This is a genomic window from Nocardia sp. CDC153 (assembly GCF_035818515.1).
Taxonomy (GTDB): Bacteria; Actinomycetota; Actinomycetes; order Mycobacteriales; family Mycobacteriaceae; genus Nocardia.
Genome location: NZ_JAYKYU010000004.1, coordinates 57,672 through 115,342, shown reverse-complemented (window position 1 = coordinate 115,342; position 57,671 = coordinate 57,672). Strand labels below are relative to the sequence as shown.

Genomic DNA, 57,671 nt, shown 5'->3' with positions numbered 1-57,671 from the left:
ATGGAGTGTATGCGTTCCCCGGACGGGCGAGCATGCAGCGAGTTATTCTGTGCCACAATGCGTTTCAGCCATCCTTATCTGAGTATGTGCGAGAGCGGAGAAGAACATGGCCCAAATCACAGTCGTAAACAACACGGGAAGCGATATCAACGTCTTTGTTGCCAAGGACAACGAAACTGATGACGGTTCCTTCATTACGGTCTCGGCTAATGGCGGCACGGAATCCTGGGATCGGAACAATTGGCAAGCAGTCTTCATCGCGAGGGATCAGGCAGCAGGGTCGCCCCTCGAGGTCGTCCTGGGGGTACCGAATCAGACGGTCTACATCAATTAGCCTCGTTCTTTCGCGGGGCCTTCGGCCCGGCGTTATCGGTTTCTGATTGAGGTTTCGCTGCTAAGCGACAGCGGACAGGCAAGCGGGGGCCGCCCGGTCAGCGGCTACTTAGACACTTGATGGCAGGGCCGGATCCCGGCCAGGATCTGGTCCAGGTGCCCGGTGGGATGCTCTCTCATGCGGCTGCCCACCGTCGTCATTGGTGTGGCTCTCTTCTGGCTTGCCTCCCACCGGACACCGTGTCGGGAGTGGCTGGAAAAGGGTCTGCCCCAGCTCGAAGTAGCGGTGCCCTCCCACCAACCTTCTACCAGAACGTGACGACGTCTCGCCCGGACCTCTTCGACGCGATCAACCAAAGCTCCGTACCGTCGAGATCCTCTAGGGTCGATTCGTTCAACTCGGCGAAGTCGTCGGGATCATCGGACTCCCACAGGCTCAGCGCTCTCGCGCACTTGTCCTTCGTCCAGTAGCCCCCCGCCTGCACGCTCACCGTCCAGGCTGGGAAATTCATCGAACCACGCATAGAGGAAGCGTTCGATACTGAGCCCTTCTGGCACATCGAATTCGTCGTCGAGTTCGTCCAGATCCCCGTGGTGGAAGGTGAAATCGTCGATGTGCTCACCTATGCGAGCGCAGATCGCTTCCAGCGCAGCGAAGTATCGACCTTGCTGCGTTCGCTCGAAGGGCCCGCCGTCGATCAACACTTGCAGCGCTTCGCGATCGGACAACGAGTCCTTTGCCTCGTTGTCGCTCGGCCACGTCACCGTGATCGCATCGAAAAGGGCCGTGTCCGACGAGCCGACCGCCGCCTTCAGCGCGGCCAGATCAGCCAGGTACACCTGCATTACAGAGCTCACACCCGGGAAACTACACACCGCAGCCGATACCCGCTCGGGTCGATCGCGCACGGAACTCGACAGGACAGCGCGGCCGGTCGTTGCCGGGGGCGGGCTTGAGATCAGAAACGGTCGGCCCCAACGATCTTCAGGGCAGACCGTTTGGCCGTCCCGAACCGCGCGGGTCGCGGCATGGGCGCCTGGCTACTCCTGGATCACGGACAGAACATTGCCTGCCGGGTCGGTGAACCATGCGATGAGCGGACCGCCGCCGCGATGGATTCCGCGCTCGTCTTGATCGGCGAACTCGTAACGCTGGAATGTCACTCCGCGCCTGTTGAGTTCGTCCACAGCCTTCTCGATGTCGTCTACCGGAAAGTTGAGCACGGTGAAGCTCGCAGGTTCGTGATCGGGTTTCGGGTAGACCAGCACCCGCCCGCCGCCGGTGCGCAACAGCAGATTTCCCATCCCGGCCTCCTCGACGGGAACGCCGAGTGTGTCCTGGTAGAAGATCCGTGCCGCCTTGATATCGTCCACCGAGAACCCGCTGAACGCTGGAGAGTCTTTGAGCATCCCTGCCTCCTGAATCGGTTTACCTCACCCGAGTGCAGACTCCTCTGTTCGCCGAGAATCATCGGTGAGATCCACTCGTCCGAAACTCGGCACAGAAAGCTGCCCGTCGTTCCGGCCCCGGCATGACCAGCATGCGCGCACGAGTGAGTGCGTCGTCGCCGCGGGCGTGCACTGCCGCGGTCCATCGGCCCTGCACAGGGTTCGCTGTCGCGGTATCAGGTCGGCGAGTCCTTTCGCCGGAGGTGTTCGACGACGAGGCTGCGGACAGGTTCGACGTCGGCCAGGAGGCCGTGGCCCGCGCCGGGGAGGATTACCGTGTGCGCCCCGGCACGCTTGGCGACGTCCGCAGCCTCCTCAGGGTCATGCACCTGGCTCGCCCCGGCCAGGGCGACGAGGGTCGGGACCGGCAGGTGCGGCAGCCCGTCCGGCAGGTGGGGATGAACGATCGGCGAGGCCGGGAAGTGAGCGGCTCCGTGAGCGAGCAGGTCGAGGTAGGCCTCCACATCGGCCGGCCCGCTGCCCGGGGCGCCCGGTGCCAGCATCGCGCGGGCATCCTCGAAAGTCGGGTGCGGGTCGCGGTTTCGGCCCAACGCTTCGAACTCGGGACTGAGCCTGGCGAAGACTAGAGGAGGATCGAGCAGGACCAGCCGCCGCACCCGTTCCGGATGGGCGAGCGCGAACCGGAACGCGAGGTGGCCGCCCAGGGACTGGCCGCACAGGTCGGCGGCCGGTAGCCCGAGCAGATCGAAAGTTTCCGCCAGCCAGTCCACGAGATCGTCCATGCTGGTCAAGGCAGCGCCGGTATGTCGGCTGCGGCCCGGCTCGCCCATGGTGTCCACGGCTCGCACGTGATGCTCCTCGGCCAGCGAACCAACTACCGGATACCACATTCCGGCCGTGCCACCGTACCCGTGGAGCAGGACCAGCGACGGCGCGGCGGTCGGGCCCGCGGACGTGACTCGTGTCGTTCCGTACCGCCCCGGAAGATCTACCGTCTCGGCCGGCACCGGCCAATATGCCATCACTGCGTCGTAGGCAGCGAAATATGCTGCCTCGAGCTCAGGGTCGGCGAATGCGGTCATCGCACACTCCCACCTCGAAACGGCTGGTCACTCGCGCCACCTTTCCAAGTCACCCGTATTATGTCAGATGTATGGTTATAGCGAAAGGGATGCGCGTTGCCGAAACAGGTCGACCACCGAGAACGCCGCGAAACCATCGCACGCGCACTGTGGCGGGTAGTGGAACAACAAGGCTGGACCCGGGCGACGATGCGCGAGGTCGCCAGCGAGGCGGGCGTCTCCCTCGGCCAGCTCCAGCACTATTTCGCCTCTCGGACAGCGATGCTCGAATTCGCGATGGAGTTCGCTTCCGAACAGACTTCGCAGCGCGTCACCCGAAGCCTCGACCGACTCGGCTCGCCCCCGCACCCCCGAGACGCCCTGCGCGTGACCCTCATGGAGATGCTCCCCCTCCACGCGGACGCCCGCGCCACCAGCCGAATGAGTGCCGCCTACACTCTCGAGGCACTGCACGACCCGGAGCTGCACGAACGGGCCCGCCTCGGACTCCGGAACGGCAGAGCACTGACCGAACACCTGATCAAGCAAGCAATCACCGAAGGCCACATCCCACCGGATCGCGATCCGGTCATAGAGACAAATCTCCTGCTCGCACTGACCGGCTTCACTCCGCTTCTCGACCTCGACGTCATCGATTCCGACGCCGTGGCGGCCGCGATCGATTACTACCTCGACAGACTCTTCGACGGCACATCGCAACGCCCCAACCAGTGAGGCGGGAACCGGCCAGCGATACGGTCACCTGGCTCAATCCCACACTATCGCAGAGGAATTGGCCAAATCGGCCCGGTCAGCTCGGAATAGTGCGAGGAATAGCCAATCATCCGGCATTCGGCATTTCAGGGCGTTCGGGCGGTACCAGATCGGCTCGGCCCGTTGATCTTCGATCACCCGCGCCGACTGGTTCGGTCTGCGCGGCAAGCGGTTCGACGAGGTACGAGGTGTTCGGCGGCACGCAGGGACTGACATTGCCCACCCATCCCATCAACGAACTTGCGATTCATGACCCGAGCCCGACGCATGTCGAAATCGAGGCATCTCGGCGCAGCTTCCAGTTGAGACCTCTGTCCGTTGTGCACGATTTGTTGACCACCATCAACCAGCCCTTCACCCCCGCCAAATAGGCGGCGCAGGCCCGGCGAACCTCGCCCGGGGGACGCAGACCCCGTCCGGACCAATTCCGGGCGGGGTCTTTGGCTTTGCCGAACGGGAGTCCGCCGACGCGGCGAAAGCCGCAGCGGCCAACCACCGAGGGCCGCGTCGGTTACGCGAACTGTCCTGCGGCGGATATAGAAGGCATGACTGATGATCAGGCGGTGGGGGTCGCCCTTGGGCGGCTGGTCGACGAAGGGGTTTTGACCGCTTCGCAACGCGATGCCGTGGTGGCGGCGCTGGCGCGAGAGCGGGCGCGGCCGACTGCGGGGCGGCTGGCCGCGGAGATCGCGGCGTATGCGGGGGCGGGTCTGCTGCTGAGCGGGGTTGTGCTGCTCACGGATTCGGGTTGGGAGCATGTGAATCGGCTGTGGCGAGTGCTCGCGCTGAGCTTCGTCACCGCGTTGCTGGTGCTCGGCGGTGTGGCGCTGGCCGGGCCGAAACAGTTGTTCGCCGAACGCATTCCGGCACGGACCCCGCGAAATCGACTCGCGGCGGCATTGTTCGCGCTGGCGGCGCTGTCCGTCGCAGAGATGGTCGGCGTGGCAGAGGGTGACGGGAGTTGGGTGTGGCCCATTCTCCTAGCGGCCGTGGTGGCCGTTGCCGGATATTGGGCGCTGCCGTCCCTGGTGGGTTTGGTGGCCGCCGTCAGCTTCGGCACCTGGGCGGTGGGCGGAATGTTCGACGCCTGGGCGCACGCTCCGAGCTTCGTGGTCGGGATCGCTGTCCTGGTCATGGGCGGAATCTGGTTGGGACTCACCCGAATCGGCCTGGCGGTTCCCACCTGGGCAGGCTACGCGGGCGGCATCATTGTCGGCGTCATCGGCGCGGAACTCACCGATCACGACTGGCTTTGGGTCGCAGCACTGATCCTGCTCGTCGCCGCGGCGAGTTTCGCCCTGTACGTCACCGACCGCTCGCCCGTGCTATTGATCGGCGGCGGTGCGAGCCTGGCACTGGCCGTGATTCGCGCCGTCTGGTACTGGACAGGCCACTCGACCGGTGCGGCGGCGGTCATCATCCTGATCGGCGTGGTGCTACTCGGAATCGCCGGAAGACGCCTCATAGGCGACCATTCCTGACCAAGACCTGCCTGTGCCTCACGCAATACCCCGCTGTCGATCGACGGGAGTCGACCTGACGCGGTCGGGGTACAGCACGTCGGTTATGTTCGAGCCAGCTCGCGTTTGGTTCCGCTCGTATCGCTCGCGGAGAGGAATCTCGCATGACTGTGCTTGTGGCAGGCGCCTCCGGGTTCGTCGGCACCTGGTTGTGCCCGGGGCTGGAGCGGGCAGGACATCCGGTGCGGGCCATGACACGGCGGCCCCGGTCATATTCGGGGGCTGGCACGGCGGTGCGCGGGGATGTCGATGATCCCGCCTCGCTGCGGCAGGCGATGCAAGGGTGCGACAGTGCCTACTATCTGGTGCATTCGCTCGATGACCCGAACTTCGAGCAGCGCGATGCCGAGGCAGCACGGAATTTCGGCCGGGCTGCCGCCGACGCGGGGCTGCGCCGGATCGTCTACCTCGGTGGGTTGGGCGACGATCGCGACGACCTGTCCCCACACCTGCGCAGCCGCCGGGAGGTCGAGCGGCTGCTCGGGGCGGCCGATGTGCCGGTCACCACGCTGCGTGCGGGCGTGATCGTCGGCCACGGTGGCATCTCCTGGGAGATGACTCGTCAGCTGGTGGAGCATTTGCCCGCCATGGTCACCCCGAAATGGGTTCGGGTCAGGACGCAGCCCATCGCGATCACCGACGTGGTCCGCTATCTGGTCGGGGTACTGGACGCGCCGCAAGCCCTGGGCCGCACCTTCGACATCGGCGGTCCCGAGGTCCTGTCCTACGGCGATATGCTCCGCCGCCTGGCGGCCATCGAGGGCCGTCCGCTCGTGGTGGTGCCGGTCCCGCTCCTGTCACCCCGGTTGTCCGCGCTCTGGCTGTCGCTGGTGACCGATGTCGACGCCCGCACCGGCCGCTCGCTGGTCGAATCGATGACGAATGAAACGGTGGTGCGCGACAACAGCATTCGTGACGTGGTGCCCTTCGAGCCGATGGATTACGACGAGGCGGTGCTGTGCGCGCTCGGCCAGCGGGCCAAGGCTCGGCAGGCCGCATGACAGTGGCATCGTGGCGGCGCGTCGCAGTCACCGGCTGCACCGTTCTCGGGGCCGGGCTATTGCGCGCATCGCTGTCGGCGCGTCCGGACAGCCGAGCGTTCTACGGTCTGAGCCTGGCGACCGCCGCCGCCTGGACGGTGGGCGGTACGGTCCTCGGTCCGCCACGGCTGGGGAACAAGTCGGGTGCCTTGTTCGCGCTGCCGATCGGCGGTGCCGCGTTCGGGGTGTTCTACGGTTGCGCGCTGGTGGCCCGCCGCATTCCAACTCTGAACCGAGCGATCTCCGATGTGCTGCGCTATGCCGACCAGGCGCCGCCGGGCCGGGCGCTGTTCATCGCGCTGGTCAGCGGGGCAGGCGAGGAGCTGTTCTTCCGGGGGCCGGTCTACACCGTGGCCGGCACGTGCCCGGTCGCCGTATCCACCGGCGTGTACTGCCTGACCACCACCGCCACCCGCAACCCCGCCCTGGCCCTCGCCTCTGCGCTGATGGGCACGGTCTTCGGACTGCAGCGCCGGGCAACCGGCGGCGTTGTCGCACCCCTGCTCACCCACCTCACCTGGTCCACCCTCATCATTCGCCACCTTCCCGCGGTTTTCCCCAACTCCCCACGGCCCCAGTGTTTTTCACAGAAGCAGTCGGAACGTTAGTGATGCGCAGACTGGGACGCGGGTCCGCAATGCGATACGCGTATTTCTGGCCGCGCAGGCTGAGTTCCACATGCTTGAAGTTGCGACATGCGAAGGCCGCGGTCTGGACTCGGGCACGCTGGCGGTTACGTGCCTATACCTGCGCCGTGATTCGGGCGATGGCCGAAGTGCAGAGTGTCACTAGCTTTTCGTCCCGCTCGAGAAAGCCGGACATGGCAAAGCCCGCACGCGCGATAAGGCGTTGCGGCTCGGCCAGCTCATCGCGCAGCAGCGGCAGGAACGATTCGGCTGCCGCACCGAGCATGCCTACACACTCGGCGATCGTGTCGCGCCCATGGGTGTGCTCTTGCCACTCGGCCGCGAAAACCGGTAGCGCCAATTCGGCTTCCCCGGTGATGCGGACCAGCGCCTCCCCGGCTGTGATCCGGTTCCACCGCTCGTCCGATGTCAGGAGGGGAAGCAGGGATTCGACCAACGGTGTACCTTGCTCGCCCATTTTCCCGGCCACCACTGCCGCTTGATCCGCCTCCTCGGTGCCGAACCAGGACCTCACTACCGGCACGACCAGGTCGCTGTCGCCGGTGATCGACCATGCTGTCTCGGCCGCGCGCAGTGCCACACTCGGGTTCGGACTCCACATCAGCTCGATCACCATCGGCAGCGCGGCTGCCGCTGCCTGGCCGAAGCATTTCAGTGGGTACAAGGCCTTGTACATCATCGGGTAGTGCTCGGCTCGGATCGCGGCATCGAGTATCCGCTGGACGTCCTGCAGCGCCTCGTGTACGCCGAGGCAACCAGCAGCCGTGAGGAGGTTGTCGAGCGACGTGCCATCGCCACCGCCGAGTTCTCTTGTGGTCTCGGCGATCTGCTCCAACACAGCGGGGACGAACTCGCGGCGGTGCGCGGTGTACGCGCCCAACCTACGAACGAGCCGTCCGGTATCGCGGCCGGTGTAGAGGGCCGCGACCATTCCGGGAACGGCCCGCGCGTCGCCGAGTCGGGCCACGGCGCACAACATCCTCTGATAGTGGGCTCGAATCTCCTCGTCAGGGTGGCACCACGATTCCGGTCCGGCCGAGACAACCTGCTCGGCGAGGGCGTCCGCTGCCGGCGCGGCGAGACCGTAGGTGTCCGACAATGCTTCCGCCGCCGCATGGCGGACCTCGCGCTCCGGTGCACGGAGCTGACCACCGATCATGTCGATCAGATGCTCGAACGATCCGCGCCAACTTTGAATGAGCTGGTCACTCAGACGTAGCGCGTTGACGCGTCGCTCCGGATCCGGGTCGTGCAGGCGATGTTCGAGGAGCGAGATGCGATCGGCCGTACGTCCGGTGAGCGCATTGTCCAACTCGCACAGGAGATCCCCGATCCACGCGTCAGCGCGGGCCGCCGGTTTGGGAGCGAGCTCACGCAGCATCCCGGACAGGGTCGGCGTGAACGGTCGGTCGTCCGGCGGGGCGGCGGTGTAACTGGGATATTCGCTGATCTCCTGCAGCAGGGCAACGGTTTTCGCGCCGAGATCATCGACCCAGGGCTCGGGTGCCAGCCGGATGGCATGGACCAGCGCCGCTAGGCGAGTGCCGGGATCGTCGGCAGCAAGCGCGATCCGACCCAGCCAGTCGGTAACGGACGCGGTGTCGGCGCGCGCAGCCATGTCGGCAGCCGCACGGATCAACGTGATGCGGCATTCGATCACGGGCTCCGATTCCAGCCGTCCCCGCAACAATGCCAGCACGTGTTCGGTGTCGGCCGAAAACAGCGCCAGCGCCGCGGCGGCCGCCGATCGTACCTCGACATCCGGATCCGCCAGCAGGGGCGCGAAGTCCTCGGCGCGGTCTTGGATTATCAAGTGTGCCTGCGCATATGGCGCGCAGTTCGCGGACGTGTCGGAGCCACCCTGGACTCTCGCCCTCGCGGACGTGCCGATGGAGACGAGCAGCTGCGCCACGGGCCCACGGTCCGCAATGGAACTGTCCGTGATCAATTCGAACAGAAACGGCAAACACGCGACCGTCGAATCATACACATCGCCCTGGTGGTGCACGGCCGCCGAGAACCACTCCAGGGCAATCTCCCGCTCGCACGGATCGTCCGATACGAAGCCCAGCAGCATCTCCGGCACATCTCCGGCCGGACCGTAGGCATGCTGTAGCGAAGGCCAATTGATGTTGAGCAATCCAGCGAACATGACCCGCACTATGCACCACCGCACCGACATCACGATGCCGGTCGCTACGTCGAGAGCGGAATCACGCCGGAGGCGGCGATGTCGCCTCCGAGCCGAAATCCGCCAGTTGCGTCGCGATCTCGGGATCTATTCGGCTGTATAGGGTTCGCCGTCGGCTTTGGGTGGGCGGGTTTGGCCTACTGCGCCTGCGACGGCTATCACCGTGAGGAGGTAGGGGGTCATTTGTAGGACTTCGGTGGGGATGGGGGTGGCTAGGACTTGGAGTTGGCCCTGGAGGGCCTTGGTGAAGCCGAAGAAGAGGGCGGCGCAGGTGGATCCGAGGGGGTGCCAGCGGCCCATGATGAGGGCGGCCAGGGCGATGAAGCCGTTGCCTGCTGTCATTTCCTTGGTGAAGCCGCCGGTGGAGCCGATCGTGAAGTATGCGCCGCCCAGGCCGGCGATCACGCCTGCCGCGAGTACTGCTTGGTAGCGGATGCGCAGGACGTTGATGCCGACGGTTGCGGCGGCGCGGGGGTGTTCGCCGACGGCTCGCACGCGCAGGCCCCAGGGGGTGCGGTACAGCACGAAGGTGATCAGGGCTACGAGGACGACCATGGCGTAGACCAGGGCCGTCTGGTCGAAGATCGTCGGTCCGATGATCGGGATCGAGGACAGCACGGGGACGGCGATGGGCTGGAGGGTGCCCGGGGTGTTGAATCGGGCCGAGCCGTCGGGGAGCGCGGTGAGCTGGTCGAACAGGAAACCGGTGATGCCGGTGGCGAGTACGACCAGCACCACGCCGAGCACGATCTGATTGACCAGGTAGCGAATCGAGAAGACGGCGAGCAGCCAGGCCACGAAGACACCGGCCAGCAGCGCGGCCACCACGCCGACGAGCAGGCTGCCGCTCACCGTCGCGACAATGGCCGCGGCGAACGCCCCGGCCAGGAGTTGGCCCTCGATGGCGATATTGATGACGCCCGCCCGTTCGCACAGCACCCCCGCCAGCGCACCCAGAATCAGCGGGGTGGAAAGCGCCAGCGTGCCTTGGATCTGATTGGTGAGCGGGAACAGCTTGCCCGATGCCGCCCAGCAGATGAAGGCCATCACGAAGGAACAGCCGAACAGCGCGAAGGCGGCGACCGCCCATCGCCCGGACAGACCGCGCCACAGCTGGGCGACCGCTATCACCAGCGTGATCGCGGCGGGCACCGCCGCGGCCGGTCGCGCGGGCAGGCGCAGATCCCCGGGGCCGCTGGAACCCGTTGCGGCCAAACGGAAGTCGACCGTCCCGGCGGCGGTGAGCACCGCCAGCACCACCGCCGTGAGCGCGAGGATCAGCAGCAGAATCCCCAGGCGCAGCCGTCGACGCCGATGCTCGGGCGACTCCAGGTGGCGAGCGATATCGGCAGCGTCGGTTGCCATTTCAGTTCCACCCTTTCGCGAGCACGGCCTGCGCGCCCTCGGCCCGAATCCGGAAGACCGTGCGCACCAGGGCCGGTGCCGCCACCAGCAGGACGATCACGGCCTGCAGGACGGTCACCAGGGTGAGCGGGGTGCCGGTGGCCGCCTGCATCTCGTTTCCGCCGGAGTGCAGGGCACCGAAAAGCAGTGCCGCGCAGACCGTTCCGACGGGTGTGCCGCGGCCGAGCAGGGCGACGGTGATGCCGTCGAAGCCGAACGATCCGGCGATGCCGTTCGTCAGGGGCAGATCCGTGCCCAGCACCTGCTGCGTGCCGGCCAATCCGGCCAGGCCGCCCGCGATCAGCATGGCCAGGACATAGGCCCGGTCGATCGGGATACCGGCGGTGCGCGCCGCATCGTGATTCGCGCCGACGGCGCGCAGTCGGAAGCCCAGTGTCGATCGCGACAGCAGCCACCACACGAAGACCGCCGCGAGCAGCGCGACGAACAGGCCGAAATGCAGTCGGGTGCCGCCGAATCGGGGAAGCTGCGCGGTGGCGTCGACGATCGGACTGATCGGCTCGTGCCGTCCGGGCCGCTGCAGCGCGTGGGTGGTGAGCAGCCAGGTCAGCGCGTACAGCGCGACATAGTTGCCCATGATGGTGACGATGACCTCGTGAGCACCGATGCGCGCCTTGAGAATTCCGGCGATGCCGCCCCACAGCGCCCCTCCGGCGACACCGGCCGCCAACGCCGCCAGCACATGGATTCCGGCGGGCAGGTGCACGGCGAAACCCACCCATCCCGCGGCCAGAGCACCGGCGATGAGCTGCCCCTGCGCACCGATATTGAACAGCCCGGTGCGGAAGGCCAAGGTGACCGACAAGCCGGTGCAGATCAACGGTGTTGCCGCGACCAAGGTCTCGGCGAGCTGGTGCCGACCGCCGAAGGCGCCCAGAAACAGCGCCCGGTAGGTGTCGCCCACCGCGTGGGCCGCCGCCGAGAAGGTATCGGTGGGCCGCGCCAGGAAATACCCGAACGCCGAGGTCACGGTGGGGGTGCTGACAATGATGAGAACCGCGCCGACCAGCAGCGCCAGCAGGACGGCGAGGACACTGACGGTCAGCTCGCGCAACCACTTTCGTTCGAACACCTTCCGGTCAAACATCGCCGCCCCCAGCCGCGGGTACGCCTCCGGCCATCATGAGCCCCAGCCGGTCGCGCGGGGTATCGGGACCGACGACGCCGACGATGCGGCCGCGATACATCACGATGATGCGGTCCGACAGCGCGTAGATCTCGTCCAATTCGGTGGAGACGATCAATACGGCGGTGCCCTGATCTCGTTCCCGGACCAGGCGATTGTGCACGAACTCGATCGACCCGACATCCAGCCCACGAGTCGGCTGCCCCGCGATGAGCACCCGCAGCGGTCGGGACAGTTCCCGCGCCAGCACCACCTTCTGCTGATTGCCCCCGGACAGCGCCTGCACCGGCTCGGCCGGTGACCGGCCGCGAATGTCGAACTCCTCCATGCGGTGAACAGCATTGCGCTGCACCGCATTCGGTGATAACACACCGTGCCGGGAGAATTCGGGGCGGTCGATCAGATCCAGGACGAGGTTCTCGGCAATGCTGAACACGCCGATATAGCCATCGTGCGAACGATCCTCGGGAACATATCCGATTCCGGCGTCCAGATGTCGGCGCGGCGAGCGGCCCACCAACTCCTGCCCGCCCACGGTGATCGACCCGCGCACCGGTGCCCGCAAGCCGACCAGCGCGCTGATCAGCTCGGACTGCCCATTGCCCGCCACCCCTGCCACACCGACGATTTCGCCGCCGTCGACGCGGAAGGACACGTCGTCCACCTGTATCGTGCCGTCGACGCCGGTGAGGGTGAGGCCCTCGACGACGAGCGCCGGGCACCTGGGCGGCGCGGCCGTCTTGGCGACGACGAGTTCCACCGAACGCCCGACCATCAGTTCGGCGAGCTGGGTTTCGGCGGTGTCGGGTCCGACGGTGCCGACCACCTTGCCGCGGCGAATCACGGTGATCCGGTCGGCGATTCGCCGGACCTCCTTGAGCTTGTGCGAGATGAAGATGATCGACGTGCCGGTCGCGGCGATGGCGCGCAGCACCTCGATCAACTCGTCGATCTCCTGCGGGGTGAGCACCGCGGTCGGTTCGTCGAGGATCAGCACCTCGACGTCGTTGGCCAACGCCTTGAGGATCTCCACCCGCTGCTTCTCACCCACCGACAGGTCGGACACCAATGCGTCCGGGTCCACCGGCAGGCCGTAGCGTCGCGACAGTTCCCGCACCTGCCGCCGCGCCGCGCCGCGGTCGAGCACGGCCCAGCCGGTGGTCGGCTCCCGGCCCAGCATGAGATTCTCGGCGACGGTGAAAACCGGCACCAGCATGAAATGCTGGTGCACCATGCCGATTCCGGCGGCGATCGCCGCCGCGGGCGAGGGGCACACAAGGGGCTCTCCGTCGAGCCGGATCTCACCCGAATCCGGCGGCGACAGGCCGTAGAGCATATTCATCAATGTGGTCTTGCCCGCACCGTTCTCGCCGAGCAGACAATGGATTTCACCCGGCTCGACGATCAGGTCGATGCCGTCGTTGGCGACGAAGTCACCGAATCGCTTGGTGAGCGAACGTAATTCGAGCCTCATCGGGGCCTCCGAGTCACAACCTATTTGGCCGCGGGCTGCGCCTTCGACGCGATGGTGACCTTCCCGCTCGCCAAATCCGCTGTCAGCGCCGTGATCTCACTCTTCAGGTCGGCTGGTATGGCGGCGTCGAACTCATGGTAGGGCGCCAGTTCGACACCCTTGTTGGCCAGCGTGCCGACGTAGGTGGTGTTGGTGAAGGCCTTGTTGTAGGCGTCGGTGACCGCCTTCGCCACCGCGACGTCCATCGCCTTCTGCACGCTGGTCAGCAGGACCGGGCAGTATTCCGCGGCGCTCACGCACCCGTCGGTGTCGACCCAGACCGCGGTGACCTTGCCTCCGGAGGACTTCGCGGCCTCCAGCGCACCCAGTCCGGCCGGGCCCGCGACCGGCATCAGGATGTCGGCGCCCTGGCTGATCAGGTCGTTGGCCTTGGTCTTGGCGGTGTTCTTGTCCTGGAAGTCGTTGGTGACCACGCCCTGTTGGGTCGCCTCGTCCCAGCCGAGCAGCTGGACCTGCTTGCCCTTCTGTTTGTCGTAATACGCGACACCCTCGGCGAATCCGTCCATGAAGATGGCCACGGTCGGAATATTGATGCCGCCGAAGGTGCCGACCTTGCCGGTTTTCGTCATACCGGCCGCGAGGTATCCGGCCAGGAACGAGGGCTGCGCGGAATTGAAGGTCAGGCCCTGCAGGTTCGGCAGCGGCGGGAACTTCTGCGGATCGGTGTAGGAGTAGTCGACGATCGCGAAGTCGATGTTCGGATTCGCCTTGGCCGCCGCGTAGGTGACATCGCCCTGTTTGAAGCCGATGGTCACGATGATGCTGCACTTCTGCCGGACCATCGTATCGATATTGGTGGGGTAGTCGTTGTCCGACTTGGACTCCAGCTGAGACTTCGAAATACCGAGAGCCGCAACGGCATCGGTGATCCCCTTGTAGGAGGTCTGGTTGAACGACTTGTCGTCGAACCCGCCGGAGTCCGACACTATGCAGGCCTTGAAGTCCTTCGCTCCCGGACCTCCCGATTTCCCCTGATCTCCCGGTGGCGACCCGCAGGCCCCGATGGTCAGCGCGAGCACGCTCGCGGCGGTGAGAGTACGCAACCGTCCGCCCATGGTGAGCTCCTAGACAGCAAGATCGTCGAGCCGATCTGACGATCTTGCCGCAGCGGGCCCGAAAATGTGCCCGTTTCAACCTATTCGCTTTGGCTCGGGGTAATCCCCCAGGGCGATTCCGGGGTGTCGCCGGATCGCTTTCAGGCTGGTCCCGGCAATAGCGTCGGATCATGATCTCGTCGCCGCGACGCTTGGCCCTCGCCCTCGGTCTCGTCACGATGCTGTTCACCGCGGTCGCCTGCGCGAAGTCCGATCCCGGCTCCACAGTGGCCGAGCAGTTACGCCGTGATGTGGACGCGATTCACGCGCTCGGGATCAGCGGTGTCCAGGCGCGCGCGATGGGACCCGACGGTGCGGAATCGGTTGCGACCGCGGGCACTTCCGACCTGATGACCGGCGCTCCGGTCGATCCCGATGGCTATTTCCGCATGGCCAGCACCTCGAAGACGTTGATCGCCACCGTGATTCTGCAATTGGCGTCCGAAGGCAAGCTGTCCCTGGAGGACAGCGTCGAAAGATGGCTGCCGAATGTGGTGCGCGGCAACGGTAATGACGGCGATGCGATCACCGTGCGCCAGCTTCTCCAGCACACCAGCGGCATTCACGACGACCTGCCCGGATACACAACCGCGCAGGAGTATGTCGAGCAGCGCTACAACACCTACACCTCCGAGCAACTGGTGGCGCGCGCCATGTCCCACGCCCCGGACTTCGCGCCCGGCCAGGGTTGGGAGTACTCCAATACCGGCTACATCCTCCTCACGATGATCATCGAAAAAGCCACCGGCCGACCAGCTCACGAGGAGATCCAATCCCGCATCCTGCACGCCCTCGCACTCGACCACACCCACTGGCTGGGCTCCACGCCCACCCTCCCCGACCCCCACACCAGGGCCTACCAGTACTTCGGCCCCGATTCCAGAGTCGACGTCACCGACCAGATCCCGATCGACCCCGAAGCCCTGTCCTGGGTCACCACCACCCACGACGAAAACATCTTCTTCCGAGCCCTCCTCTCCGGCCACCTCCTCCCCCCACCCCAACTCTCCGCCATGAAGCAAACCACCCCCGTCAGCACTGACCTCCAACAACTATGGCCCGGCGGCAAATACGGCCTAGGCCTAGCCGAACGTCCCCTCCCCTGCGGCGGCACCTACTGGTCCCACGAGGGCGGCGACGCCGGCTACATCACCCTCAACGGCACCACCCCCAACGGCTCCCACACCGCCACAGTCTCCATGTCCGAGGCCCTAGCCGACACCCCCGACCACATCCTCGCCCAAGAACGCACAGCCACCACCCTCATCACCCACGCCCTGTGCCCCGGCACCTCGTAAGACGCGATTTCGCCTAGCCCGAATTGGCGGTCGTGGGACGGGTTGCGGCGAACCGACTTCACCGCCCTGCGGGAGTGGATCCGGCGATGTTGGTCGGGGGTTATTGCTGGAGTTCGGGGATGGGCTGTTCCTCGAGGAGGAGGATTTCGCAGTTGGGGGCCCAGTGGAGGTGGTGGTGGTTGGAGACCATGGTCAGGGCCGCGTCTATGGAGTCGGCTTGCAGGATGGACATGCCGATGATGTCGGTGTTGGTGGGGGCGACTGCGGTGGGGCCTACGCGGCGGGCATTGCCTAGGGGGCCGCCGGGGTCGATCAGGTTGTCGCCGATGCGGTCGTGCCAGGCGGTCCAGAGTTTCATGCCTTCGGCGGCTTCGGCGGGGGTGGCCTGGGCGAATCGTTGGGCGACCGAGAGGGGGGCGCGGTAGAGGACTATGTATCGCTGCATGGAGGGAAGATAGGTGACCAAATGGTCACATGTCAATGGTCATGTGACCGCTGGGTCTCCTATAGAGTGGGCGGGGTGGAGGAGGATGCGGTGTTCAAGGCGCTTGCCGATCGCACGCGTCGGCATTTGCTCGACGCTTTGTTCGCGCGGGACGGGCAGACGCTGACCGAATTGGAATCCGAACTCGATACGACGCGATTCAATGTCGGCAAGCATCTGCGGCTGCTCGAGGAGGCCGGTCTGGTGGTGTCGGTGCGCAGCGGGCGCAAGAAGCTGCACTACCTCAATCCCGTGCCGATCAGGCTGATTCACGATCGCTGGATCGACAAGTTCACCGAACAGCGGATTTCCGCCTTGGCCGAGCTGAAAAAGGATCTGGAATCGTGAGTTTCGACCATGTGCTGCCGCGGGCCCGCCCGGAGACGACGCAGATCCATCGCGTGATCATCGCCGCACCCGCCGAGCGCATCTGGGCCGCCATCACCGAACCGGAGTGGACCGTGCGCTACGGCTTCGGCGGCCGCAGCGTGATCGAACCCCGGGTTGGCGGCGCCTTCACGGTTTTCGCGCCGTCGGGCCCGCGCCGCCTGGACGACGAACCCGAGATTCTGATCACGGGCACGGTCGTCGACTACGAGCCACCGTCGCTGCTCGGTGTCCGCATGCGGTTCCTGGGTGAGCCAGCCCTCGCGGCGGAGCCGGAAACCTACCTGCGCTACGAAATTCGCGATCGCGGTGACGGCACCTGCGCCCTCACCACCGTCCACGATGTCACCGGCGCGCCTCTGGTCTCGATCATCATCTCCGGGGATCTGGAATCGGAGGGCTTCGGCGGCGGCTATCCGTTCATGCTCAGCGATCTCAAGTCATTGCTCGAGACCGGTCGGGCCCTGCCCGTCAGCCGCCACACCCGAAACTAGGTGTGACACCGGGCCTTTCACAGCCCGAAGACGCGGCGGGCGTTGCCGTCCAGGTAGAGGGTTCGCGTCTCGTCATCCAGGTCGAGGGCGTCGAGGCCATCGAGGGCGTGTTGAGGGAAGATCATGGGGTAGTTGGTGCCGAAGAGGACCTTGTGGCGGCCGGTTCCGGTCTTCAGATACGAGATCAGTTCGGGGGGTAGGCGTTTGGTGGTGTAGGCCGAGGTGTCGATCACCACGTTGGGGTGTTTGCGGGCTACGGCGATCATTTCCTCGGTCCAGGGATAGCCGACGTGGCCGCACACGATGGTGAGTTCGGGGAAGTCCAGCGCCACCTGGTCGATGTACGGGATGGGGCGGCCGGTCTCCGAGGGCCGCAGCGGCCCGGTGTGGCCCACCTGCGTGCAGAAGGGGATGCCGAGGTCTACGCACGCGGCGTAGAGGGGGTAGAACCGGCGGTCGGTGGGTGGGGTTTCCCAGAGCCAGGGAAGGACTCGGAGGGCTTTGAAGCCTTGGTCGCGGACTCGATGGCGGAGTTCGCGCACCGATTCCATGGGCCGACGCAGGTCCACCGAGGCGATGGCGGAGAATCGGTCGGGGGCCTCGGAAACCCATTCCGCCACTTCGTCATTGGAGATGAGGACGCCCTCGGGGGCGGTCCACGCGGAGAGGAGGGCGTGGTCGACGCCCGCCGCGTCCATGACGGCCAGCGTCGATTTCAGCGGGATGTCGCCGGTGGGGATCTCCGTGCCGGACCAGCGGCGCAGGGAGGCGAACATATCGTGGGCGAGAAAACGGGGGGTGGGATGTTGGGCCCAGGCGTCGACGGTCATCTGCGCGTGCTCCTTCGCGTGGTGATGCCGCCTCCCATCATGCCGGGACCGACAGCGGCATGATGAGAGATCCGATCGATGCGTGCGGGCGTCAGCCCGCCAGTGGCCGCGGCAGATATCGGCCGACCGCGGCGGGGAGCCGCACACCGGCCGAGCGCAATTGCGCGACTCGCGTGAGGTAGGCCGCGCCGGTCATCATTTGGTCGGCGATCTCGGCCACCGTGCGATTGCCGGGCGCGGCCAGATGACTGCCCGCCACCCACGAGTTGAACGCACCCATGGCCGGGCCGCACCAGATCTGGTAGTCGGCGGCGCGTTCCGCGTCGCCGCGAATGCTCCAGCCCGAGGACAGGCCCAGATACCAGCGGAAGATGAGCGCCATCCGGGCCTTCGGGTCACGCTCGGCCGAAATCAGCTGGTCCGGGTCGCGTTCGGTGAAGAAGGCGACGCAGTCCTGCCAGACGGTGGCCAGCGGGCGGCGGAACAGCTTGGTTTCCAGGTCCTTCCGCACCTCGGCGGGCAGCGCATCGATGCCGTCGTAGGCTCGATACAGCTCGTAGAGCCGCTGGGCACGCGTGGCGAACATGCTGCCGCGTCGCAACACCTGCACCTGGACGCCCATCTCGAACATGTCCGAGGACGGTGCCATCACGCAGTCGGCGAACTCCGCGGTCGCGAGTAGCGCCTTGGTGGCGTCGCACTGCGCCGCTTCCCGCGCCGACTGGTTGATCGACCCGGTCACGATGTAGGCCGCGCCCATGGCGAAGGCACCGGCCGCGGCATCGGGGGTGCCGATGCCGCCCGCCGCACCGATCCGCACGCCCGCCGCGGCGGGCACGGAGCATGCGATGCGGTCGCGGGTGGCCAGTAGTTCGGGCAGCAGTACCACCAGTGGGCGACGGTCGGTGTGACCGCCCGAATCCGCCTCGGCGGTAATGTCATCGGCCATGGGAACCTGCGCCGCCGATTCGGCTTGTGCCGCGGTCAGGCGGCCGTCTGCGACCAGGTGATTCAGCAGTCGGCCCGGAGCGGGTCGCAGGAACAATTCCGCGACTTCGGTGCGAGACACCTTGGCAATCACGCGATTCCGAATCTCGATTCGGCCGCTGCGATCCACCGCCAGTCCGGTGGCTCGATAGCGCACCACTTCGGCGGTGAGATCCATGAACGCCGACGCCTCCACACAACGCACCTCATGGCGCAGGCAGGCATCCACGATCGCCCGTTCCAATGCAGGTTCGGAGGGGCTGTGGATCAGATTGCAGGCGAACGGCTTTCCCGCCAGTCGCCGAGAGAGCTCGCCCAGCGCGGCGTCGACCACCGCCGGGGTCACACCCGCCGCACCATAGCTGGCCAGGTATCCCGCCTCGGACAGCGCGATCACCAGCGCTGGCGAGGCGATTCCGTTCGCCATCGCACCGGCCGCATAGGCCGCCCGCACGCCGTGTGCGGAGCGAAAGGCACTGTCTCCCAACTGTTCCACTGGCAGCGGTGGCACCGCTGCCAGAATCTGAGCCCGCGCCGCGAGTGCCGGATCGGATGTCGCCCCGACCGACCCCTCGGACCTGACGATCCAGCACGGTCGGTGCAGGTCGAGCAGAACCTCGGTGATATCGGCGCTATCGATGGCCAAAGGTGAACGGACGGCGGTCATTCCGACGCCTTTCGATCGGCGAGCTCGACCGCGAGGTCGATGAGTTCATAAATGCGCAGTCCCGGCTTCCACAGCGAGCCGTCCACGACCACAATCGCTCCGTGCCCGTCACGCCGCACGGATTTGATGTGCGCCTCCAGTTCGACGGTCCCGTCAGTGGGCAGGAACTGCCCCCGGTACCGCCAGCTGAAGGCGATCCCGGCCGGAATCCGGAATACCGGGTCAGCCATGCCGTCGGCGAATCCCGCGTCCAGCATCCACTCCTGCACGGCGTGGATGACCGACTCGACACCCAGTGAGCCCGGGATCACCGGGTCCAGGTGGAAATGCCTCGCGAAGAACCAGTCCTCCGGATCGATGGCCCGCAGCGAATGCAGATATCCCGCACCGTAATTCCCGCCCTCGTCGACCACCTCGACGCGGTCGATGAGGGCCAGCTTGCGCCGCGAGCAGGCCCGGGCGGCCGGATCGGCACGGCGGGCCGCCACATCGATGACGCGGGTGGCCGCCTCCGGGTGCGCGGCGAGCCAGCTCGGCACGGACCGCCCGGCGTCGAGACCGGTCTGGTTGCCCAATGCCTGGTCGCTGAAGTACCCGAACATGGTCTCGCCCTGGTAGAACGGCTCGCCGTCCACGCTGAGCGTGTAGTCGAAGGTCTGCAGGGACGAGCCCGGCAGGATGGTGGTCGACAGCAGGCGCGAGGACTGCTGAATCGTCTTGTCCCGCAGGTCGATCTGCCGCAGCACCGTGGCCGTGCCGCCCAGATTGCGCAGACTCAGCGTGGTGCCGGGCTGGGTCAGGGTCGGCCCGGCGTAGTAACCCATGAGCAGCGCCGCCTGCAGCGATGTCTCCATGTACACGAAGTGCGGCATGGAATCGTTGGCCGTGTCCCCGTAGTACCAGGAGTCGCCGGGCGAGTCGTATTCGGTGTCGTACGAGGCGGATTCGAGATTGCCACGGGCACCGTCGAACCGCAGCACCCGATCCACCAACAGCAGCCCACCGGTGGGCAACCGCGTCGCTCGCACCCCCGTGTACGGCGCGAACTCCGGCCCCATGGCAATGGCTTGATCACCACGGGCCAGATGGGCCATATGGAACTCGTTGAGCAGCAACCCCGGTGCGGCCTCGCCCGGCCCGACGCCCGCACCCGCCTGCTCGGCGACCATCACCGTGACCGCGACGGGCTCGGGCACACCCTCGAGACGCGCCGTCGCTTGTAGGAACGGACGCGGCACCACATCAAGGCGCTCGACGACCAGTTCCACCGCACCGGAGGCGATTTCGACCGTGGTCTCCCCCACCCCACCGGTCAGTGTGCTGCCCGACAAGCACAGCGGCATCCCGGTGAAGAGGGCGAACACCTCGGCGGCCTGCAAGGCCGCGGCCCGCGGATCGCCCTGGAACCGCGCCACCACCCGGCCATTGCCGATGCCGCCGTACAACTCGATCGAACTCACCTCGGTGAGAACCAGCGGTGTGGAAGCCGCCAGTCGAGCAGCCACCTCCACCCCGTCGCGCCGATGCGAGGCACCGAACACACTCCCCATCTCCGCCACCGCGAGCAGTTCCAGCGTGCCCCGGTCCAACCGCACGACTGTGGTGCGGGCCAGTGGCTTGAACGCCCCTTCTGCGGCATGGAATCGCACCTGCGCCGAATACTCGCTCGCCGCGGGCGAGTTCGCCGCGGCGACAGTCCCGGCCGCGTCCGCTCCCCCGATCTCGTCCGTGCCCATCAGGGGCGCGGGAACTTCCGCCTCGGCCGCCGCACGCCCGTGCGCCCGCCGCCATATCTCGCGCTGTAGTGCGGTCTGGGCCGTCAGAGCCGCCCGGTGCGCCTCGATGACGCCCGCACGGATCTGGGCGATCGCCTCGGCAGCGACCGACTGTGCCGCGAGACGCGTGCTCGCACCTTCCGATCCGGCTGCCAGGTAGGTCGATTCGTCGACCACCCGCGCCGATTCGAGCATCGGAGTACGCGGTTCGGGAGCCGGGGTGGCCGGTTCGGGCGTGGATCGTTCCATGCCCAGCGGATTGAAGGGGATGCCGTCGAAGTCGAGAGCTGTCATGCTGTCCACCGCCTCACCGAGGTTCGGAATTTCTCTGTCAGGTCGGGTGTCGTCAGGACAGTGACGTCCGAGAAGCGTTGCAGCACTGTGCCTTCGGTGGACAGGGCCGTCGCGTCGATCAGGGCTTCCATGCGGGTGGCCCGGGGGTTGTCGACGAGCACCAGGAACGGTGCGGTCGAGGGCAGTGGGTGGAAATAGTCGATTCGGCCGACGCCCAGGGGCAGGCAGGCCGCGCCCAGAAGACGGTAGCCCAGGACCGGCGGGCATTGCAGGATCAGGTCGGCGAGGACCGGATCGTGGAGTCGGCTCGCGAATGCGCCGTGCGCCACCGGGTTTGCGGCGAGCTCGCATTCGAAGACGATGGACGCATCGCCTTCGGTGCGGATCGTGCGCAGGCCTTGCAGGGCCGGTGCGTGGAATTGGATCGCGTCGCGGTAGATCCGCTCGGCGCTCTCGCCGGGGCCGTACGGGAGCTGGATCGACGCGGTCAGAGGTGGCAAGACTTCCGAAGTGTCGGACAGCAGCAGGGTGGCGCGGAATCGAGCGGCCGAGTCGGCGATGACGGTGACGCGCAGCGCTGTGTGACCGTCCACCGGCTCCGCGGGGTCGAGCTCGAACTCCAGGGTGGTCACCGGGTGGTCGAAGACCAGCCCCTTGAGCACCTGGAAGTCCCTTGCTCCCACCACGATTCGTCCCGGATGGGTGCGCTCGGCCAGATTCACCATCGCGCCCAGCCCGAACGTGGCCGGGAGCACGATGTGCTCACCGATCCGATGCGCCGCGATCACCGGCTCCTCTACCAGCCCGGCAATCCCGCGCCGGGCCCGCACCGGCACCGTGGGGGTGTCGACCGTCGAGAGCGCGGTGGCGGCCCCGACCAACAGGATTGGCTCTTCCCGTCGTGCCGCGGTGAACTGCGCGGTGAACGCGGCCGCTCCGGCCGCCGGGGCCAGCAGCGGCACGCCGCGCGCCGCGAAGTGCTCACGCAGTGCGGGAGTCACCATGCCGCCATCCCACGCACCCCAGTCGAGCGCGGTCACCCGGCGTTCGGGATCGCGCGCACCCCAACTGACCGCGAACCGCCCCAACGCCTCATTGGCCGCCGCGTAATCGGCCTGCCCGGTATTGCCGAACAGTCCGGCCACCGAGGCGAACAGAATCAGATGCTGCGGCTCGCCAGCCGCCGCCAGCACAGCGGCCAATCCGCTCAACTTCGGCCCGAACACCCGACCGATCGATTCCGCCGTCTTGTCCGGAATCAAGGAGTCCGCCAACACCCCTGCGCCGTGCACGACGCCGGTGATCGCCCCACACTGAGAGCGACCTGCCCGTGCCCCACCGTCGTCCTGTGACTCCCGCCCCTCCTCGGCGGTCGAGAAACCTTGCGCCACCGAGGCGGAAGCCTCGCCTGCTTCCCGGGCGGGAGCCTCGCCTCCGTCGAGCGCGGAACCATGGCCCGCCGCGAGCGGGGCGGTATCGCCCGGCATCGGACGCCGGGCGGCATTGCGCCACGGTGCCAGCGCCTCGGCCAGTGCGGTGGCGTCGGTGGCGTCGACCGCGAGGTAGTCGGCTCGGTCGCCGAGTTCGGCCAGGGTTCGGCGGATTTCGCGGACCGCGCGGACGTTCGCGCAGGCCTTGTCGATATCGCGCGGGGTGACTCCGGTTCCGGCCAATGCGCGCACCGCGGCCGGTTTGAGGTCGGCGTCGGCCACGGTCGCGGCCCACTCCGGGTCGTCGGTCAGTTCCGTGCGGCCCAGGAGTACGAAGCGGCACTTGGTGTGTCGTGCGAGTTCGAGGACGCAGGTGGCGGTGACGCCGCGTGCGCCGCCGGTCACCACGAGGGTGTCGGCTTCGGTGAGCAGCGAGTCGCCGAAATCTGTTCCGGCACGGACGATATCGATGCTGCGCGCTGCTCCATGTCGGCTCGGCACCGGCGTGCGGCGGACGGCGGCGGCGTCGATGCCGACCTCGAGAGTGTCGAGGGCGGCGTCACACAGTTCCTCGAGCACCAATTCGGCCAATCGGTGCGGCAGGATCTCCGGATCGATGTCGAGGGCCCGGCAGAACAGCGAGGGCTGCTCGGCGGCAAGGGTTTTCACCAGTCCGCCGAGCCCGCCCAGCAGCGCCGCGACCGGGTCGGCGTCACCACGGAAACCGAGGTGGCCATCGAGCCGGGTTATGGTCGCGAACCCGGCCCGCCCCTCGGCGGCCCGCAGGCGGGGCACAACCTGACCGGCGACGAGGATCGCATCGGTCAGAATGCCCTGTGCCTGCGCCCATTCGGTCGCCACACCGGCCACCATCACGCAGACGTCCACCGGCCCGGCCCCCGCCACCCCGTCGGGACCGGAGACCCGGCGCACCGACCAACTCCGCGCCCGCAGCAGCTCTTCCAGTGCCTCGCAATCGGTTTCACCCGACTCGTCCAAGCACACCACTAGCGCGTGCCCGGCCGCCCGATACGGTTCCACCGCCGGATCCACCGGAGCCAGCTCGACGAGTTCCACCACATGCCGCGGCGTTTCGGCCGCGGCCTCAGCTTTTGGGTGAACATCACCCCCGGCCAACTCGCCCACGATCTGATCCAACGTCCGCAACGTCCCCAACTGCTCCGGCCCCAACACCGGTAGATCCGGAAAACGCTCCTGCAGAGCGCCGATCACCTGCACCCGCTTGATGGAGTCGACCCCAAGGTCTGCCTCCAGATCCATGGTCGGATCAACCATCTCCACCGGATACCCGGTCTTGTCCGCGACCACCTCGCGCAGCGCCTGCCGCAACACATCGGCGGAAGCGCCAGAATTCACCTCCGCAGCAGTGCTATCCGCCCCGCTCGCAAGGCCATCGCCGCCCGCCGAGCCAACCAGCTCCTCCGCAACCTGATCCAGCGTCCGCAGCGTCCCCAACTGCTCGGGCCCGAGCACCGGCAGCTCCGGGAACCGCTCCTGCAGCGCCCCGATCACCTGCACCCGCTTGATCGAATCGACCCCAAGATCCGCCTCCAGATCCATAGTGGTGTCGACCATCTCGACCGGATACCCGGTCTTCTCCGCCACCACCTCGCGCAGCGCCTGGCGCACCGCCTCGGCCGACAGCGCAGCCGAGCCACCGACGGCCGCTTCAGCCCGCGACTCGGACGGGGCTTCATCCACCTCGGACGCGAGGCCATTGCCAGACACCGGGGTCGCGGTGTCCACCGCAAAGCCATTGCCGGACACCGCATGCTGGGCAGCAGCAGGGGTCGGCGCGGACGCTACGAGGGCGTTCTCAGGGGCGGCGGCCAGAGCCTGCGTGGACGCGGCCTGGCCGTGCGGCAGGCCCGTGGGCGCGGTGACGATCGGATCCGACTCGACGTAGACCCGGCCCGGGCGAGGCTGCCCGCCACCTTCCAGCGCCGCCAGCTGCGCCACCACATCACCAGCACGCGAGTGGCTTTCACTGATCGCGAGCCCGTGATCCTTCACAGCCTCGATGGCACGCACCAGCATCTCGTCGACATGCCCGTGGCGCAGCGCCCCGGCCAGGTCGCGAGCCAGCTCGAGCTGACCATCCAAATAGTGGCGATGCGTGTTCAAGTGCTGCACCAGCGCGCTGTCCAGCGCGTCCGGCGAAGGAATGCGGTACTCCGGTTCCGCGGTCACAGATTTCTCCAAAGTGCTGGGAGGGGCGGACAGGTCGCCCCGGCCGGATTTGGGAATGGGATTGGGCAGGCGGCCGTGGCCACCATTGGAGCCGAGCGTGGCCGCCGTGCCCGGCGCGACACTGCCCGCGTTGGACGCGACCGCCATCGCTGAGGGCGTCGGCGCGACAACAGCACTCGCGTGCTGCCCGTCGCCGCTGTTCTCGGCGAAGGCATTCGGAGTGCCCGATGGGGTGGCGATGGCCGCCGATGAGGCCATGGCAGGGGCCGGCGCGAGGCCGCCGTTGGTTGTGTGGGCCGCGGTAGCGCCTGCGGTCGTGGAGGTCTCGGGCGCGGTGATTCCCGCGACCGGTGCGAGGTTCACCCGGTAGCCGTCGGACAGGGCTGCGGCGTAGGCCGCGCGGCGGGTTTCGGGGACGTATTCGGGGGCCGAGAGCTTTACCGTCATGGCTGGTTTGCGGGCTGGGGTGGGGGGCTCGGGTGCGGTGTAGCGGTTGATGCCGTGGATGGCGAAGCCCAGGATGGCGAGGCGGACGGCGGCGCGTTTGAGGGTGAGGTCGCCGTTGCCGATGGGGCCGGGGTCGGTGGGGATGGCGATGATTTCGTCGCCGAAGGTGCGGCGGACCAAAGAGGTGAGGACCTGTTTGGGGCCGAATTCCACGAAGACGGTGCAGCCGTCGGCGCGCATGGCGGTGAGGGCGGCGTGGAATTCCACGGGGTTGCTCAATTGGGCGGTGAGGGTGGCGCGGTTGGTTTCGATGTCGTCGCCGTAGGACGCGCCTCGGGTGTCGGCGTAGACGCGGGCGGCGGGTTCGCCGATCGTCACCTTGGCGACTGCCGTGCCGAATGATTCCACGGCGTGGCTCACATACGGGGTGTGGAAGGCCCCGGAGACCGGCAGAGCCCTTGTGATCCAGCCCTTTTCGGTGAAGCGCTCGGTGACCGCGTCGATACCGGCGGTGCCGCCGCCGACGACCACCTGATCGGGGGCGTTGTGGTTGCAGATCCACACGTCGTCCACGCCCTCGAGGGCCTTTTCGACCTCCTCGCGCGCCGCGCCGACCGCCACCATGGTGCCCGCCTCGACTCCCTCGGGCACGGTCATGGCCGCGCCTCGGGCTCTGGCCAGGGAGTAGAAGTCCTCGGTGGTGATCGCTCCGGAAGCCCACAGCGCGGTCAGTTCACCGAAGCTGTGACCCAGATACCCGTCCGCGCGGAAACCGAACTCGCTCAGCACGGCGAACTGCCCCGCCGACAGCGCGCCAATGGCGGGCTGTGCGAATTCGGTGCGCCGCAGGGTGTTCTCCTGCTCCGAGCGAGTCTCCTCGTCGAAGGCGGGCGGTGGGAATACGACGGCAGCGAGTCGCGTCTCCGCCCCGGCGAAGGCCGCATTGGCGGCGTCGAAGGCCGCTCCGACCGGCGGATTGTTCAGCGCCGCAGCGGCTCCCATATCCACGTACTGGCTGCCCTGACCGGCGAACAGCGCGCCCACCTTGCGCTCGGGCAGCGCGGCGGCGCGGAAGTACACACCCTCGGGGTGATCCCAGTGCGCCGCTTCGGGATTGCGCGTCAGCTCGTCCACGACCAGTTCACGCAGGTCTGCCACGGCGTCGTCATCCAGCGAAACGAAACCGACCCGGGCATGATCCTCGGGGATGTCGCCACCATCGCCGCCCTCGGTGTCGCGCACGGCCGCGATCAGCGCCTCTACATCCGGCGCATGCCAGATGTGCGCCCGCGGCGTCCGATGCAGCAGTTGCCCGCGCACACCGTCGGCCTCCTCCAGCACAACGTGGAAATTGGTGCCGCCGAACCCCATTGCCGACACGGCCGCCCGGCGCACGGGCCGCGCCGGATCCAGGATCCACGGCCGAGTCCGCGAGTTCACATAGAAAGGCGCAGCCTCGGAAGCGATTTCGGCATTCGGTGCATCGACATTGATCGTCCCCGGCAACACCTTCTGATGCAGCGCCAGCGCCAACTTCATGATGCTGGCCGTACCCGCCGCACCCTTGGTATGCCCGATCTGGGACTTCACACTGCCCAGAGCGGCGAACCGGGATTCCGAACTCGCCTCGGACAGCAGCCCTTTCAACGCGGTCAACTCGGTCTTGTCACCGACCGCCGTACCGGTGGCATGCGCCTCGATGAGCTCCACATCGGCGGGCGAGCAATCCGCGTCGGCATAGGCGCGGTCGAGAGCCAGCCGCTGCCCCTTCGCGACCGGCGCATAAATGCTCTTCGCCCGCCCATCACTCGAGGACCCGAGCCCGCGAATCACCGCGTACACCCGGTTCCCATCCCGCCGCGCGTCCTCCAGCCGCCGCAGCGCCAGCATCGAAATGCCCTCGCCCAGCAGCGTCCCATCCGCCCCGGCCCCGAACGGGCTGATCCGCCCGCTGTGCGACAGCGCACCCACCTTGCTGAAGCACATGTAGATGAAGATGGTGTTCTCGGTGTCCACGCCACCGGTGATCATCATGTCGGCCCGGCCGTCCCGCAGCTCCGCGATGGCCGTGCGAATCGCCGCCAGCGAGGCCGCGCACGCCGCGTCCACGGTGCAGTTCATGCCGCCCAGCCCGAGCCGATTGGCCACCCGCCCGGCCACCACATTGGCGAGCAGACCCGGGAACGAATTCTCTTCCCACGGCGCGAAAGCCGCCGCGTATCGAGAGGCGATGGCCCGCGCATCGGCCTCGGACAGCCCGACCGACCGGGCCGCCTCCTCCAGCACCGGCGTCGAGAGCCGCGCCGCCAGCGGATGCATGAGCGGCACCGGCCCGGTGGTCCCCAGCACCACGCCGGTGCGCGCCGGGTCGTACCAGCCCGACCCGGTCGCGCCCGCGTCGACCAGCAGATCGCGCGCCACACCCAGGCTGAGCGTCTGCATGGTGCTGGTGACCTCGAGTTGGTTGGGCGGCAGCCCGAACTCGAGCGGATCGAAATCCACGTCCGGCACGAAAGCGCCACGGCGCGAATAGGTTTTATCGGGAGTCGCCGGATCCCGGTCGTAGTAGTCGTCCAGGCTCCAGCGGGAGGCGGGCACCTCCTCGGTGCAGTCCACGCCGTCGACGATGTTCTGCCAGTACTCTCGATGGTTGCGTGCCTTGGGCAGCAGGCCCGACATCCCGACAATGGCAATCGGGTCGCGTGCCAGGCGTCTGTCGTCCGTCACGAATAATCCTCTCGAAGGTGCCGAAACTCGACACTGTCGCTGTGGCCGGTGTCGCCGATCACGCGGCGACCGTGGTGGCGGTAATCGTCGAAATCAGTTCGGCCGCACTGGCGGCGAACAGTCGGTGTCCGGACGGGCTGGGGTGCAGCCCGTCCTCGGTCCAGGTGCTCGCGCGCTCCCATTCGGGGCGTGCGGACAGATCCAGAAGCAGGACCCCGTGGTCGGCGGTGACCCGGGCCATGGCGGCATTGGCGAAGGCGAAGCGCTCCCGCAGCAGCTCGCGGAAGCCATCCGGAACCGGCAGGCGCGCCGGGATATCCGGGTAGTCGGCGGTGAAAACTGTTGCACCGGTGGAGCGCAGCGCGCCGAACAGCGCATCCAGATTGGCCTCGAAGGCATCCGGGTCGTAGGCGCTCACGAGATCGTTGACGCCCACCACCACGCCATACAGCTCGGCCCGCACGGCGGCGGGCAGCTGCTCGCGCAGCACATCACCGGTGGTCGCGCCGTGCACGCCCAGATTCCGAAGGGCGTTGGGCCGCAACCCCAGCTGCGCGCCCAGTCGGGACACCCAGCCGCGGTATCCCCCGGCCGCGGCCGGATCGCCGCGGCCCTCGACGAAGCTGTCACCCAGCGCGACCAGACCGACCCCGGTCATAGCGCCGCCTCGGCCTTGCTGACATGGCGCGCCTCGACCGGGAAGTCGACCAGCTCGTACAGTTCGGCCAGTTCGGTCTCACCGAAGAACTTCTCGGGCGGGTACAGCCCTGCGATCAAACCGAAGAACTTCTTCGAGTAGTCCGGGCTCATGCTGGTGGCGCGGAACACCGAGTCGTAGTACGGGGTCAGCGACAGCTCGGAAATGCTGGTGGTCAGCTCATAGGTGCTGGCGCTCTGCGCGTCGCGCTCACGCTGGTATTCGGGCAGCGTCTCCTCGAAAGGCCGTCCGCCCGCGAGGCTTTCACCGGCCAGGTCGGCCAGCAGCTGCGCGTACTTGAACGAGTCGGTGATGCCCCAGCCGGTGAAGGGGTCCTTGTGATATCCGGCATCGCCGACCAAGGCCCAACCCGGCCCGAAGGACTGCCGACGGTAGTTGTCCGGGTACAGCATGGGCCGGAACGGCTCCACCCGACGGCCCGTATCCCGCAGGCGCGCACCGATTTCCGGATCGATCTGATCCACGATCTCCTGCACCCCGGCGTCCGGGTCGGTGCGGAACTCGCGGAACCGGTCCCGCTTGCGCATGACCGCGACCAGGTACAGCTCGTCATTGGTCGGCCAGGCCGCGAACTGCTGCTCGCCGAAACCGGTGCGGTGCTGCATGCCCCAGTCGATGCCCTCGTAGTAGGAGTAGTAGACGAAGCAGGCCGCGGGCGAACCCTCGTAGACCTGCGCGCCCACCTCCTTGGCCACGGTCGAGCCCGAACCGTCCGCGCCCACCACCAGCGTGGCCCGGAACTCCTGCTCCGCGCCCTCGCCCACCCGGCCGCGAATACCGATCACCCGGTCGCCGTCGCGCAGCAGCCCGGTCACCGCGAAGCCCGAGATCACCTCGGCCCCGGCCTCGCCGGCGGCGTCGACCAGGATCTTGTCCAACACGGTGCGGCGCGGGCAGTACACGGCGTCGATGCCGTCGGCCGCCGGATCGGCCATACCCCGAATGTCGATATCGGTGTAGGTGAAGTTGAGGTGCCGCACCGGCGGGCAGCCGGTGGCGGTGACGCGGTCGAGCAGACCCCAGGACTTCAGGAAGCCCAGCCCGGCCTGGTGGATGTAGTGCGTGGACGGGGTGTCGCTGGGGAACTGGGCCCGGTCCACCGCCAGCACCCGGAAACCCTGGCGGGCCAGCAGCATGGCCAGCGGGGCACCCGACACACGGGTACCGACAACGATGACGTCGTACATGCTCAGATCACTTTCGGGTCGTCGAGTAGAGGAGATCGATATCGGCCGAATAGGTTTCCGCGATCGCGGTGCGACGCAGTTTCAGTGAGGAGGTCAACAATCCATTGGCGATGGTGAAATCGCCTGCCACAATGCGAAATTCCCGAATTGATTCCGCCCGCGAAACCAAGGAATTGGCATCATCCACGGCGGATTGCACGGCGGTCGTGAGATCGCGTCCCGGATGTTCGCGCAACCAATTCTCAGCGCGCTCGGCATCCAGGGTCACCAATGCGGTGACAAAGGCGCGACCCTCCCCCACCACCATGCAATTGCTGACCAAAGGATGCAGCCGCACCCGGTCCTCCAGCGGAGTGGGCGCAACATTCTTGCCGCCCGAGGTGACGAGAATTTCCTTCTTGCGTCCGGTGATTCGCAGATACCCGTCATCGAGCTCGCCGATGTCGCCGGTGTGCAGCCAACCGTCGGCGTCGACCGGCTTCTGCGCCCCGGCCGCACCCCAGTAGCCGGGCGACACGTGCGGGCCGCTGACCAGCACCTCACCGTCGGCGGCAATGGCCACCGCGGTGCCGGGAATCGGCTTCCCCACGGTCCCGAGGCGATTGGTCTCCGGCGCGCTCACCGTGACCGCGGTCGCGGCCTCGGTCAAGCCGTAGCAGTTCAGGATCACCGTGCCGAACGCGGCGTAGAACCCGGCGGTCGAATCATCCAGCGACGCACCGCCGGAGATGACATAGCGCAGGCGCCCGCCCAGCGCCGCGGCGACCGGCTCCTCCAACGCCTCGGGCTCATCCCGCCGAATCCCGTGTTCGGCCGCGTCGGTCCCCTGGGCCCCCGCCGACAGCCGCGACAGCCCGACCGCGACCGCCTCCCGCTCCGCCTCCGCACTCAGCAGCGACCGGCAGTGCTTGCGAATCTTCTCCAGCGCGTAGGGAATCAGCGCCAGGAACGTGGGCCGCAGCCGCGGCAGCGCCGGGACCAGTTCCGGAATCCCCGGCAGCAGATGGGTCGCCGCGCCGCCGAACAGGCAGGCGAACAGCATGGTCTGCCCGAACACGTGCGAGAGCGGCAGCGCCAACGCGGTCACACCGTCGAACAGCCGCCCCGTCTGGCGCACCGTATTCGCCGAGGACACATACATGTTCCGGTGGGTGATCATGCAGCCCTTGGACAGACCGGTCGTCCCGCTGGTGTAGACGATCATGGCCAGGTCGTCGGCCCCGACCGCCGCGGTGTGCTCGGCCAGATCCGCCCGGATCTCGCCCTCGGCCCAGTCGCGGATCTCGGCGAAATCCCACACCTCGCCGGCGCCCGCCGCGCTCAGCCGCTCGGCGTCCGCGCCGGTCTCGGCCGCGAAATACGTACTCCCGCTGTCGCGCAGAACGTGCTCGATCTGCGCGGCCGAGGAGGTCGGATACACCGGCACCACCACCGCGCCGATCGCCAACGCCGCCAGATCCAGCAGCGCCCAGGCCAGCCCGGTGCGGCCCAGCACCACCACCCGGTCCCCGGCCGCCACCTGGCGATCGAGCAGCGCCGAGGCCACCGCCCGCACCTGCCGGTCGAATTCCGCGCAGGTCAGGGGCGCGGCCTCGCCGTCGGCGAGGGTCTCGCGGTCCGGATGCCGGTAGGCCGCCTCGGCGACGATAGTGTAGAGACTCGCGGTGGCGGGCGGTTCGATACCGTTTCCGGTGACGGATCTATCGATGACAGACGCGATGTTCACGTACCGAATTCTGGTCGGCGACAATCATTCTCGTCGCCGCCCGACCGGCTGTTCCTACCGCGCGAAAGTCATTGCCTATCGAATAGCTCAGGCCGGTACCGGCCGGGCATCATCGAGGGGTGCGGGTTCCGCGGAATCCACACAATCCAGGAAGGCCGCCACCGCCAGATTCTGTTCCTCCGCCCGCCACACCGCATACAAATCCAGAGTGGGTACCGGGTCCAAAAGTTTGACCGCCACCGAATTGCTGCCCGGCGCACCCATTCCCATGGAAATGGCCCGCGGCAACGAGGCGAATCCGACCATTGGACGCACCGACACCATGTGCGCCGTCGCACCCGGATCATCGGCGTGATGGGCCACGTTCAAGGTGATCCGCGCCTGCGCGGCCGCCCGGAAGATGGTGTCGTACATGGCCGGACATTGCTCGCGGGCGAACAGCACACAGTCCTGACCCTGCAGCTCCGCGAACGGCACCCCTGGGCGATCCGCCCACCGGTGCCGCCGCCCCACCACCGCCACCAACGGAACCCGGTGCAGCAGTCGCCGATAGCGGAATTCGGCGGTGCTGGGGTGTCCGTAGACCAGGGCGATATCGAGGGACCCGTCCGACAGCGCCGCCAGCTGCGGCCCGGTGCGCTTCTCCCACAACGACACCACGATGTCGGGATGCCGCTCGGTCATGCGCACCAGCGCCTCCGGCAGCACGTGGCGGCTCGCGGGCAGGTTGTAGCCGATGGCCAGGCTGCCCTGCCTGCCCTCGGCGGTGGCCTTGGCGGCCCGCGCCGCCCGATCCATCTGGGCCACGATCTGACGTGCTTGAAGTTCGAACTCGCGCCCGGCCGCGGTCAGCCGGACCTCGTGTGAATTCCGGGCGACCAGCTGGACCCCGAGCGACTTTTCCAGTTTCTGCAGCTGGGCGCTGAGACTGGGCTGCGTGAGATGAAGGCGCTGCGCTGCGCGACCGAAGTGCAACTCTTCGGCGATCGTGATGAACGAGACTAGATGTCGGAACTCCATGACGAAGGCTCCTTCCGAGTACTCGTCACGGTAGCGGGGGCAGGTAACCGATAATGAACCGCGACCGCACAGTCGCCCCCGGTTAAGTTGCCTGGCAGTGAATCACCGATGTGATTCCCGTCTCTCAGGAACAAGCGGGCGGGGCTGTTCGTTGTCACTCTACGACCTGTCCACCGTCTTCGTGCGGGGCGGCGAGGTCACAGGGGGAGCAAAAAATCACCCGACAACGGCATGCCCGTTGTGCCACCATGACTTTCACCGAAGATCAAACGACCGCGACGGTCGTGACCAGCAGGAAGGAGGAGACGGCTTGATTACCGACAGTGCCAAGCGCGGCGATCGACTGCGCGGCGACGAGCGGCCCATGGGCCGTCTCCAGACGCGCGCGTAAGAGCGGCCCCTTCTTCCTTCCTGTTCGATCCCTTTCACGAAACATGGTGACCCCCATGCTGTTCCGTCATGCCGAAGACCCGGAGATAACCACCGACAACTGGATGGACACCGGAGTGCTGCTGCTCAACGCCTCCTACGAGGCGCTGACCACGATCCGCGCCGAACGCGCGGTGGTGCTGCTGCTCAGCGGCGCCGCCGAGACCGTCACCGAGCGGGAGCCGCACTTCCCGATCCGTTCCAAGCACCTGGAGATCGTGCTGCCGGAAACCATCCGGCTGCAGCGCTACATCTACCTCGAGCACCGGATCCTCGTGCACGACGACCACAGCCGCGCCACCCTGCCCGGGATCCTGCGGCGTGACCGCTACCGCTGCGGGTACTGCAACGGCTGGGCGCGCACCGTCGACCACATCCGTCCGCGGTCCAAGGGCGGGCCCAATACCTGGGCCAACCTCATCGCCGCGTGCGGGCCCTGCAATACCTACAAGGCGGACCGGACTCCGGAGGAGGCCGGGATGCGCCTGCTGTGGGAGCCCAAGGCGCCCAACGATAGAGAGCGGACGCAGCGTCAGGTCTGGAAGGAACTGGCCGCGTCCTGAACCAAGGAAACCCACCCAGCGTGATCGGACATGAAAGGAGCGAGATCCGATGACGAACACTGCACTTCGGGAGCCGACCCTGGCGGATCTGCTCCCCATCTCCGACTCGAAGGACTACTGGCAGCACGCCGCCTGCAAGGGTGACCCGAACCACGAGGCGTGGTTCCCGTACCCGTCGCAGGACTTCGACTACGCGCGCTCGATCTGCGAGTCCTGCCCGATCCGCCGCGAATGCGGCGAGTTCGCCGCCCGCACCGGCCAGTCCGGTGTGTGGGGCGGGCACGAGTACGACCGCGGAAAAATGATTCGGGATTGACCCGAGACGGCGGCAGTCTTCAGGGCTGCCGCCGTTTTTCGTGCCGGTCGGATTGCGCGTAACCGCCTGGTACAGGTGGCTACCGGGGCGTCAACATACACTGATCGATCGTGGGTACTCATCGCGCCGCGGGCGGGTCACGAGGTGTCAGCAAGGGACCAGTTATCGCAATTGGCGCGGTGATCGTGCTAGCGCTCGCCGTCGTCGGGTGGGCGTGGTTATCGGAGCGGGCGAAGGAGCGGGACTCTCGGGCCGCCGCGTCGTGCGTGGAGGGGACCGCGACGCTCAATGTGACCGTCGACCCCGACATTCTCACCCCGGTCAAGTCCGCCGCCGATCGATTCAATGCCACGAAACCGCATGTCCGGGACCACTGCGCGCAGGTGAGCGTGACCGCGCAGCCGTCGGCGGCCATGGTCGCGGCCTTCACCTCCAACAAGCCGTGGGATCCGGCGTTGGGTCCACAGCCCGCGTTGTGGATTCCGGCGTCGTCGCGCTCGGTCGAGCAGATGCGCGTGCCCGGGTTGATCGCGGGCACCCCGGCACCGATTGCCGTGAGCCCGATCTCCCTGGCCGTGCACGATGAACTGCGCGGCGCGCTCGAGACCGCCAAGATCCACTGGTCGGATCTGCCGAAGCTGCAGAGCGGTTCGCTGGCCGATGTCGGCCTCGGGTCGTCGGGGAAGTTGCGCCTGGCCATGCCCGCGGGCGATCCGTCGCTCGCCATCGCGACCGCGGTCGGCTCGGGCGTCTCCGGCACCGATCCCCTCGACGAGAAGGCCGTCGCCACCGGGCAGGTCGTGTCCGCCATCTCCCTGCTGGCGGCGGGCGCGCCCCCGGCCAAGGACGTGAACGCCGCGCTCACCGATCTCGCCGCCGCGACCGACCACGCCAACGCGCCCCTGCACGCGGTCGCCGCCACCGAACAGCAGATCCGAGCCCGCGTCGGCCTGACCGCCTTCCGTCCCGACGGCGCGGGCCCGGTGGCCGACTACCCCGCCGCCGAGCTCACCGGCGCCTGGGTGGACCAGACCCAGAATCTCGTCGCGGGTCTGTTCGCCGATTTCCTGCGCGCCCCGGAGCAGTCGAAGCTGTTCACCGACAACGGTTTCGGCGCTGCTCCCCCGGCCACTGCCCCGGTCCCCGCGAAATCCGTACTGGCCAAGGTGGATCAGATCATCGCGCACCCGGTGCTGGGCGTGCAGGCCACCGTCCTGCTCGACGTCTCCTCCTCCATGTCCGCGACCGAGGGCTACGGCACCCGGCTCGCCAATTCCGTTGCGGCACTGGAGTCCACGATGGGCGTCATGCCTCCCGATTTCGGTCTCGGGGTCTGGGAGTACTCCAAGAACCTCGACGGCAACAACCCGTACAAGGTGCTGGCCCCGACGGCGGTGCTCAGCAATGACCAGCGCACCGCCATCAGCCAGGCCCTGACCACCGTCACCGCGAGCCAGTCCAAGCCCGACCGCACCTACCCCACCCTCGAGGCCGCCTACAAGAACGTCCTGGCCAACTACGCCAACGCCCGCACCAATTCGATCCTGCTGATCACCGACGGCCCCGAGGACGACTCCCCCGTCACCGGCGATCAACTCCTGTCCGATATCGCCGCCGCCACCGATCCCGCCCACCCGATCCGCATCGACGTCATCGTGATCAACGGCCCCGGCACCCAAACCCTGCAAACCCTCACCCAACGCACCGGCGGCACCTACACCAAGGTCAACACCACCGCCGACCTCCCGTTCGGCACTGCGGTCTCCCAAGCCCTGACCACCCCATAACCGGGTCGACTCCAGCGCTCCACCGTTCGAGCAACACGTGGGCCGCGCTTCCGGCGCGGCCAGCAAACCCGTGGCATATTCAGCGAATGGCACACAGTAGTGGTAACGATTCCTCGCTGAAGCAGGACGTCGCCGCCGGAACATCCGTCGCGGCGGGCATCCTGCTGATCGTCATCGGCGTCCTGTCGATCCTGCAGGGCATCTCCGCCGTAGCCGCCGACAACCTCCTGGTAGTCACCTCCGACTACATCTACAAACTCAACACCACCGGCTGGGGCTGGATCCACATCATCCTCGGCGCAATCGAAATAATCGTCGCCATCGGCCTCCTAGCCGGCACCACCTGGGGCCGCACCTCCGCCCTAGTCCTAGCCTCCCTCTCCATAATCGAAAACTTCCTCTGGATCCCCTACTACCCAGCCTGGTCCCTCCTCATCATCGCCCTAGACGTAGTAGTCATCTGGGCCATAGCCACCTACAAACCCGCCAAGGTCTGAACCACGCCACCCGAGAAGCGCCCCACGGATTGCGAGAACCCGTGGGGCGCTTCGACGTTCGGCGCCAGGCTCAGTCGACCGGCTCGTCGAGCCAGAGACCCGCCCGCATGACGGTCCGCCCGGAGAATTCGGCGGGCCCGCGCCAAACCTGGATCCGCTCCGGCACCAGGTAGATGTAGGTGAACCCCGGGGTAGAGCGGGGAATTCTGGATGCCCTGGCGTAACCCTCGGCCGCCGCGTCATCGACGTCCGTCCGGGCAACGATGCTCGCCACCGCGTCGATCATGACAACATCGGTCGTGCTACCCAGTGCCACCCGAACCCGCGGCTGATTCTCGATATTCCGCAGCGTCCGACTGCCGTCGAATGTCGAAGTCAGCAGCCGAGCCCCATCCCACCAGTAGGACACGGGTATAAGGTGCGGCCCCCGCACCCCATCAGCCGTCGCGAGCCAAAGATTGTCCGTATTCGACCGCAACCGCTCCAGCGCCGACTCCCGCCGCTCGGACAAGTTCCGGATGTGATTCATTCGCGTCCCCTTTCACTCCTACGCGACGGTAACGCGAAACCCCGCACCGGCGCGAGGACGCAACCCGGAATGGCACGCACTCGGCATAGCCGTGCGGATACCAGTCCCATAACAACGCTAGTCGGTGAGTTGGCAAGTGCCGCAGCAGGTTTCCTGACCGAGCGGCAGAGTTGCACGTCTTGATTCGCCAGCCGGGCACGCTCGGGCGACAATGTGATCGTGATAGATGTTCCCCCGTTCATCGATGGGGCACGGGTCCTGAAGGTTGCGGACATCCGTGGCTTGACGCCCACTGGCAGGACGCGGCATTGGGTAGATGGTCGCCTCGTTCAAGACTTCTCACGCCTGGTGATCGCTCAGTACGACTCGAGCTCCCAGGTGTACTTGTTTTACTGCGATGCGGAGTGGGAGTGCATCTCCGATACCGATCACAGCGAGATCGCAGCAGCCGTCCTCCAGGCTGAGATGGAGTTCGGCGCGGTCGAATTCGCTGATGTCTGGTGATGTGCCCGAATTCCACTCCAGGGTGCGCCGCTCGACGGTGCGTTTTTTAGACTGCCCGGGTGTCCACGATCGTTCTCCGCGCAGCCAACCTCGACGATGCCGGTACTGTTCTCGAGTTTTGGGGCAGGGCTGCGGAAGATGCGCACCGGCCGGCCGATTCTGTTGTTGCGATCGAAGGGCTGATACGGCGCGATCCCGAAGCGTTGATTCTTGCCTTTGACGAAGGCGAGGGCGCTGGTGAGTTGGTGGGTACGGTGATTGCGGGGTGGGATGGCTGGCGCTGTCATATTTACCGTTTGGCGGTCGCGCCTGGCTGCCGCCGTAGGGGTGTTGGAGGGGTGCTCATCCGCGCTGCGGAGCAACGATTCGCTCGACTTGGAGGGACGCGCGCCGACGCGATGGTGCTCGATGAGAATGATCTCGGGCAGAGCGTCTGGAAGGCCAACGGTTATGCGCCGCAACCCGAATGGTCGCGGTGGGTCAAGCCACTTGCCGCGTCGGCACGATCGTAGGGAGGGGAGGGCGAATGCTGGTTGGAGTGGACTGGGAGGCGGTTCGTGGGAGTCTGCCGCCGGGGGAGATGCTCAGGTTTCGGGGTGACTTCGCGGAGCGGGTCTGGAGGACGCGGGATGCGGTCGAGTTTGCGGTGACGTTCGGGATACCGTACTCGCGGGGGCTGTTTCGGATGTCGGCCGAGGTGGCCGAGCGGGATGCTGCCAGCGCTGATATGGAGTTCGTTGCCGATATCGACTCGATGCCGACCGTCACACCGGTTGGAGAGTTGCAGCCGTTGGGGCTGTTGTTCCACGCCATGCTCTACGTTCGCCCCGCCGATGGGACCATATGGGTGTCGGATCCGGACGCCGAGGTGGAATTCGAGTTGATCCACCGCGACCTCTCGTCGCTGGCATACCTGGTGTACAAGGTAGAGGTCGAACGACCCGGTCCCGAGGAAGACCCGACGCCCTACGACTGGGCTGAAGTCGAGGAAATCATCCAAGAGGATATGAACCGCTGGGATGCAACGCCTTTCGATGACGCCACCAGATTCTGGACCACCTTCCTCCAGTCGTATCCGATGATGTGAGCTCCGTGCCACCCACCCCGGCGGCCGAGCCAGCCGGGCGCGTCACAACGGGCAGCGGTTGCCGGTGCACAACGACGAACGCCCCACCGGTTGCGGGAACCGGTGGGGCGCTTGCGTTTCCGAGCGATCAGGTGGGATCAGTCGGTGTAGGTGTCGAGGGGTGGGCAGGAGCAGACGAGGTTGCGGTCGCCGTAGGCGCCGTCGATTCGGCGGACGGAGGGCCAGACCTTGGGTCGGGGGTGCTTGATGCCCATGGGGTAGACGGCCTTTTCGCGGGTGTAGGGGTGGGTCCATTCGCCGACCAGGCATTCCGCGGTGTGGGGAGCGCCGCGCAGGGGGTTGTCGTCCACCGGCCAGGTGCCTGCGGCGACCTCGTCGATTTCGGCCTTGATGGCGATCATGGCTTCGATGAAAGCGTCGAGTTCTTCGAGGTTTTCGCTTTCGGTCGGTTCCACCATGAGGGTGCCCGCGACGGGGAAGCTCATGGTGGGGGCGTGGAAACCGTAGTCGGCCAGGCGCTTTGCGACGTCGTCGACGGTGACACCGGTCTGCTTGGTGATCTCGCGCAGGTCGAGGATGCACTCGTGGGCGACCATGCCGTTGTCGCCGGTGTAGAGGACCGGGAAGTGGGGGTTCAGTTTGCGGGCAATGTAATTGGCCGAGGCGATGGCGGTGAGGGTGGCGCGGCGCAGGCCGTCGGCGCCCATCATGCGGATGTAGGCCCAGGTGATCGGGAGGATCGAGGCCGAGCCGTACTTGGCGGCAGACACCGCGTGCGAACCCTTTTCAAGGGGATCGCCGGGCAGGTACTTGGCCAGGTGCTCGCGCACCGCGACCGGGCCGACGCCCGGACCGCCGCCGCCGTGCGGGATGCAGAAGGTCTTGTGCAGGTTCAGGTGGCTGACATCGCCGCCGAACTTGCCCGGACGAGCCAGGCCCACCAGGGCGTTCAGGTTCGCGCCGTCGACGTACACCTGGCCGCCCGCCTCGTGCACCAGACCGCACAGCTCGGCCACCTCGTGCTCGTACACGCCGTGCGTGGACGGGTAGGTGATCATGATGCAGGCCAGTCGCTCGGCGTGATCGGCGATCTTGGCGCGCAGGTCGTCGAGATCGATATCGCCGTTGGGGCGGGTCTTCACGACCTCCACCCGCATGCCGACCATGGCGGCCGAGGCCGCGTTGGTGCCGTGCGCGCTCGAGGGGATCAGGCACGTATCCCGGTGCGCGTCACCGCGATCCAGGTGGTAGCGGCGAATCGCGAGCAGACCCGCGTACTCGCCCTGGCTACCGGCATTGGGCTGCAGGGAAACCCGGTCGTAGCCGGTGACCGCGCACAGCCAGCCCTCGAGGTCGTCGATGAGCTTCAGCAGTCCGGGAGCATCCTCGACCGGCGCGTACGGGTGCACCCGGTTGAAGCCGGGCCAGGTGATGGCCTCCATCTCCGCGGCCGCGTTCAGCTTCATGGTGCAGGAGCCGAGCGGAATCATGCTGCGGTCCAGGGCAATATCCTTGTCCGAGAGCGCGCGCAGGTAGCGCAGCATGGCGGTCTCGGTGCGGTACTTGGTGAACGCCGGGGCGGTCAGGAACTCCGAGGTGCGGACCTCGATGTGCGGGCGCTGCTTGCCGTGGAACAGCGCGCCCTCGGGGCCGACGGGGATCTCCGCGCCGAAGCAGTCCAGCACGGCGACCACATGCGCGTCCGTGGTGACCTCATCGCACGCGATGGCCACATGATCGGCGTCGACGAGCCGCAGATTGATGCCGCTCCCCTTCGCCTTGGCCACAATGCCTTCCGCACCACCGGGCACGTTCACCAGCACGGTGTCGAAGAAGCTCTGGTGCACGACCGCATCGCCGAGCCCGGCGGCCAGCCACTGCGCGTGTCCATGTACCCGCCGTGCCAGCGACCGCAGCCCGTCCGCGCCGTGATACGAGGCGTACATGGCGGCCAGAATGGCCAGCAGCACCTGCGCGGTGCAGATGTTCGAGGTCGCCTTCTCCCGGCGAATGTGCTGCTCACGGGTCTGCAGCGCGAGCCGGTAGGCGAGGTTGCCGTCCGCGTCCACCGACACACCGACCAGTCGGCCCGGCAGCTGTCGCGCATGCGCGGAATGCACCGCGAGATAGCCCGCGTGCGGGCCGCCGAAGCCCAGCGGCACACCGAAACGCTGCGTGGTGCCGAAACAGACGTCCGCGCCCTGCTCACCGGGCGGCGTAATCAGCGTCAGCGCAAGCAGATCCGCGCCGACCGCCACCAGCGCACCGCGCGCGTGTGCGGCCTCGATGACCGGAGCCCAGTCCACGATGCGCCCGGACGCGCCCGGCTGCTGCACGATCACACCGAAGAACTCACCCTCGGGCAGTTCACCCTCGGCCAGATCGGCCTCGACGATCTCGATCCCCAGCGGCTCGGCGCGCGTGTACAGCAGCGTCCGCGTCTGCGGGAAGAGATCGGTGTCGATCAACAGCCGCGAAGACTTGCTCTTACGGTTCGCCCGCTGCAGCAGCGTCATGGCCTCGGCCGCCGCGGTCGCCTCGTCCAGCATGGACGCGTTGGCGACCTCCATCGCGGTCAGATCCGCCACCATGGTCTGGAAGTTCAGCAGCGCCTCGAGCCGCCCCTGGCTGATCTCCGGCTGGTAGGGCGTGTACGCGGTGTACCAGGCCGGATTCTCGACCAGATTCCGCAGCAGCACCGGCGGGGTGAGCGTGTCGTAGTACCCCAGCCCGATCATGGAGGTGGCCACGGTATTCGAATTGGCAAGCGCCGCAAGCTCGGCGAGCGCCTCGTGCTCGGAGACGGCCGCGGGCAGCGCATTGAGCCCATTGCCCTCGGGCGCGTCCAGAATGCTGGCGGGCACGGCCCTGGTGGCGAGTTCGTCCAGCGACTCGACGCCCACGGTCTCGAGGATGCGGCCGGTCTCACCGCTGTCGGGGCCGATGTGGCGGTCGGCGAAGGATCGAGTCCAGATCACGGCTGCTCCATTGGGGTGGGCGGGGTCGACCCGGAGGCCGACACTACGTCTGCCCTCCCCCTCTGTCCTCGATGCCTGAGAGATTCGGGCCCCGACCTTGCGGCCGTTGCCCTTTCACCATGGGCGGGTGACGCGCGGCCACCACTTTCCAGAGGCGCCGAAACTCCGCACGGTCCCTTGTGCCTGAGAGATTGACGGGGAGGTGCTGCTCCTTCGGCGTCCGAGGCTACCCCCGGAACTCTCCCGCACGGCTGCGACGCACTCGCCAGTTTAAGGGGACCCAGGTTACAACAATGTTGCCTGGGCTCCGTTTCACACCGAGCAGCACATCGGGCAACGAAAATGCGCGCCTCCCGAGGGCGACGCGCATTCGTAAACGGCTGTGTCTAACCGGTCTTGCTCATCCGGGCCTTGCGGCGGAAGGACAGCTCGTCCTCCGGACGCTCGGAGGTGCTGCCGTCCTCGGCGCGCTCGGCCGGGAAGTTGGCTATGGCACCGGTCAATTCGCGCATGGCACCGCTGACCGCGATACCGAACACGCCCTGTCCGCCCTGCAGTAAATCGACCACTTCCTCGGCGGAGGAGCACTCGTAGACCGTGGTGCCGTCGGAGAAGAGGGTGATTCCGGCGAGGTCTTCGACCCCGCGGCTGCGCAGATGATCCACGGCGATGCGGATGTTCTGCAGCGAGATGCCCGCATCGAGCAGACGCTTGACGATCTTGAGGACCAGGATGTCCTTGAACGAGTACAGACGCTGGCTGCCGGATCCGGTGGCGCTGCGGATGGACGGGACGACCAGTCCGGTGCGGGCCCAGTAGTCGAGCTGGCGGTAGGTGATTCCGGCCACCTGGCAAGCACTGGGCACACGGTAGCCGACGAGTTCGTCGGGCACCGTGTCATCGGGGAACAGCCCTGGCTGCACCACATCCTGAGGTTGCGGTTGATCTCCCACTGACTACTCCCTTACTGCGTGCCTATCAGGGCTGGGCTCTGTCAATCGACTCTGGAGCGTTGGCCTAACAATCGAGGCTACTCCCCTGATTGTTGCGGGAGAATCGGGTCCATCCAAGGATCACCGGGCGCGTGTTTTTAAACCTAAACCTGAGGTAGAGACACGGTTTTGTCTCGTTTGGAGATCAACCCAGGATCATCGCCAGGTCAGGAGTTGGTCAGCTGTCCGTGGCCTTGAAGTCATCGGGAGATACCGATTCGAGAAACTCCTTGAACTTCTCGACCTCGTCCTCGCGCTCGTCCGGCATGACCAGCCCGGCCTCTTCCAGGACCGGCTCCTCGGCATAGATCGGGCAGCCCACCCGCAGCGCGATGGCCACCGAATCCGAGGGCCGCGCCGAGATGCGCAGATCGTTCTCGAAGACCAGGTCGGCGTAGAAGGTGCCCTCCTGCAGATCCACGATCCGCACTTCCTTGAGGGTGTGACCGAGCTCCTTGATCAGGATCTTGATCAGATCGTGGGTCAGCGGGCGGATCGGGGTCACGCCCTCCTGCTCCAGCACGATCGCGGTGGCCTCGGCCTGACCGATCCAGATCGGTAGGTAGCGATCACCGGAGACTTCCCGGAGCAACAGCACGGGCTGATTCTGTGGCTGCTCGACACGGATGCCGATCACACGCATTTCGCTCATCGCACTGCCTCCCAAATCCACACCGGCCGCCAGCCCCCGGCTGTAATACCGAGTCTAGGCGAAGATTTCAGCCGCCGAGGGAAGCGCGCACAGAGGTCTTCACCAGGCAGGTGTGCAGGGTCAGCGACAGCGCCGCCAACTCGCGCACCGTCTCCTCGGCGCGAGCGCGGGCGTCCGCGTCGCGACTCTTGGCGATCGGGGCCGCGATCTGGGCGACCATGGCGGCCTCGCGATCGGCGGCCAGCTTGAAGGCGCGCAGATGCCTTGCCTCCAAACCGAATTCGCTCAGGGCCTTGGCGGTGCGGGCCAGGGTGACGGCGTCGCCGTCGAAATAGCCTGCCGCACCGGGCGTAATGAGGTTGGCGCGAATCAATTCCGTCAGGAACTTCTCGTCGATGCCCGCCTGGTCGAGCAGATCCGCCCGGGTGATCCGGATTTCGTGATCGAACCGAAGCTCCTCGGGCGACACCTCACCGGGCACCGCGTTCAGCCGCCGCAGGCGGCCGCCCCCGTTGGGGGACATGGCGTCAGGCGACGCTGATGTCGAATCGGGCATGGCCCCGACCCCTCCCACGGCGTTCGCCCGGGCCCGGGCCTCCCGGACCCCGAGCGTCGCCGCCCCGCTGTCGATCGCTTCGAGCTGTTCCTTGATCACCTTCAACGGCAGGTACTGATCCCGCTGCGCGGTCAGCACGAAGCGCAGGCGCTCGACGTCGGCCACGTGAAAGCGGCGGTACCCCGAGGGCGTGCGCTCCGGGCTGATCAGGCCCTCCGACTCCAGGAATCGGATCTTGGAGATGGTGATGTCCGGAAAATCCGGACGCAGGAGATCCAGCACGGAGCCGATCGACATGCCTCCGCGCGTCCACTGCGCTGCGCCAGTCATTCCGCTCGGCCCTATAGAGCCGAATCGCTCGTGGCGGGCTTGGGGCCCGTCAGGAAGACGAGGCGGAACTTGCCGATCTGGACCTCGTCGCCGTTCTGCAGCTCCGAGGAATCCACCGGCTCCCGATTGACGTAGGTGCCGTTGAGGCTGCCCACATCGACCACCTGGAAGGTGTCGTCGTCCTGGCGGAATTCCGCGTGGCGACGGCTGACGGTGACATCGTCAAGGAAGATGTCGCTGTCGGGGTGGCGGCCCGCCGAGGTGGTCGGCTGGTCGAGCAGGAAGCGCGAACCGGCGTTCGGACCGCGCTTGACCACCAGCAGGGCCGCGCCCGCGGGCAGACCCTCGACCCCCTGAACCGGCTGCTCGCCTGTCTCGGTGCGCGGCGACGTCTCGACCTCGTTCAGGAAATCGGCACGGAACACCGAAGTGGTCTCTGCTGCCGTTTCCTGGTAACCCGGGTCCTTGTTCTCGCTCACCCTTGCTCTCCTCCTCGAACCGAATAATCCATGCAAGCAATTGGTGCCCTCAGCGATGCGGCACTCCGGCCGCTTCCCGCCTCGGGCAGGTCCGGATATACCGGGCACCGGCTGCGCGCACTTCTGTTGGCATTGACCGTACCCTGCCAGGGCGTACCCGTGCAGGTAGAACTGTGAAGGCTCCTTCAGCCTCCGATAACTCCTTGATAACCTGCGGCATCCAGGAGCTTTCCGAGCGCCGCGTCGAGCGCTTCGGCGGAGTCGGCCTCGAGCTCGAAGAGCCAGCCGTCGCCGTAGGCGTCGGAGTTGACCGTCTCGGGCTCGGCGTCCAGAAGATCGTTCACCGCAACGACTTTCCCGGCGAGCGGGGCGTAGATGTCGGAAACGCTCTTGGTGGATTCGATCTCGGCGATGCTCTCGCCGGCCGGAGCCTCGGAGTCGATCGCGGGCAGCTGCACGAACACGACGTCACCCAGCTGCGACTGCGCGTAATCGGTGATGCCCACCCGCACCCGGGTCGGACCCACTTTGCTCACCCACTCGTGCTCTTCGGAGTAGCGCAAATCCTCGGGTACTGCGGTCACAGGCAGTGTCCTTTCAACGGGCGTTCCTCTCGGGATCGTCGTCGATCCGTCCGCCGCACACCCTATCGGGAGTGATCATGGTGCGGCACGGGCGGTATCGCTCGGGCCACGGCGACTGCCTTGCCGAGGTAGAGGATTCCGGTCCAGACGTAGACCGCCGTGCCCCAGATCAAGAATGCCCCACCGAACGCGCGGCCGAAACCCGCGGCGGCCCAGTCCATCTGACCCGCGAGCAACCAGGGCAAAGCGGACATGAGGGCGAAGGTGGCGGCCTTGCCCAGGTAGATGACGTCGGGCGGGGGCAGATCGCGGCGCTTGTAGATGCCGAGGGTGACGGTCAGGATCGCGTCGCGACCGACCAGGATCACCACCACCCACCAGGGCAGGATGCCGCGAATCAGGAAGCCGCCCAGGGTCGCCAGCAGATAGAGGCGATCCACCAGCGGGTCCAGCAGCGCGCCCAGCCGCGAGGACTGATCGAGCAGCCGGGCCAGCTTGCCGTCGAGCCAGTCGGTCACGCCGCTGGCGACCAGCAGCGCGAAGGCCCAGCCGTCGGCCTTCTCGACCAGCAGCAGCCACAGGAACACCGGGACGCCGATGAGCCTCAGCACACTGAGGATGTTGGGCACCGTGAATATCCGGTCGCTGTAGACCGGTTCGGTGTTCCGCTCGGTAGTCACAGACCGGTCTTACCGCAATCACCGCGGCATCTCCATCCGGCCACGCCGCCTCGCCTGCCGACGACCGAACAGCTATGGCGCAACCCCAACTCTCGGGGGCTCTCAGGGGCTTCGCCCCCGAACCCCCAAATGAGAGATTTGTGTGTAATCCTTCTCATACCGTGGTTGAGCAGCGAGAGGAATGACCATGCCCGACTTCGACTACGACGTCGTTGTTATCGGTTCCGGGTTCGGGGGCAGCGTGAGTGCGCTGCGGCTCACCGAGAAGGGCTACCGGGTGGCCGTACTCGAGTCCGGACGCCGCTGGAACGCCGAGGACATTCCCAAGACGAACTGGAATGTGCGCAAGTCGATCTGGGCCCCGCGGCTCGGGCTGACCGGGACGCAGCGGATCAGCGTGCTGGGCAAGTGCGCGGTGTTCTCCGCCGCCGGGGTGGGTGGCGGGTCGCTGATCTACGGGAACACCCTCTACGAGCCGCTGCCCGCGTTCTACACCGACAAGCAGTGGGCGCACATCACCGACTGGCGTTCGGAGCTCGCGCCCTATTACGACCAGGCGCAGCGCATGCTGGGTGTCGCGCCGAATCCGCGCATGACGCCCGCCGATGACGTGATCCGTTCCGTGGCAGAGGATCTGGGGGTCGCCGACACCTTCCACGCCACCAATGTGGGCGTGTTCTTCAATGAGGCCGAGCCGGGTGTCGAGGTGGACGACCCGTACTTCGGTGGGGCGGGGCCGCGGCGCAGCGGGTGCATCCACTGTGCGCGCTGCTTCACCGGCTGCCCGCACAACGCCAAGAACACCACCCCCAAGAACTATCTCTACCTGGCCGAGCAGGCCGGGGCGCACGTGTTCGAGTTGACCACGGCCACCAAGGTGCGGCCCATGACCGGCGGCGGATACGCCATCGAGACGGCCCGGTCGGATCGCTGGATTCGCAAGGGCCGCAAGGTGTTCACCGCCGAGCAGGTGGTGTTCGCGGCGGCCGCGCTCGGCACCCAGAAGCTGCTGCACAAGATGCGCGACGAGGGTGTGCTGCCGAATCTCTCGCCGCGCCTGGGCGAGCTGACCCGGTCGAACTCCGAGGCGATTCTCAATGTGGTGAGCAAGGCGCGCGACGACTTCGCCGAGGGCATCGCCATCACCTCCTCGATCCATCCCGAGCCCGACACCCACATCGAGGTGTGTCACTACGGCATGGGCCAGAACGGCCTGTTCCCGCTGTCGGTTCCGCTGGTGGACGGCGGCGCGTTCCGGTTCCTGCGGTTCCTGCTGGCCATGGTGCTGCACCCGGTGGTGTTCGCGCGCAGCCTCAATGCCCATCGGGCGTCGGAGAAGTCGGTGATCCTGCTGGTCATGCAGTCGCTGGACAATTCGCTGACCTCGTTCCGGCGGTGGGGGCAGCTGAAGACGAAACAGGGCACGGGCAAGCCGAATCCGACCTGGATTCCACTCGCGCACGAGGTCGGCAGGCGGTTCGGCCAGAAGGTCGACGGCGACGTGCAGATGCTCGCCATGGATGTGTTCAACATCCCGGCCACCGCGCACTACATTGGCGGCTGCGTCATCGGCGAGGGCCCGGAAAGCGGTGTGGTGGACCCGTATCAGCGCGTGTTCGGGTACCCGGGCCTGCACATCGCCGACGGTTCGGCGGTGACGGCCAATCTGGGCGTGAATCCGTCGCTGACCATTACCGCGCAGGCCGAGCGCGCAATGGCGTTCTGGCCCAATCGAAACGAGGCCGACCCGCGTCCGGAGCTGGGCGCGCCGTACCGTCGCATCACTCCGGTCACGCCCAAACACGCGGTCGTGCCGGACTTCGCGCCGGGCGCGTTGCGGCTGCCGATCTTCCCGACCGACTACCCGACGGACCCGGCCCTGCCCGTGAACTGAGCGCGGCGGCGTGCCCGGCGGTAGTTTGGGGCGTTGTGCCCGTACCATTCCCGGTATCGATCCGACGAGGAAGGTGAGAGCCGATGCTCGTCCGAGTGCAGAACGCGGCCGGTACCCATGCCGAGAAGGTGCTCATCGACTGGCTGCGCACCTGGAAGGGCGCGACCGATCCCAAGGGCGTCGCGACCGTGAATTGCAGTCTGTTCCACAACAATCAGCTGCATCCGTTCGACGCGGTGGTGTGGACGCCGACCAGCTGCGTGGTGATCGAGGCCGAGGCGCTCTCGGAGAAGCTCGACGGCGAGCTCGAGGTCCCGGTCAACGGTCCCTGGCGGGTCGCCGACCGGATCATCTCCTTCGAGGGCGGCGACAAGCGCACCCCGCTGGACAAGTCCCGCGATCACACCTTCGCCCTGCAGAACTGGCTGGCCGAGCGCGGCCTCGGGCAGCGCGTGATTCACGGCATCGTCCTGGTGGTGCCGCCGCCCGGGTCGAATCTGCATGTCAAGCAGCTGTGGAGCGATCCGAGCTTCCACGTGATGCTGGGCGACGAGCGGGCGCTGCGCGATCACTTCACCAGCCTGCTCTCGCGCGGACGGCCGCAGTGGTCGGCCAATGATGTGGCGTGGGCGTTCCGCGGGCTGGGCATCCTGCCGTATCTGCCCGCCCCGCAGGACCTGATCAACGAGGGTTTCCTGGGGCCGGTGGATGTGTCGCTGTGGCACGGCGGACCGCAGCAGGCGCAGGCCGAGGCGTACGCGGAGGAGCAGGCGCGGCTCGAGCGGGAGCAGGCCGCGGCCGGGCGCGGATTGCGCATTCCGGAGCCGTGGTTCAGCCCGCGCAAGCTCTATCCGCGGCGCAGCGATCGGGTCGAGGTGGGGCGCGGGTTCATGCGGGTCATGCTGACGCTCGGGTTCATTGTCGCGTTCCTGTGGGCGGTGTGGTTCTTCCTCGCCTTGACGTGGTCCACGCTCTGATCTCAGCGCGAAAGCTGCTCTGCCGCTGGCGTAGCCGTGAAATAGCGGAATGGTAGATACAGGGCTGTCACGAGTGAGACGGCGGCTGCCGTACCGCCCAATACGTCCGTCGGATGGTGGTATCCGAAGCCGACCATGCCGATCATGACGGCCGGGAGGACCACGATCATCACGATGACGGTCGTCGTGCGGACCCGGGTGGATTCGCTCACCAAGGCGAACGCGGTGACGACGGCGACCAACTGGACCGTGTGGCCGCTGGGGTAGGCCAGGTAGTGATCGAGCTGGCGATCCCAGAGCGGTTTGAGGGCAAAGGTATTCACGGCCACGACCAACTCCGGTGCGACCACCGCGAATCCGGCCCGCCACCACTGGCGGCGGTAGGCGAACCACGCGGCGAAGGCGACCAGCAGCGGCAGGACCACGTAGTTGTTGCTGGGGAAGACCAGCACCGAGTACGCCCACCGGTGCGCGTCCAGCGCCGAGTGGATATTCCGCTCGAGAGTCAGATCCACACTCGTCGACCCGCCGCCCGGGGGAAACGACAGCGGCACAAGCACAGTCACGAGCAGGCCTGCCAGGACGATGGCGGGCAGCGTGGCGCGGCGGGTCCAAGCGTCGGGCGTCACCGGGGCCGGGGCGGTCGATCTGGTCACGCCTGCACGATAGCGACGACGACCGTGTCATTCTCGCAGGGCCATGGTCACTCTCGCAGGGGCGTGGTCACTCTCGCAGCGCTGCCCGTTCCAGGAGTGGACGCGAGCGGGCGGGAGCCCACCAGTTGGCGGTGCCCATGACGCGCATGAACGCCGGGACCAGCACCATGCGCACCAGGGTGGCGTCCATGAGGACCGCCAAGGCCAGGCCCACGCCGAGCATGCGGTTCATGGTGACGCCGCTGGTGGCGATGCCCGCGAAGACAACGGCCATGAGCGCGGCCGCGGCGGTCACGATGCGGCCCGAGCGGGCGATTCCGAGGGCGACGGCATTGTCGTTGTCCGCGCGGGTCCTGCCCGAGTGCTCCCATTCCTCGGCGAAGCGGGCGAGCAGGAAGACCTCGTAGTCCATGGACAAGCCGAAGGCGACACAGAACAGCAGGACGGGCAGGGTCCCGATGGTGTAGCCGGTGGTGCGGACGCCCAGCCCACCGAGGTGACCCCACTGGAAGATCCACACCAGGGCCCCGAAGGTCGCCGAGAGCGACAGTGTGTTGAGGACAAGCGCTTTCACCGGCAGCACCACGCTGCCGGTGAGCAGTAGCAACAACACGAAGGTGATGATCGCGATCCACGCGATGGCCTTCGGGAGACCCTGCGCGATGCCCTGTCCGGCGTCCTCGGCCTGCTGCGCGAGGCCGCCGAACAGCACCGGCGCGGGTGAGCCGACCGCGCGCAGGGCGTTCAATTGCCGCTGTGCCGCAGTGGAATACGGGTCGAGGCGGGTGGCGACGGTCAGGTGCACGGTGTCGGGTCCGACGGCGGTGGGATCGCCGGGGCCGACGATGGTCTGGTCGGCGTAGGTGCCGGTCGGGGCGACCACCGCCTGGACGTCCGGCACGCGCGACAGCGCAGCGGCGTAGGCGCTCACGTCGATGCCGCGGGCGCGCACGAGGACCTGCACGGTCCCGGTCGCATTGTCGTCGAAGCGATTCCGCAGCACCTCGCCCACTCGACCGGACTCGAGGGTGCCGGGCAGCACCCGGTCGTCGGGCAAGCCCAGCCGCAGTCCGACGATGGGCGAACCCAGCAGCAGGAGCAGGGCCAGGATCGGCAGGGCGCACATCGCGGGTCGCCGTTGCACACCGCGCGCCGTCCGGTACAGCAGACCGGATTCGACAGGGGCTGCCTCCCGCAAGGGTTTTCGGTTGATGCGGTCGCCGAGCAGGACGAGCAGCGCGGGCACCATGGTCAGGGCCAGTCCGATGGACAAGACCACTACGGCCAGCCCGGCCGAGGCCAGCGAGCGCAGGAAGGCCATGGGGAAGAACAACATTCCGATCAGTGCGATGCCGACGGTGGTGCCCGAGAACGACACGGCCCGGCCGCCGCGCCTCATGGCCACGGTCAACGCCTCGGTGCGGTCCCGACCCCGCGCGATCTCCTCCCGATAGCGTCCGATGATCAGCAGCGAGTAGTCGATGGCCAAGGCGAGGCCAATGGCGGTGGTGATGTTCAACGCGAATACCGAGAGTTGCACGGCGAAGGTCATCAGGTACAGCACAGCGCTGGTACCGGCGATGGCGACAACCCCGGTGAGGAACGGAATGAGCGCTGCCACCGGGCTTCTGAGGAACCACACCAGCAGCAGGAAGGTCAGCGGCAGCGCGATGGCCTCCGCCAGGGCCAGGTCGCGCTGTGTCTGCTGCCCGGTGTCCCGCCACACCATGGCCTGCCCACCCGCCCGGACGGTGACCTCGCCCGCAGGCCCGGTGACACCGCCTTGGCGGTTGGTGAGGTCGCCGCCCTGGCCGACGGACGCATCGCCTTGGCCGACAACGGCATCGCCTCCGCGGGCAGCGACATCGACACTGCTGCCGGTGAATTCGGCCGCCAGTTCATTGGCGACGGCCGGTACCGAGTTCTCATCGCCGCGCACGGTGGCGACGATCAACCCGATCCGGCCGTCGCTGCTGACCAGTGTCTGGTTGTTCGGTATCGGCTCGGTCCACGGCGACATCACCCCGGAAACCCGCGGGTCCCCCGCGAGCTGCTGCGCGATCCTCCTGCCCCGGGTGGTCGCCGCGGGACCGGCCGCACCGCCGGGCGATTCGATGGTGAATACCAGCTGCGCACCCGACATCCCGTAGTCACGGCCCAGAATGTCTGCGGCCCTCGCCGATTCGGAGTCGGTCGACACGAACCCGCCATTGGACAGCCGCCCCGCCGCCTGTGATCCGAGCGCCGCGCACACCACGAACCCGATCCCGACCAGGACGAGCACCAGTCTCGGCGTCCGCAACGCCGGTCCGATCAGCCTGTCGATCATCACGTGGCCTCGCCGTCGCACGGCCGACCGCACCCCGAGACCACGATTCCCCTCGCATTGCGATCCCCCCGATTGCGCGGGTCGATATCGATCACTTCCTGGGTCCGACGGCATGACTGAGAGGTGGTGTGAACACCCTCTCAACGATGCTGACGGGCAAGAAGGTTCATTGTGGGCGAGGTATCGAGTCGGTCCAGTATTGCCACGCGCAGCGCATGCCGCCCACTCGCGAGACGGCAGCGCCTCGTCATTCCGGCGCGTTTTCGGCCGGAATCCATACGCGCAGGGTGGATCCCGGCCAAAAGCACGCCGGGATGACGGGAAGGGCGCGCTAGTGCGTTGTTGGTTGCCAGTGCGTGGTTGGACGCCGGTGGATGGTTGGGTGCTTGGACTCAATCCAGCATGGCGGCACGGAGCATGTTTTCCGGGACGCCGAGGCCTTCGATCAAGGTGAGGGCCTGGGGGCGGAGGCGGTCAACCAGTTCGTTGACGCCGCGGCGGACGGCCTTGGCGCGTTCGACCGACATGAAGCGGTGCATGATGTACCAGGCCTGGTTCTGTTCGAGGGTCCAGTAGACGTACAGGTCGCAGACGGTGTTGGCGAGGGCACGCGCGTCCTCGTCCTCGATCTCGGCGATGCCGTCGATGAAGGCTTCCAGGACCATGCGCTCGATGTGGGCGGTGCCCGCGGCGAGGATGTGGTCCTGGGCATTGTTGAAGGCCTCGAAGGGGCCGGTTTCCTTGGCGCGGGCGCGCAGTCGGTGGGCGGCGGTGCGGGTCAGGTAGTCCTCGCGGTCGGCGAAGAGTTGCAGCTGGACCGAGCGGCGGGACAGGTCGCCCTCGTCGACGGTTTCGTCGCCGCGGTCGCGCAGGCGCTGAATCATTTGGCGCACACCGGAACGCTCGCGCACCACATCGCGGGCGGTGGTGGCGGCGAAGCGCACCCAGCCCATGGCGTCGAGGTCGCGGACCTCCTCCGCATAGGCGGTCAGCAAGTCCTTGGCTACCAGCTGGGTGAGGACCACGTTGTCGCCCTCGAAGGTGGTGAACACATCGGTGTCGGCCTTGAGGGTGACCAGGCGGTTCTCGGTGAGATAGCCCGCGCCGCCGCAGGCTTCGCGGCACTCCTGGATGGCCGCGGTGGCGTGCCGGGTCTGGGCCACCTTGAGACCGGCCGCGCGATTCTCCAGCGCACGCTGCGCCAGCGGATCGAGGTCCTGACCGGTCTGCACGAGGTGCATGCGACGCACCAGGTCGTTCTGCGCGAAAGCCAGTGCGTAGGAACGGGCCACGAGCGGCAGCAGTCGGCGCTGATGGCTGCGATAGTCCAGCAGCAGGGTCTCCTCGCCGGTGTCCGGGTCGGCGAATTGGCGGCGCTGTTCGGCGTAGCGGACCGCGATGCTCAGGGCCACGCGCGCCGCCGCGGCCGCCGCGCCACCGACGCTCACGCGCCCGCGCACCAGGGTGCCGAGGGTGGTGAAGAAGCGGCGGCTGGGGTTGGCGATCTCGGAGCTGTAGGTGCCGTCCGGTGCGACGTCGGCGTATCGGTTGAGCAGGTTCTCGCGCGGAATTCGCACCTGGTCGAACATGATTCGGCCATTGTCGACGCCCGGCAGTCCGCCCTTGAGGCCGCAGTCGGAGGTGGTGACGCCGGGCAGGTCCGAGCCGCCCTCGTCGCGAATGGGCACCAGGAAGCAGTGCACGCCTTGACTCTCGCCGCCGGTGATCAGCTGCGCGAAAACCGCTGCCATGCGGGCGTGTTCGGCCGCGCCGCCGATGTAGTCCTTGCGGGCGGACGGAGTTGGGCTGTGCACCACGAACTCTTGGGTCGCCGGGTCGTAGGTGGCGGTGGTCTCCAGGTTCGCCACATCTGAGCCGTGGCCGGTTTCGGTCATGGCGAAGCAGCCGAGCAGGTCCAGCGAGATCAGATCGTCGATGTATTCGCGGTGCCGTTCGGTGCCGAGGTTTTCCACCGCGCCACCGAAAAGACCCCACTGCACACCGCTTTTCACCCACAGCGACAGATCGGTGTAGGCGAGCATCTCGAGCGCGGTGACGACCGCGCCCGGGTCGCCGGGGATGCCGCTGGCGCTATGGAATCCGCGTTCGACCCAGCCGAAAGAGGCCACGAGTCTCATTTGTTCCAGTACGCGGGCCCGGGCCGCCTTGATGTCGAGGCTCGGGTCCCCGTACAGCCGATCATCGTCGAGGAGTGTTCGAGCTTGTTCGCGCACCTCACGCCAGGGGCCGTCGAGTGCCGCGCGTAGCTCTTCCGCAATCGAAACGCCGCTCGTCGCCATACTCGAAAACACTACTGCCCGGGCCCGGCTCACCCCGGTGATCTTTCGCACCCGTGTAGTTTCGGTCCTGTGACCAACGAGTTGGCTACCGACGAGCAAGCGGGAGCGCCCGCGGGACTGCGCGCCCACTGGCAGCGGCTGCTGACCGGGGCGGTGCTGCGGCTGACCGCCGGGCGGCGTGCCACGGCGGACACGGTGGTCGAGATGCCCGCGCCGGTGCAGCCCATCGATCTCACCGATGACGCGACGGTGACCGAGGTGCTGGATCTGGCCGAGCGGGTGGGCGAGGTGGTGTTGGCCTCGGGCACGGCCGTCACCGACACCACCACGCAGATCGAATTCATTGCCGCCACCTATGGACTGTCGAAGTGCGATATCGACGTCACCTACAACTCGATTCGCATCTCGGCCGATCGTGGGCCGCGGCTGCCTCCGGCCAGCACCATGCGCGTGGTGCATTACCGCTCGCTCGACTTCACCCGGCTCGCGGCGGTCGACCGATTGACCCGGCGGATTCGCCGCGAGTTGGTGCCGCCGCAGGAAGCGCTCGAAGCGCTCGACGAGATCACCGGCGCGCCGCACCCCTACCCGCGATGGGTCGCCACCTTCGGCTGGGCGCTCATGGCCGCGGGTGTGGCGCTGCTGCTCAATGGCGGGTGGGCCATCGCGCTGCTGAGCTTCGCGACCACCACGGCCATCGACCGAACCAATCGGGTCTTGAATCGGCGCGGGCTGCCCTTCTTTTTCCAGCATGTCGCGGGCGGCATCATCGCGGCGACGCCCGCGGTGCTGATCTCGACCTACGCGGGGAGCCTGCACCTGGATCCCTCGCTCATCATCGCGGCGGGAATCGCGGTGTTGCTGGCCGGTTTACAGCTGGTCGGCGCGGTCGAGGACGCGATCACGGGTGCGCCTATCACCGCGTCGGCGCGGCTGCTCGAGGTGGTCATGATGACCGGCGGCATCATCGCCGGCATCGCCTTGACGCTGCGGGTGGCGGAGGTGCTCGACGCCTCGGTGCCGACGGTCGACATGGTGTCCGCGCGGGACCTGACCAATCTGCCGCTCAAGCTGCTGGCCGGTGCGGTCACCTCGGCGGCGTTCGCGCTGGCCTGTTATGCCGAGCGGCGGGCATTGGCCGCGGCGGCGTTCAGTGGTGCGGCGGCGACCGTCGTCTATCTGTTGATCCAGCACTTCGGGTTCGGGCCGGTCGTGGCGTCGGGCGGCGCGGCGACCGTGGTGGGTCTGGCCGGTGGTCTGCTCGCGCGGCGCGCGTTGACCCCGCCGCTCGTGGTGGCGGTCGCGGGCATCACTCCCCTGCTGCCCGGTCTGCGTGTGTACCGCGGGCTGTACGCCCTACTCAATGACGAAATGCTGATCGGGTTCAATCAGCTGTCCGGCGCGTTCGGTGTCGGGCTGGCCTTGGCGGCCGGTGTGACGCTCGGCGAATGGATGGCCCGCGATCTTCGGCGGCCGCGAATCGTCAAGCGGATAGGCGGTATTCGCCGTCCGCGGTTCGCCTCGAGTTGACGAATAATAGCCGAATCGTATTGTAAAACAACGTTTTTCACTACCGTGATCTTGGCTGTTACCGTGCAGTATGACCAGGCGACGCACGGGTAACCGCGATGTCTTCGCGCTATGGGGAAAACTCGTCGCGCAGCACCGATTTGTGGTGCTCGCGATCGTGGCGGCCGCCATGCTCGGTCTCGGCGGATATGCCTGGGGCTTCGAGGGTCGGCTCAGCTCGGGTGGTCTGGACGATCCGAATTCGGACTCGGCGCGGGCGAGCGAGGTGGCCGCGGGCGCGTTCACTGCGGGGCACGATGTGGATGTCGTTGTGCTGTACAAGGCTCCGGAGGGGGCCACGTTCGATGATCCCGAGGTGCGTCAGCCCGTCATCGACAGTCTCAATGGGCTCACGCAGCGGCTGCCAACCGTGGTCGAAGGCGTCAATGCCTCGTACTTCGCGGATGTGAACACCATCAAGGGGTCCGCGGGCGGGCTGATCTCCAAGGACAAGACGCGGACGCTGGCGACGATCGCGCTCAAGGACATCACCGTTCCGTACGCGACTTTGACCGACGCGCTGGCGGTTCCGGGTGTGCAGGTGCAAGTCGGTGGATTGCAGCCGGTCGCCACCGCGTTGACCGACACCATTTCGGCGGATACCCATCGCATGGAATTGCTGGCCATTCCCGCGGTCGCGGTGCTGTTGTTCTTCATTTTCGGCGGGGTGGTCGCGGCGGCGCTGCCACTGTTGATGGGCGTGCTGACGGTGTTGGGCGCGAACGGCATCGTGCGGTGGATCACGAATTTCACCGAGGTGAGCAACTTCGTGGCGCCGGTGGTCTCGATGATCGGGCTCGGATTGGCAATCGATTATTCGCTGTTCATCGTGAGCCGGTTTCGGGAAGAGGTGACGGCCGGGTACGACACGCCGACCGCGGTGCGCCGGTCGGTCATGACAGCGGGGCGCACGATCCTGTTCTCCGCCACCATGATCGTGGCGAGTCTCAGCGGCATGCTGATCTTCCCGCAGGGGTTTCTCAAGTCGATTGCCTACGGCGCGATCGCGACGGTCACCCTCGCCGCGTTGACGGCCGTCACGATTCTGCCCGCGATGCTGGCGATTCTGGGGCCGAAGGTGAATGCGCTGGGTATCCGGCGATTCCGGCGGGTGGCTTCGGCTCATGCTGTCGAGCAGGGGTTTTGGGGGCGCTGCACCGGATGGGTGATGCGGCATCCGCGGAAGATCACCGCGTTGTTGATTCTCGGGTTGCTCGTGCTGATCGTGCCGGTGCGCAATGTCGCCTTCGGTGGGTTCAGTGAGAAGTATCTGCCGCCGGACAATACGGTTCGCGTGGCGCAGCAGCAGATCGACACGTACTTCCCGTACCGCAAATCCGATCCGATCGAGTTGATCATCAAGACCGACGACACCACCGAGGTCGGTCCGTTGGTCGCCCAGGCGAGCCATGCTCCCGGCCTGCTGCCCGCCGGGTTCGAGATTCCGACGCGCTCGCAGCTCGAGCCGAATGTCTTTCGCACGCAGGCCTATCTGGTCGATTCCAGCAAGTACGACAAGACCATCGACTACATCCGGGCGCTCCCGGTTCCCGACGATGTGACGCTGCTGGTCGGCGGCGTGCCCACGGTGCAGCACGACACCATCGCGGCATTGCTGAACCGGCTGCCGCTGATGATCCTGCTGGTGCTCGGCTTCACCACGATCCTGATGTTCCTGACCTTCGGCTCACTGGTCCTGCCGTTGAAGGCCGCCTTCATGAGCGTCCTCGGCCTGGGCTCCACCCTCGGCATCCTCACCTGGATCTTCACCGAGGGCCACGGCGCGACCTTGCTCAACTTCACCCCGCAACCGATTCAAGCGAACATCCTGTTCCTGATCATCGCCATCATCTACGGCCTCTCCACCGACTACGAGGTATTCCTCCTGTCCCGCATGGTCGAAGCCCGCGCGGCCGGCGCGACCACCGAGGAGGCCATCCGTTCCGGCACCGCCCAGACCGGCCGCATCATCACCGCGGCCGCGCTGATCCTCCTCGTGGTCACCGGTGCCTTCGCCTTCTCCGACCTGGTCCTCATGCAATACATCGCCTACGGCATGATCGCCGCCCTCATCATCGACGCCACGGTCCTGCGCATGCTCCTGGTCCCCGCCACCATGAAGCTGCTGGGCGACCGAGTCTGGTGG

48 protein-coding genes and 1 riboswitch (1 of these 49 only partly in view) are annotated in these 57,671 nt (G+C 67.0%); of the genes, 19 read left to right on the top strand and 29 right to left on the bottom strand.

The annotated features are described in order from the left end of the window. Positions 1-106 precede the first annotated feature (106 nt). A complete protein-coding gene (locus VMT65_RS23015; RefSeq protein WP_326310439.1) occupies positions 107-334 on the top strand; it encodes a hypothetical protein in 228 nt (75 codons plus the stop codon). Between the two features lie 416 nt (positions 335-750). On the opposite strand, the gene VMT65_RS23010 is transcribed toward VMT65_RS23015, so the two are convergent. The 3 genes from VMT65_RS23010 to VMT65_RS23000 all read right to left on the bottom strand — a co-directional run bounded on the left by VMT65_RS23010 (position 751) and on the right by VMT65_RS23000 (position 2,825). After that, positions 751-1,179, bottom strand: a complete 429-nt coding sequence (locus VMT65_RS23010) for a DUF7691 family protein (protein ID WP_326310438.1) — start codon at positions 1,177-1,179, stop codon at positions 751-753. A gap of 195 nt (positions 1,180-1,374) precedes the next feature. Further along, positions 1,375-1,743, bottom strand: coding sequence for a VOC family protein (locus VMT65_RS23005; protein WP_326310437.1), 369 nt, complete (start codon positions 1,741-1,743; stop codon positions 1,375-1,377). Between the two features lie 215 nt (positions 1,744-1,958). Beyond that, positions 1,959-2,825, bottom strand: coding sequence for an alpha/beta fold hydrolase (locus tag VMT65_RS23000; protein ID WP_326310436.1), 867 nt, complete (start codon positions 2,823-2,825; stop codon positions 1,959-1,961). Positions 2,826-2,921: 96 nt separating this feature from the next. Between VMT65_RS23000 and VMT65_RS22995 the strand changes: the two genes are divergently transcribed. The 4 genes from VMT65_RS22995 (at position 2,922) to VMT65_RS22980 (ending at position 6,746) form a co-directional block, all read left to right on the top strand. After that, positions 2,922-3,539: a TetR/AcrR family transcriptional regulator gene (locus VMT65_RS22995; RefSeq protein ID WP_326310435.1), complete on the top strand. Its 618-nt coding sequence runs from the start codon at positions 2,922-2,924 to the stop codon at positions 3,537-3,539. A gap of 584 nt (positions 3,540-4,123) precedes the next feature. Next, positions 4,124-5,059 carry a DUF2157 domain-containing protein gene (locus VMT65_RS22990; protein ID WP_326310434.1) on the top strand — a complete coding sequence of 312 codons (936 nt, stop codon included), beginning with the start codon at positions 4,124-4,126 and terminating at the stop codon, positions 5,057-5,059. A gap of 143 nt (positions 5,060-5,202) precedes the next feature. After that, a complete protein-coding gene (locus VMT65_RS22985; protein WP_326310433.1) occupies positions 5,203-6,099 on the top strand; it encodes an NAD(P)H-binding protein in 897 nt (298 codons plus the stop codon). After that, entirely contained in the window at positions 6,096-6,746 is a 651-nt protein-coding gene (locus VMT65_RS22980; protein WP_326310432.1) for a CPBP family intramembrane glutamic endopeptidase, read from the top strand. The genes VMT65_RS22985 and VMT65_RS22980 overlap by 4 nt, the downstream gene beginning before the upstream one ends. A 133-nt stretch (positions 6,747-6,879) precedes the next feature. Here the strand turns inward: VMT65_RS22980 and VMT65_RS22975 are convergent, their stop codons facing one another. From VMT65_RS22975 to VMT65_RS22955, 5 genes are all read right to left on the bottom strand, one after another. Continuing rightward, positions 6,880-8,937 (bottom strand): hypothetical protein, encoded by a 2,058-nt coding sequence (locus VMT65_RS22975; protein ID WP_326310431.1) that lies wholly within the window; start codon positions 8,935-8,937, stop codon positions 6,880-6,882. Between the two features lie 126 nt (positions 8,938-9,063). Further along, complete coding sequence (locus tag VMT65_RS22970) at positions 9,064-10,341, bottom strand: ABC transporter permease (RefSeq protein WP_326310430.1); 1,278 nt, start codon at positions 10,339-10,341, stop codon at positions 9,064-9,066. Position 10,342: 1 nt separating this feature from the next. Next, positions 10,343-11,473, bottom strand: coding sequence for an ABC transporter permease (locus VMT65_RS22965; RefSeq protein ID WP_326310429.1), 1,131 nt, complete (start codon positions 11,471-11,473; stop codon positions 10,343-10,345). A 7-nt stretch (positions 11,474-11,480) separates the two neighbouring features. Beyond that, entirely contained in the window at positions 11,481-13,001 is a 1,521-nt protein-coding gene (locus VMT65_RS22960) for an ABC transporter ATP-binding protein (RefSeq protein WP_326310428.1), read from the bottom strand. A 20-nt stretch (positions 13,002-13,021) separates the two neighbouring features. Then, entirely contained in the window at positions 13,022-14,116 is a 1,095-nt protein-coding gene (locus VMT65_RS22955) for a BMP family lipoprotein (protein WP_326310427.1), read from the bottom strand. 170 nt (positions 14,117-14,286) lie between these two features. On the opposite strand from VMT65_RS22955, the gene VMT65_RS22950 reads away from it, so the two are divergent. Further along, complete coding sequence (locus VMT65_RS22950; RefSeq protein ID WP_326310426.1) at positions 14,287-15,453, top strand: serine hydrolase domain-containing protein; 1,167 nt, start codon at positions 14,287-14,289, stop codon at positions 15,451-15,453. 100 nt (positions 15,454-15,553) lie between these two features. Here VMT65_RS22950 and VMT65_RS22945 read toward each other — a convergent pair whose 3' ends face one another. Then, complete coding sequence (locus VMT65_RS22945; protein WP_326310425.1) at positions 15,554-15,898, bottom strand: hypothetical protein; 345 nt, start codon at positions 15,896-15,898, stop codon at positions 15,554-15,556. A gap of 75 nt (positions 15,899-15,973) precedes the next feature. Between VMT65_RS22945 and VMT65_RS22940 the strand changes: the two genes are divergently transcribed. After that, positions 15,974-16,285 (top strand): ArsR/SmtB family transcription factor, encoded by a 312-nt coding sequence (locus VMT65_RS22940; RefSeq protein WP_326310424.1) that lies wholly within the window; start codon positions 15,974-15,976, stop codon positions 16,283-16,285. Then, complete coding sequence (locus VMT65_RS22935) at positions 16,282-16,818, top strand: SRPBCC domain-containing protein (protein ID WP_326310423.1); 537 nt, start codon at positions 16,282-16,284, stop codon at positions 16,816-16,818. Before VMT65_RS22940 ends, VMT65_RS22935 begins: the two co-directional genes overlap by 4 nt. A gap of 17 nt (positions 16,819-16,835) precedes the next feature. Here the strand turns inward: VMT65_RS22935 and VMT65_RS22930 are convergent, their stop codons facing one another. From VMT65_RS22930 to VMT65_RS22890, 9 genes are all read right to left on the bottom strand, one after another. Next, positions 16,836-17,648 (bottom strand): amidohydrolase family protein, encoded by an 813-nt coding sequence (locus tag VMT65_RS22930; RefSeq protein WP_326310422.1) that lies wholly within the window; start codon positions 17,646-17,648, stop codon positions 16,836-16,838. 91 nt (positions 17,649-17,739) lie between these two features. Further along, positions 17,740-19,302 (bottom strand): PfaD family polyunsaturated fatty acid/polyketide biosynthesis protein, encoded by a 1,563-nt coding sequence (locus tag VMT65_RS22925; RefSeq protein ID WP_326310421.1) that lies wholly within the window; start codon positions 19,300-19,302, stop codon positions 17,740-17,742. Further along, a complete protein-coding gene (locus tag VMT65_RS22920) occupies positions 19,299-21,371 on the bottom strand; it encodes a beta-hydroxydecanoyl-ACP dehydratase (protein WP_326310420.1) in 2,073 nt (690 codons plus the stop codon). The genes VMT65_RS22925 and VMT65_RS22920 overlap by 4 nt, the downstream gene beginning before the upstream one ends. Further along, positions 21,368-28,186: a polyketide synthase gene (locus VMT65_RS22915; protein WP_326310419.1), complete on the bottom strand. Its 6,819-nt coding sequence runs from the start codon at positions 28,184-28,186 to the stop codon at positions 21,368-21,370. The genes VMT65_RS22920 and VMT65_RS22915 overlap by 4 nt, the downstream gene beginning before the upstream one ends. Before the next feature lie 58 nt (positions 28,187-28,244). After that, positions 28,245-28,844 (bottom strand): SGNH/GDSL hydrolase family protein, encoded by a 600-nt coding sequence (locus VMT65_RS22910; protein WP_326310418.1) that lies wholly within the window; start codon positions 28,842-28,844, stop codon positions 28,245-28,247. Next, the gene (locus tag VMT65_RS22905) at positions 28,841-30,091 is read right to left on the bottom strand and encodes an NAD(P)/FAD-dependent oxidoreductase (protein ID WP_326310417.1); all 1,251 of its coding nucleotides are present in this window, start codon (positions 30,089-30,091) and stop codon (positions 28,841-28,843) included. The genes VMT65_RS22910 and VMT65_RS22905 overlap by 4 nt, the downstream gene beginning before the upstream one ends. Positions 30,092-30,098: 7 nt before the next feature. Beyond that, positions 30,099-31,817, bottom strand: coding sequence for an AMP-dependent synthetase/ligase (locus tag VMT65_RS22900; RefSeq protein WP_326310416.1), 1,719 nt, complete (start codon positions 31,815-31,817; stop codon positions 30,099-30,101). 87 nt (positions 31,818-31,904) lie between these two features. Next, the gene (locus VMT65_RS22895) at positions 31,905-32,837 is read right to left on the bottom strand and encodes a LysR family transcriptional regulator (protein ID WP_326310415.1); all 933 of its coding nucleotides are present in this window, start codon (positions 32,835-32,837) and stop codon (positions 31,905-31,907) included. Positions 32,838-33,102: 265 nt separating this feature from the next. Further along, on the bottom strand, positions 33,103-33,285 hold the full coding sequence (locus VMT65_RS22890; protein ID WP_326310414.1) for a hypothetical protein: 183 nt from the start codon (positions 33,283-33,285) through the stop codon (positions 33,103-33,105). Between VMT65_RS22890 and VMT65_RS22885 the strand changes: the two genes are divergently transcribed. From VMT65_RS22885 to VMT65_RS22870, 4 genes are all read left to right on the top strand, one after another. Beyond that, complete coding sequence (locus VMT65_RS22885) at positions 33,284-33,829, top strand: HNH endonuclease (RefSeq protein ID WP_326310413.1); 546 nt, start codon at positions 33,284-33,286, stop codon at positions 33,827-33,829. The two genes, VMT65_RS22890 and VMT65_RS22885, sit on opposite strands and share 2 nt — an antisense overlap. Before the next feature lie 49 nt (positions 33,830-33,878). Beyond that, positions 33,879-34,145: a WhiB family transcriptional regulator gene (locus VMT65_RS22880; protein ID WP_326310412.1), complete on the top strand. Its 267-nt coding sequence runs from the start codon at positions 33,879-33,881 to the stop codon at positions 34,143-34,145. Between the two features lie 110 nt (positions 34,146-34,255). Further along, entirely contained in the window at positions 34,256-35,932 is a 1,677-nt protein-coding gene (locus VMT65_RS22875) for a VWA domain-containing protein (protein WP_326310411.1), read from the top strand. An 86-nt stretch (positions 35,933-36,018) separates the two neighbouring features. Beyond that, positions 36,019-36,429, top strand: a complete 411-nt coding sequence (locus VMT65_RS22870) for a DUF7144 family membrane protein (RefSeq protein WP_326310410.1) — start codon at positions 36,019-36,021, stop codon at positions 36,427-36,429. Between the two features lie 70 nt (positions 36,430-36,499). Here the strand turns inward: VMT65_RS22870 and VMT65_RS22865 are convergent, their stop codons facing one another. Continuing rightward, positions 36,500-36,958: a pyridoxamine 5'-phosphate oxidase family protein gene (locus tag VMT65_RS22865; RefSeq protein ID WP_326310409.1), complete on the bottom strand. Its 459-nt coding sequence runs from the start codon at positions 36,956-36,958 to the stop codon at positions 36,500-36,502. A 219-nt stretch (positions 36,959-37,177) separates the two neighbouring features. Here VMT65_RS22865 and VMT65_RS22860 point away from each other — a divergent pair, with 219 nt between their 5' ends. Genes VMT65_RS22860 through VMT65_RS22850 form a run of 3 tightly spaced genes read left to right on the top strand, consistent with a single transcriptional unit; the run spans position 37,178 to position 38,549 of the window. Beyond that, positions 37,178-37,462, top strand: a complete 285-nt coding sequence (locus VMT65_RS22860) for a hypothetical protein (protein ID WP_326310408.1) — start codon at positions 37,178-37,180, stop codon at positions 37,460-37,462. A gap of 59 nt (positions 37,463-37,521) precedes the next feature. Then, on the top strand, positions 37,522-37,974 hold the full coding sequence (locus VMT65_RS22855; protein WP_326310407.1) for a GNAT family N-acetyltransferase: 453 nt from the start codon (positions 37,522-37,524) through the stop codon (positions 37,972-37,974). 14 nt (positions 37,975-37,988) lie between these two features. Next, positions 37,989-38,549, top strand: coding sequence for an SUKH-4 family immunity protein (locus tag VMT65_RS22850; protein ID WP_326310406.1), 561 nt, complete (start codon positions 37,989-37,991; stop codon positions 38,547-38,549). 137 nt (positions 38,550-38,686) lie between these two features. Here VMT65_RS22850 and gcvP read toward each other — a convergent pair whose 3' ends face one another. The 7 genes from gcvP to VMT65_RS22815 form a co-directional block, all read right to left on the bottom strand. Then, the gene (gene gcvP / locus VMT65_RS22845; protein ID WP_326310405.1) at positions 38,687-41,527 is read right to left on the bottom strand and encodes an aminomethyl-transferring glycine dehydrogenase; all 2,841 of its coding nucleotides are present in this window, start codon (positions 41,525-41,527) and stop codon (positions 38,687-38,689) included. A gap of 160 nt (positions 41,528-41,687) precedes the next feature. Next, positions 41,688-41,783, bottom strand: a riboswitch (glycine riboswitch). A gap of 130 nt (positions 41,784-41,913) precedes the next feature. Beyond that, on the bottom strand, positions 41,914-42,480 hold the full coding sequence (locus tag VMT65_RS22840) for a MerR family transcriptional regulator (RefSeq protein WP_326310404.1): 567 nt from the start codon (positions 42,478-42,480) through the stop codon (positions 41,914-41,916). Positions 42,481-42,697: 217 nt separating this feature from the next. Next, positions 42,698-43,171 (bottom strand): bifunctional nuclease family protein, encoded by a 474-nt coding sequence (locus VMT65_RS22835; protein WP_040807814.1) that lies wholly within the window; start codon positions 43,169-43,171, stop codon positions 42,698-42,700. A 67-nt stretch (positions 43,172-43,238) separates the two neighbouring features. Beyond that, positions 43,239-44,024, bottom strand: coding sequence for a transcriptional regulator FtsR (gene ftsR, locus VMT65_RS22830; RefSeq protein ID WP_326310403.1), 786 nt, complete (start codon positions 44,022-44,024; stop codon positions 43,239-43,241). Between the two features lie 44 nt (positions 44,025-44,068). Then, positions 44,069-44,536, bottom strand: a complete 468-nt coding sequence (garA, locus tag VMT65_RS22825) for a glycogen accumulation regulator GarA (protein ID WP_326310402.1) — start codon at positions 44,534-44,536, stop codon at positions 44,069-44,071. Between the two features lie 185 nt (positions 44,537-44,721). After that, positions 44,722-45,120 (bottom strand): glycine cleavage system protein GcvH, encoded by a 399-nt coding sequence (gene gcvH, locus VMT65_RS22820; RefSeq protein WP_326310401.1) that lies wholly within the window; start codon positions 45,118-45,120, stop codon positions 44,722-44,724. A 62-nt stretch (positions 45,121-45,182) separates the two neighbouring features. Further along, on the bottom strand, positions 45,183-45,800 hold the full coding sequence (locus tag VMT65_RS22815) for a CDP-alcohol phosphatidyltransferase family protein (protein ID WP_326310400.1): 618 nt from the start codon (positions 45,798-45,800) through the stop codon (positions 45,183-45,185). A 187-nt stretch (positions 45,801-45,987) separates the two neighbouring features. On the opposite strand from VMT65_RS22815, the gene VMT65_RS22810 reads away from it, so the two are divergent. Both VMT65_RS22810 and VMT65_RS22805 read left to right on the top strand, forming a co-directional pair. Next, positions 45,988-47,694 (top strand): GMC family oxidoreductase, encoded by a 1,707-nt coding sequence (locus tag VMT65_RS22810; RefSeq protein WP_326310399.1) that lies wholly within the window; start codon positions 45,988-45,990, stop codon positions 47,692-47,694. A gap of 83 nt (positions 47,695-47,777) precedes the next feature. After that, positions 47,778-48,671 carry a nuclease-related domain-containing protein gene (locus VMT65_RS22805; RefSeq protein ID WP_326310398.1) on the top strand — a complete coding sequence of 298 codons (894 nt, stop codon included), beginning with the start codon at positions 47,778-47,780 and terminating at the stop codon, positions 48,669-48,671. Between the two features lie 2 nt (positions 48,672-48,673). Here the strand turns inward: VMT65_RS22805 and VMT65_RS22800 are convergent, their stop codons facing one another. The 3 genes from VMT65_RS22800 to VMT65_RS22790 form a co-directional block, all read right to left on the bottom strand. Beyond that, the gene (locus tag VMT65_RS22800; protein ID WP_326310397.1) at positions 48,674-49,327 is read right to left on the bottom strand and encodes a phosphatase PAP2 family protein; all 654 of its coding nucleotides are present in this window, start codon (positions 49,325-49,327) and stop codon (positions 48,674-48,676) included. Between the two features lie 67 nt (positions 49,328-49,394). Further along, on the bottom strand, positions 49,395-51,656 hold the full coding sequence (locus VMT65_RS22795) for an MMPL family transporter (protein ID WP_326310396.1): 2,262 nt from the start codon (positions 51,654-51,656) through the stop codon (positions 49,395-49,397). Between the two features lie 392 nt (positions 51,657-52,048). Next, positions 52,049-53,956 (bottom strand): acyl-CoA dehydrogenase family protein, encoded by a 1,908-nt coding sequence (locus VMT65_RS22790; protein ID WP_326310395.1) that lies wholly within the window; start codon positions 53,954-53,956, stop codon positions 52,049-52,051. 117 nt (positions 53,957-54,073) lie between these two features. Between VMT65_RS22790 and VMT65_RS22785 the strand changes: the two genes are divergently transcribed. Both VMT65_RS22785 and VMT65_RS22780 read left to right on the top strand, forming a co-directional pair. Then, positions 54,074-55,486, top strand: a complete 1,413-nt coding sequence (locus VMT65_RS22785) for a threonine/serine ThrE exporter family protein (RefSeq protein ID WP_326311167.1) — start codon at positions 54,074-54,076, stop codon at positions 55,484-55,486. 70 nt (positions 55,487-55,556) lie between these two features. Next, positions 55,557-57,671: the 5' portion of an MMPL family transporter gene (locus VMT65_RS22780; RefSeq protein WP_326310394.1), read on the top strand. 111 nt of this gene lie beyond the right edge of the window; only the first 2,115 of its 2,226 coding nucleotides appear in the window; it begins with the start codon at positions 55,557-55,559; the stop codon falls past the right edge of the window.

Excerpts from the sequence above, each read along its gene's own strand:
- VMT65_RS22955 (WP_326310427.1), bottom strand. The coding sequence starts at position 14,116 with ATGGGCGGACGGTTGCGTACTCTCACCGCCGCGAGCGTGCTCGCGCTG.
- VMT65_RS22795 (WP_326310396.1), bottom strand. The coding sequence starts at position 51,656 with ATGATCGACAGGCTGATCGGACCGGCGTTGCGGACGCCGAGACTGGTG.
- VMT65_RS23015 (WP_326310439.1), top strand. The coding sequence starts at position 107 with ATGGCCCAAATCACAGTCGTAAACAACACGGGAAGCGATATCAACGTC.
- ftsR (WP_326310403.1), bottom strand. The coding sequence starts at position 44,024 with ATGTCGATCGGCTCCGTGCTGGATCTCCTGCGTCCGGATTTTCCGGAC.
- VMT65_RS22990 (WP_326310434.1), top strand. The coding sequence starts at position 4,124 with ATGACTGATGATCAGGCGGTGGGGGTCGCCCTTGGGCGGCTGGTCGAC.
- VMT65_RS22950 (WP_326310426.1), top strand. The coding sequence starts at position 14,287 with ATGATCTCGTCGCCGCGACGCTTGGCCCTCGCCCTCGGTCTCGTCACG.
- VMT65_RS22925 (WP_326310421.1), bottom strand. The coding sequence starts at position 19,302 with ATGACCGCCGTCCGTTCACCTTTGGCCATCGATAGCGCCGATATCACC.
- VMT65_RS22880 (WP_326310412.1), top strand. The coding sequence starts at position 33,879 with ATGACGAACACTGCACTTCGGGAGCCGACCCTGGCGGATCTGCTCCCC.
- VMT65_RS23005 (WP_326310437.1), bottom strand. The coding sequence starts at position 1,743 with ATGCTCAAAGACTCTCCAGCGTTCAGCGGGTTCTCGGTGGACGATATC.
- VMT65_RS22885 (WP_326310413.1), top strand. The coding sequence starts at position 33,284 with ATGCTGTTCCGTCATGCCGAAGACCCGGAGATAACCACCGACAACTGG.
- VMT65_RS22805 (WP_326310398.1), top strand. The coding sequence starts at position 47,778 with ATGCTCGTCCGAGTGCAGAACGCGGCCGGTACCCATGCCGAGAAGGTG.
- VMT65_RS22870 (WP_326310410.1), top strand. The coding sequence starts at position 36,019 with ATGGCACACAGTAGTGGTAACGATTCCTCGCTGAAGCAGGACGTCGCC.
- VMT65_RS23010 (WP_326310438.1), bottom strand. The coding sequence starts at position 1,179 with ATGCAGGTGTACCTGGCTGATCTGGCCGCGCTGAAGGCGGCGGTCGGC.
- VMT65_RS22790 (WP_326310395.1), bottom strand. The coding sequence starts at position 53,956 with ATGGCGACGAGCGGCGTTTCGATTGCGGAAGAGCTACGCGCGGCACTC.
- VMT65_RS22865 (WP_326310409.1), bottom strand. The coding sequence starts at position 36,958 with ATGAATCACATCCGGAACTTGTCCGAGCGGCGGGAGTCGGCGCTGGAG.
- VMT65_RS22920 (WP_326310420.1), bottom strand. The coding sequence starts at position 21,371 with ATGACAGCTCTCGACTTCGACGGCATCCCCTTCAATCCGCTGGGCATG.
- VMT65_RS22970 (WP_326310430.1), bottom strand. The coding sequence starts at position 10,341 with ATGGCAACCGACGCTGCCGATATCGCTCGCCACCTGGAGTCGCCCGAG.
- VMT65_RS23000 (WP_326310436.1), bottom strand. The coding sequence starts at position 2,825 with ATGACCGCATTCGCCGACCCTGAGCTCGAGGCAGCATATTTCGCTGCC.
- VMT65_RS22890 (WP_326310414.1), bottom strand. The coding sequence starts at position 33,285 with ATGGGGGTCACCATGTTTCGTGAAAGGGATCGAACAGGAAGGAAGAAG.
- VMT65_RS22850 (WP_326310406.1), top strand. The coding sequence starts at position 37,989 with ATGCTGGTTGGAGTGGACTGGGAGGCGGTTCGTGGGAGTCTGCCGCCG.
- VMT65_RS22980 (WP_326310432.1), top strand. The coding sequence starts at position 6,096 with ATGACAGTGGCATCGTGGCGGCGCGTCGCAGTCACCGGCTGCACCGTT.
- VMT65_RS22810 (WP_326310399.1), top strand. The coding sequence starts at position 45,988 with ATGCCCGACTTCGACTACGACGTCGTTGTTATCGGTTCCGGGTTCGGG.
- VMT65_RS22960 (WP_326310428.1), bottom strand. The coding sequence starts at position 13,001 with ATGAGGCTCGAATTACGTTCGCTCACCAAGCGATTCGGTGACTTCGTC.
- VMT65_RS22910 (WP_326310418.1), bottom strand. The coding sequence starts at position 28,844 with ATGACCGGGGTCGGTCTGGTCGCGCTGGGTGACAGCTTCGTCGAGGGC.
- VMT65_RS22895 (WP_326310415.1), bottom strand. The coding sequence starts at position 32,837 with ATGGAGTTCCGACATCTAGTCTCGTTCATCACGATCGCCGAAGAGTTG.
- VMT65_RS22835 (WP_040807814.1), bottom strand. The coding sequence starts at position 43,171 with ATGAGCGAAATGCGTGTGATCGGCATCCGTGTCGAGCAGCCACAGAAT.
- VMT65_RS22930 (WP_326310422.1), bottom strand. The coding sequence starts at position 17,648 with ATGACCGTCGACGCCTGGGCCCAACATCCCACCCCCCGTTTTCTCGCC.
- VMT65_RS22945 (WP_326310425.1), bottom strand. The coding sequence starts at position 15,898 with ATGCAGCGATACATAGTCCTCTACCGCGCCCCCCTCTCGGTCGCCCAA.
- VMT65_RS22975 (WP_326310431.1), bottom strand. The coding sequence starts at position 8,937 with ATGTTCGCTGGATTGCTCAACATCAATTGGCCTTCGCTACAGCATGCC.
- VMT65_RS22985 (WP_326310433.1), top strand. The coding sequence starts at position 5,203 with ATGACTGTGCTTGTGGCAGGCGCCTCCGGGTTCGTCGGCACCTGGTTG.
- VMT65_RS22905 (WP_326310417.1), bottom strand. The coding sequence starts at position 30,091 with ATGTACGACGTCATCGTTGTCGGTACCCGTGTGTCGGGTGCCCCGCTG.